Below are 57,671 nucleotides of genomic sequence, written 5' to 3'. Positions count from 1 at the left end.
GTCACCAGAGAACCGGCCGGGGTATCGCCCTGATCCTGCTGCAGGATCACGAAGCAGTTTGCCAGACTCATGGAGGTCAACATGCCAGAGCCCTGGCCACCCGTGATGCTCACCTCAGCCTCGCCCTGGGCATTGGTGCTTAAGATACCGCGCTGATATTCGACCCGCCCCGGAAACTTTCGCAGATCGCCGGCTAATTTAGCCTGCAACTGTACGGGTTTAGCCTGGGGTAGCCCCTTCATCTTATTGATCAGCGGCCACACCAGTTTGTAGAAAGTCACCATAGAGGAAACAGGGTTCCCCGGCAAACCGCAGAATACCGCCTCACCGATACGGCCGAAAGCAAAGGGTTTGCCCGGCTTCATCGCCAGCTTCCAGAAGGTGATCTCCCCCTCTTCATCGAGGATCTGCTTGGTAAAGTCTGCCTCACCGACCGAGACACCGCCAGAGGTGATCACCATATCGGCATCGGCAGCTGCGGTTCGAAACGCCTGACGGATAGCTTCAGGATCGTCTTCAATCACGCCTAAATCTTTCCACTCCACATTGGCGCGGCTGAGTAAGCCCTGAATGCTGTAACGGTTGGAATCGTAGATCTGTCCTGGCGCCAACTCAGTGCCCACAGGGCGCAGTTCATCACCTGTGGAGAAAAATGCCACCTTTACCTGTCGGCTGACTCTGAGCTGACTCACCCCGATTGTCGCTAACACGCCCATTTCGGCGGCACCCACTAAGGTACCCACACTCAACACCTTGCCACCACTGCTGATCTCTTCACCGCGATAGCGAACATTGGCGCCCACGCCTTTAGGCGCTTCAATCTGAATCAACTCGCCATTGGCAAGCGTCTTCTCCTGCATCTGCACCGTATCATAACCTGCGGGCACAGGTGCTCCGGTCATGATACGCACACAAGTGTTGGGCTTAGCCTCACCCTCGAATGGGTGGCCTGCAAAGGCATGGCCTATCATGGTTAGCGTTTGATTATCCTTTAGATCTTCAAAACGAAACGCATAGCCGTCCATCGAGGAATTATTAAAGGGTGGCAGATCTATGCTGGAGGCCAAATCTTCTGCCAGCACACGACCAAGTGCATCAGACAGTTGCACGACTTCAGTTTCATACAGGGGATGTACCTGCTCAAGAAGTTTGACTATGGCTTCATCTGGATGTAGCAGACTGGACTGCGAACAGGGATCGGTTTTCATGAAACACACCTTGGATATGATTTAAAGCGAATATTAACGGCCATTATGCCACGCTCAGTCGAGAAGACTATGATCTTAACGCCAGTTTTTGACCTAACCCACTCACACTAAAATGGCCGTCGATGACACGGGCCGCCCAAACAAGAGACAAGGGTCGACATCAAGATAGCAACACTTATCATTTGCATTTAAAAACATTAAGTTAAGTAAATTTCGTTGCATTTGTCTAATGGCTTTTACACAATGAGGCTGAAGTTGTTTTCAATAAGGATTTACTATGCTGAAACAGACAATGATCGATCAGTTGAACGAACAGATAAATGTCGAGTTCTTCTCCTCAAATCTCTACCTACAGATGAGCGCCTGGTGCGAAGACAAAGGCTTTGAAGGCGCTGCAAAATTTATGCGCGCCCACGCCGAGGAGGAGATGCAGCATATGCATCGCCTTTTCACTTACGTTAGCGAAACCGGAGGCATGCCACTGCTTGGGGCCATAGATGCACCACAGGCCGAGTTTGATTCTCTGCTCGCACTGTTCGAACTGACCTATGAACATGAGCAGATGATCACTAGTAAGATCAACGCCTTGGCTCACGCTGCATTCACAAATCAGGATTACTCCACCTTCAATTTCCTACAGTGGTATGTGTCAGAGCAGCACGAAGAGGAGAAGCTATTTAAATCTATCGTGGATAAGATACGACTAGTTGGCGAAGATGGTAAGGCGCTCTTCTTTGTCGATAAAGACCTTGCCCAAATGGCAGTCGAAGAGTCGGCCAGCATAATGACGGCGCCGGTATAAGCCTTCTGAGGTGCAAAAAAGGGCAGAATCACTCTGCCCTTTTTACTTACGCCGCAGCACGAAAAAACGCTGTTAAACCCTTAGCTTGCCTGCGCCAGCTGTGATTTACGGTACAGCACTATATCTTCTATGGTCAGTACCGGCATCTGGTGCTGCTGCCCAAAAGCGATGATCTCAGGCAATCTTGCCATTGTACCATCCACATTGGTCACTTCACAGAGTACACCGGCCGGCTTTAATCCCGCCAGCTGCATCAAATCGATTGTGCCCTCAGTATGGCCGCGGCGCGTTAACACCCCACCAGGCTGAGCGCGCAGCGGATAGACATGGCCCGGGCGAGCCAGATCCCCAGGCACGGCATCATCGGCGATAGCGGCTTTAATCGTGGTTACGCGATCGGCGGCCGACACGCCAGTAGTCACCCCGACTTTGGCTTCTATGCTGACGGTAAAGGCTGTGCCATATTGGCTTGAGTTATCGGCCACCATAGGGGGTAACTCCAACTGCTTCACCTTTTCATCGGGCAGACAAAGGCAGACGATACCGCTGCACTCACGGATAAGCAGCGCCATCTGTTCGTTTGTCAGATGCTGGGCAGAATAGATAAGATCGCCTTCATTTTCACGATCTTCATCATCGACCACCAAGACCCCCTGGCCTGCGCACAGGGCGGTTAATGCCGCTTCGACACGCTCAAAGGCGTCACCAAAAGGAGAGAGTAAAGACTGATTCATGGTTAAATCCTTAGTAATGCTTATAAAATGGTTTTGTTCCAGAATCAGGGCGTACAGAAAATTCACGCCGTTCAGGCAAGGCCTGTCGAGCGCATAAGAATGGGGATAGACCCGCCATGCGCATACCAAGGGAAAGCCCATGGAGCGGCGGCAGAGTCACAACTTCTTACTATTCTCTTTCATCCGGACTGAGTACCAGGAAACCCCTGTACATTACCGTCGGCTCTGGACTGCTTTACGTAGTGTAAAGGTCACCAGATCTGCTGACCCTAACCCCAAGGTTCAACCTTAGACTTAGGCGCTCGCGGGCTTAAGTCTGACATACATACTCGTACTCTGACTATCACCGCCGGTGGGGAGTTTCACCCCGCCCTGAGAATTGCTACCTTATGCAGGTAGGCGCGCTAATGGTGCGCTAAATTAACCCAAATAACAAGGCTAAAGCGTGACAAGTATGGCCCCTATCACTTACCCTGCGGGGCAAAGATTCAGATCGGCTCATAGGCCAAGGCAGCAAGATTAATGACAGCATCGACCTGGTATCTCTATATGATTGAATGCCATAAGGGACAACTCTATACCGGCATCACCACAGACATAGACAGACGCTTTAAGGAACATCAGGCGGGCGGTATTAAGGCGGCGAAATTTCTGCGGGGCAAGGGACCGCTGAAACTGGTTTACCGGGAAACTGTCGGTGATCGATCTTTGGCGCTGAGACGCGAACTGGATATCAAGCGGCTCAGCAGAAGCGCCAAACTCGCTTTGATAGCACAAACAGCTTTGCAATAAAGGTAAAAACGCGGGGTGGGCGTTGGCTAATACTCAGCAGATTAAGCCCTGCATTAGCCACCGCGCCGGGAAGACTCTCCTTTTCGCAGCCCAAACAGGCTGTTTTCATCAGATCGTTGGCACAGGGCTCAGTCCATGCTCACGGGGCCATCTATCTTATCGAAACTCACTGAGCCTGAGCCTGACTCAAGTATCTTAAGTCCTTTACTCTGCTCCACACGGATATCGCCAGAGCCATCGTCTATGGTCACCATGCCCTGCACCGCTTTCACTGTCATAAAACCTGAGCCATCATCAATCCACACATCGCCCTTAACCTGCTCAAGCATAATGCCACCAGAACCATCGTTAATCTTCACTGAGCCAGCCACGTTGGCAATCTCAATATCTCCAGAACCATCTTCCAGATCAATAGCGCCGCCCACATTAGTTAGGCGTATCGCACCTGAACCATCGGTAATGTCCAGCGCCCTACCGCCTTCGATAGTCAGACTGCCTGAGCCATCGTTTATCTTCATGTCGGCATCGACGCCTTTTATCTCGATGAAACCCGAGCCATCTTCGATATCCAGCATCATCTGAGCAGGCACTCTCACCACAAGATCTATATAGGGAGAGTTGGAGAAGGAAACTGTAAAGGAAGAATCAAAATCGGCGATCAACTCCGCCTTATTGCCTGTACCCAATAGAGTGAGGGTCGGCTCAACCCCTTCATAGGTATAGATATCCGCGGCAACCTGCACCTGAGTCAGCCCCGCCTCCCCTATTATGGTCAGCGAACCTGCGCCGGTTCTAGCGACCAAGCTGGACAGATCATTGGCATCGATCACCAACTCCTGCTGCTCATGTTCACTGAAGGAGCGTGCATTGGCACCGTTAACATTGATGATGCAGCCCGAGAGCAAAATCCCAAAGGCAGGAACGAGTAGTAGAGGACGAAAATTCATGAGGCTTCCCTTTTGTTTCTGAGTCTTTATTCAATAGTGCGTTAATACAGCAGGGAGCGTGCCAAGTTTTTATCTATATGTTTTTAATCGGTTTAATTATGTTTCCATTAAAAGTTCTTAGTGTGATTAACCAGAAATTGGTAAATTTACTCCTCAAATAGGCACAAAAAAACGCAGACTAAGCTGCGTTTTTTTGGGGTATTCCTTTAGTGAGAAGCGTTATTCATCGCGCAAAACAGGGTAGACCCGATATTCCCTATCAAAATAGGGACTTCTTTCATAAAACCAACGCAGTCTCGCCTTGGGATCCGCGGCAAAATCTTTATCCTCAAGCGCCTTATCAAATTGCGTCTTCAACTTAGGATCTTGCTTCAACATCTCAGCCGCCATGGGCTCGACCGCATAATCTTCAATATATTCGGTGCGGGTGAAGATGGGATTAAAAAAGCCCCACTGCAATAAGGAGTCCGGCGATTGCGGCTCTAACAACAAGATAGCCAGATCCCCAAGTGGCTGACGGGTGTCGATTCTCACTGTTCCTGCGGGCAAGGTGATATCCAGTGGACGGGAAGTCACATCCGCCGAGACACGCTGACGTCCCTCATAATCTTTATCGGCAAAATTAACCTCAGAGAAATGGTACTGAGTCAGCAGCATAGATTTAGGCTGCTCCAGCCGGGTCATACGAATGCCGTGAGTTGCCAAACGGGAGATGACCGTCTGCCATTGAGGCAGTATGTAATAGGCCGCCGGACGACTCACCCGGATATCGGCCTGCGTATTACCCATCACGGGCAGGTTCTCATATAACTTGGGTTCGCCGCTCCAGCGCACCACGGTTTCACCACTGATGGGGCTCTGTTCCAGCTGGTAATCTATTCCCTTAAAATCCCAACCCTTAGGCTGTTTTACCGTTTTCCAGGTCAAAGGGATGCGCTTTAGATAGCTGTATCTATCCTGTTGAATCGCCGCCCTTAACGCCGTTGCCTGCTCGCCCACCAGCTTAAGTGTGGCCTCCAGCATCACATAGGTGCCCAGCACCCGCTGCTTAAAAGGTTTAAGGCTGTGATTCTCAATCAAGATAGTGGGCAGATGACGGGCATCACCATAGCCATTTGAGTAACGGGGCGAGGCGTTCCACAGCGACATCCCCTTAGTGATATCACTGTTATCCAAGGCAAACACCAGCGGGCCGGGAATATGCCCCTCATCGCTTAATGCCTGCTCCACAAAAGGGCGATACTGCTTATCCAGCCAGCGGAAGCTGGCCGGGCTCATCCCCTGGGACAGGTTATACCCGAAGGTCACATCGTATTGATAATCTATGCCATCGGTCACATGCACATCGATATAGAGATCCGGCTGCCAGCGATTGATCGCCCTGAGCATATGCTGCATCTCCAAGGCATCAGCCTTGGCATAATCGCGATTCAGATTGAGGTTATTTGCTGTAGTGCGCCAGCCCATATTTACCGGGCCACGCTGATTCACCCGGTTGTATTGGGTACTGCGCTCATGGGCATCGACGCTGAAAATCGGCACAAACAGCAGATTAGCCTGCTCAAGCAGTGCCGCCTTGGGGCCTTGTACCATATCCCTGAGCAGCATCATACCCGCATCTTTACCGTCTATCTCGCCCGAATGGATCCCCGCCTGCACCATCACAGTGGGTTTATCGTTCGCCTTAAGCGCCTCGGGGGTATCCGCGCCGTCACTGGAGGCGATAATCATCCAGATGTCCCGCCCCTGCGGGCTCTTACCCAGGGAGACCTTGTGCAACTTATCGCTGCTGGCGATCAGCTTATCCAGCCATTTAAAGGTATCTGTGTAACTCGGGCTGGTGATCAACCCCTGCTGTTCAAAGGGGGTCGCCCAGGGATCATCGGCGGCCTTAAGCAAGGCCTCGCTCTTGCCATGCCAGATAAGACTAGGCGGCAAAATGGCGTCATTGATATAGGTATCGGCGAGTTGAGGCTTAGGCGTGTCATCGCTTTCGACCTGAGCCGAAACATAAAAACTAGAAAAAAACAGCAGAGTCAGAGCAGAGAGTGGCAAACGCATAGTGAAGTTACCTAACGGCTTATTATTTGCCCTTCATCTTTCATGAAAATCCAATTAAGTGCAACTCCTCTCCTTCAATAAAAAACCCAGTAATTACTGGGTTTTTTATTAAGTTAGACTCAGATGCCTTACTCTTTATCGGCTATCACTTTAGCCGTATCACTCGCGCCATTGCGCTCACGTTTGCTAAACAGACGTTCGACGATGACGAAGAAGATAGGAATAAAGAAGATCCCCAGGAAGGTCGAACTCATCATACCGCCCAGCACCCCGGTACCGATAGCGTTCTGACTGCCTGAGCCCACGCCTGTACTGATAGCCAGCGGCACAACCCCAAGACCGAACGCCAAAGAGGTCATCAGAATAGGACGCAGACGCACTCGCACCGCATGCAGGGTCGCCTCCACCAGAGACGCCCCCTTCTCGTAGTATTCCTTAGCAAACTCGACAATCAAAATCGCGTTCTTGGTCGCCAGACCGACTGTAGTTAACAAGCCCACCTGGAAGAACACATCGTTAGGGAGCAAGCGACCATTCATAGCCAGCAGCGCACCAATGATCCCCAGAGGCACCACTAAGATCACCGCAAATGGCACCGACCAGCTTTCATACAAGGCCGCCAATACCAAGAAAACCACCAGAATAGACAGGGCATACAAAGCCGGTGCCTGATTACCCGACAAACGCTCCTCATAGGAGAGACCGTTCCATTCGACACCAAAACCGGGTGGTAACTTCTCGACCATGGCTTCGATATCATTCATGGCGGCACCCGTGCTGTACCCCTGAGCCGAACCACCCTGGATATTGACCGCGGGCAAACCGTTAAAGCGTTCCAATCGGGGCGAGCCGTATTCCCATCTGCCAGTCGCAAAGGCAGAGAATGGCACCATCTCTCCCTTGCTGTTGCGTACATACCAGGTATCGAGATCCTCAGGTTGCATACGGTACTGAGCATCGCCCTGAACGTAGACTTTTTTCACCCGACCACGATCGATAAAGTCGTTAACATAGCTACCACCCCAAGCGGTACCCAATACGCTGTTTACCGCATCAATATCAATGCCTAAGGCGCGTAGCTTGGCATGGTCGATATCGATTTTATACATGGGGGCATCTTCCTGGCCATTAGGACGCACCCCAACCAGATTGGGATTTTGCGCCGCCATACCCAGCATCATATTCCTTGCTTCGATCAGCTTGTCGTGACCTTGGCCATTCTTGTCCTGCAGATAGAGATCGAAACCATTGGCCGTCCCCAGCTCAATCACAGCTGGTGGAACGAAAGCAAACACGAAGGCTTCTTTTAGCTGCATAAAGGCGCCCATGGCACGACCCGCCACAGACTGAACATCTTGTCCCGCTCCCTCACGAACAGCCCAATCTTTTAGGCCGACGAAGGCGATACCCATGTTCTGGCCACTACCGGCAAAACTGAAACCAGAAACACTGAAGACTGAATTAACATTGTCGCCTTCCTGCTCAAGGAAAAAATCGGTGACTTTTTCCATCACCTTCTTAGTGCTTTCCTGGGTCGAGTTAGTCGGCAAAATCGCCTGAGTGAACAAAATCCCCTGATCTTCATCGGGCAGGAAGGCGGTCGGCATACGCATAAAGATCCAGCCCACGGCCACGGCTATGCCAACATAGATAAGCATGACCCGGCCGGTGCGCTTAATCATAGAAGCAACACTTGACTCGTAACGAGAGGTCATGGCGTCGAACTTACGGTTAAACCAACCGAAGAAACCCGTTTTAGCGTGACTCTCACCCTTGGCGATTGGCTTTAACATGGTGGCACACAGAGCCGGCGTTAAGATAATCGCTACCATCACTGACAGGGCCATCGCCGAAACGATAGTCACGGAGAACTGACGGTAAATGACCCCAGTCGAGCCAGACATAAAGGCCATAGGCACAAACACAGCCGACAGGGTTAAACCTATCCCCACCAAAGCGCCGGTGATCTGATCCATAGACTTACGTGTCGCTTCTATCGGGCTTAAGCCCTCCTCCTGCATCACACGCTCGACGTTCTCGACCACCACGATGGCATCATCCACCAGCAAACCGATGGCCAGCACCATGGCGAACATGGTCAAAGTATTAATTGAGAAACCGGCGGCATTTAAGATGGCAAAGGTACCAAGCAATACCACAGGTACGGCAATGGTCGGGATCAGGGTTGCGCGGAAGTTCTGCAAGAAGAGGTACATGATCACAAATACCAGTACAACCGCCTCTAACAGGGTATGCACAACACCTTCAATGGATTTTTCCACGAAGGGCGTGGTGTCGTAAGGGTAAACCACTTCCAACCCTTGGGGAAAGAAGGGCTGCATCTCGGCAATCTTTTCACGCACAGCTTCCGCGGTTGCCAGAGCGTTTGCCCCCGTTGCCAACTGAATACCTATGCCCGCCGCGGGTTTACCATTGTAAAAAGACTCAACCGAGTAGCTTTCAGCCCCCAGTTCCACTCTGGCTACATCTTCTAAGTAAACTTTAGCGCCCGATGTGTCAGACTTGATGATGATCCTTTTAAACTCTTCCGGTGTTTGCAAGCGACTCTGAGCCGTCACAGTCGCATTCAACTCCTGCCCGGCAATTGAGGGGGCGCCACCTAACTGGCCAGCCGAGACCTGAGCATTCTGTTCTCGGATAGAGAGCAAAATGTCAGTGCTGGTCAGGTTATATTGTGTCAGCTTTAACGGATCGAGCCAGATACGCATCGCATATTGTGCCCCGAAAAGCTGAATGGTTCCCACACCAGCAACGCGGCTCAAAGGGTCTTGAATGTTAGCACCGACATAATCGGCAATATCATTTTTCGCCAGAGAACCATCCGATGAAACAAAACCCACCACCATCAAGAACCCGGCGCTGGATTTGGCCACATTCACACCCTGCGCTTGCACTTCTTGAGGCAACAAGGGCATGGCCAATTGCAGCTTGTTCTGAACCTGTACCTGGGCGATATCGGGATCGGCTTCGGCATTAAAGGTCAGAGTGATCTGCGCGTTACCAAAACTGTCACTGGTGGATTTGATATATCGCAGATGGTCAATCCCCGTCATGCGCTGCTCAATCACCTGGGTGACTGTATCTTCCATGGTCTTAGCGGATGCGCCTGGATATATCGCGCTGATCACCACAGTTGGCGGTGCAATACTGGGGTACTGTGACACTGGGAGTTTCATGATAGAAAGCACCCCAGCCAACATAACGATAATCGCGATCACCCAAGCAAAGATAGGGCGATCGATAAAGAAACGAGCCATAACTTTACCCTACTTCTGTTGCTTGTCTGATTGCATGTCGCTTAATGGCTTACCAACGACTGGCGCACCTGGACGAATTTTCTGTAGCCCTTCAACAATAAGTTGATCCCCAGCGGCTAACCCTTGGGTAATACGCCACTGATGATCGATCACCTCAGCCGTGGTCACAACGCGAGGCTCAACCTTATTATCGGCGCCAATCACCATAGCAACGGCCTGGCCCTTGCTGTTTCGCGTGATCGCCTTCTGTGGAACCAAAATCGCCTCTGGGTCGGTGCCAGTATTCAATACCGCACGAACATACATACCCGGCAGCAAGATACCATCCGGATTTGGGAATTCGGCACGGAGTGTTACCGAACCGGTATTTTCATCCACGTTCACTTCAGAGAAACGTAATAATCCACTGTGGGGATACTGGCTACCATCTTCCAGAATTAAGGTAACATTTGCGTTATCCGCAGCCTGCAGCGCCCCTTGTTTAAGTCTGCTCTTTAAACGCAGTAGCTGAGCACTGGACTGTGCAATATCAACATTGATGGGATCGAGCTGTTGAATAGTCGCCAACATCTGGCTTTGATTGGCGGTAACTAGGGCACCCGGCGTCACATAAGACTTACCGATACGACCCGAAATAGGCGCCTGAACCTGAGTATATTCCAGATTAATCTTGGCCGTGTGCAAGGCAGCCTTAGCCACCATTACGCTGGCAATCGCTTCCTTATAAGCCGCATCGGCGTCGTCAAAATCCTGCTGACTGATGGCATTGGTTTTAATCAGTTCCTGATAGCGCGCCGCCCTCGCCTTGTTTGATGCTAAGCTGGCATTGGCTCTGGACAGGTCAGCCTCAGCACTGGCGAGTGCCGCCTTATAGGTCGAGGGATCTATCTGATACAGGGACTGGCCCTTCTTCACATCGGTTCCCTCAACGAAACCACGCTCCATTATGATACCCGACACCTGAGGACGCACCTCTGCCTCGAGAAACGCTTTACTGCGCCCAGGCAGTTCCACCTGAATCGCTTGTGCTTGACTCACGACCTTGATCACCCCAACTTCGGTACTTCTGGGGGTTGCTGCAGCCTGGCCTTGTGCCTCTTCCTTACCACACGCTGTCATCCATAACGCCACACTTATAACTGAGGCAATTTTCACTATTTGCCGCATGAGAACTCCTAATCAAGGTCACAATAAAAAGCACTCTTTGATAACATTTTATGTTAATGAGAGGCTTTTAGATGTGCTGTTTATATTTAAAAAATATGAAAGAGCATTTATCTCACACCTTACCCGAGTCAACAAGCGACTAAATTGAGGAGTTTTGTAAGTTAATGCAAATATTTATTTTAAACCATTTCACAAAGTTAACCTCAGGTTAAAACACGCCAACCGATTAACCTATACGTAACTTACCCATTAAAAACGTCTTTTTGCAGCATAATGCACTGGGGTAAAATGAAGACAAAAACCAGCAAGAGTATTAGCTCGGCTAGGCATTAACTAAAGTCGGTTATCCCCGACACTGCAAGCCAGAACGCGGCTAATTTCAGCCAATGAGTATCCGGACTCCTGCTGCCATAGATTAAATGCCGCCTGCACCTGAGCTAAGCCCGCCTTGGAAGTGAAACCATAGTTGATCAATTTATGAGCCTGAAAATAGCCCTTAACATCATCAGTTAACAGAAAAGTATCCTTACCTATGGCTCGCAGAAAATAGGGGCCTGTATTACCGCCTAGGCGACAACCTAAACGTTTTAACTCGTTCCACAAGCCGACAATATCGTCACCGGGCCAGTTAGCGATAAACTGGGCGAAGCTGCCATGCTTGATGGCGATGTCATGCACCATCAGAGCATTATCATAGATGGCCATCGTCTTCTTGAGGTGGCGAATAAGCGTCTCGTCGCTCGCCCTCTGTTGCAGCTGCTCAGGGGAAAGCATCAGGACTTTTTGAGGTTCAAAATCGAAGAAGGCTTTTTCGTAGGCCGGCCATTTATACTCGACCACACGCCAAACAAAGCCGCACTGGAATATCTTCTTGCTCATCTCAGATAACAGCTGCGCATCACTGTAGTGAGTTAAGGCTTCATTGGTCAGCCCTTGAGGCAATAATAAACGTAGCGCTTCTTCGCCCCCCTTACGCTCACAGGCGCGTTGGTAAATCGCTGCAAAAGATTCCAAATTATCCCCTCTGATAAAAGATGTGCACTAAGCGCCTGAGTCCAAAAACATCATGCCGAACACCAGTCCAGCCTAGCAGCGCACTTTTGCATGATTCTGGCGCCATATACAGCCAGAATCAGCCAATAACAACTAAAGTTAAAGTATCCAAGCCGATTTCGGAGCGTCAATCAAGATGGAACTGTTTTACCATCCCTTGTCGCGCAACTGCCAAACTGTGCTTATCGCTCTGTATGAGAAACAAGCTCGCTTCATGCCCAGAATAGTTGCTATTGAGGACCCAAATATCAGGCGACAATTTATCAAGCAACATCCCTCCGGTCGCCTACCACTGCTTAGAACCGACCGAGGCGATTTTCTACCCGAACCCAACATTATTATCGAATACCTAGACCATCAATACCCATCGGGTACACAATTAATTCCTAAAGAGTTTACCCAGGCATTACAGGTGCGTTTGCTGGAACGACAAATAGATATCGACCTAAATAATAAGCTGTTTTTGCTGGAACAAAAACAGTTATCCCTAGATACGCTGCCTCTGATATTACAAGGATTGAAGAATGAGATCCAAACCACCCTGGCTCATTTAAATCATCGTCTTCATGGTCGGCACTGGCTATGTGGCGATCATTTTACTTTGGCCGATTGCGCACTCATCCCCTGCCTGATGGCGGCAAAAAACCAGTTCAAACTCTATCTCTATTATGATTTAGATAAATACCTGCACCTAGCCGAAACCCGTGGCGCCTGGATACAGGTTCAAGAGGAGATAGAGCTCACCTCAAGGCTGACAGCCTGCCCCATCCCCTAGCCCAAAACAACGAGGTTTAAACTCTCACTGATTACGCTGCTTCTTCAGGGTAAGAAAGGCTTTCCATTTTTCTACTTCTGGCGGTAATGCCGGCGCCTCCTGGTCAAACCCAATCTCGGCGAGCATCTGGGATATAGGCACCTGCTTGCGGCCACACACAAAAATACCACGCACATGCACTATGCAGTGCAGCGCCCTATCGCTGACAAATCGTTGTTCGATATAAAAATATTTCTCATCCCAGCCAACGACCCGGCTCTCTATCTGAAATTTGTGCAGAGGCTTGATATCTCGGATATAGGTAAATTCCGCCGCATTCACTATTGGCATCCATTTAAGTTTCAAAAAGCGTTTCAACAGCCCCATCTCGGCCAACATGTGAGTTCGGGCCAGATCCATGAAGGCGGGATAACGAGAATTGGTCAGATGAAAATTAATATCGCAATCGAGTGGCAAGGCACGAAAATCGATAAGACTCGTGCCAAGAAAGTCGATTCGTCGGCAGTGCCTGATCCGCCAGACCAGCAGCCAAAACAAACGAAAATAGAGGTTCATACATTCGCATCCCTTTAAATGAGCCCCACAGGCTAACAGAGGTCATACCAGATGGCAAGCCAGAATATTCAAGTTAACTCTCTGATGATTGGCTGGAAATCATCTGCTCAGAGAAACAAAAAGAGCCCTAGGGCTCTTTTGTGGGATGCGAAACTGAGACGGCCTAATCGGCTAACTGTCGCAGATGGTCGGCATACAGATCCACATCCTGCCAATCGGTATAATCAATAACCGCTTTGGGATCTGTCGGCCCATCTGTCATCTTCATGATCAAGCGAATCATCAAGGCGTCATACCAACGCCAGGAAGGGTAATCGACTTTACCAGCGATCACCTTGACATCTTTAGGCTTCCAGGGAGAAAGCTCGATAAATTTCTGCAGGTATTTGTTGTTTTCCGGTATGCGCTTTTCAGGGTTGCGGGCCACCACATTCACACTGAAGAAACTGTTCGGCTTGGCCTCGAGCTGCTGCTGATATTGATTAGCAAAGGCAAATACCGACTTATCATAACTGCCGTAAAGCACGCAGGCGCCGAGGGAGACAGCATGGTATTTTGCCCAATCGATAGAGGCGCCATCTGAGACCTTAACCAGATCACACTGATCGCCCTGACTGCGGATGCGCTCAGCCATCGCCTGAGTAATTTTTGCGGTATGCCCACCACGGGAATAATAAACAATTAAAACGTTAGCCATAGCCTGTCCATCCGGGAAAAAAGATAAACTATTGTGGCAATAAAGCCGGCACGATTCATGACGGCGGATCACAAATTAATTAAGACTTTTGTGAATTATGCCACCTAATTAAAATTTTTTTAGCTATAAAATAATGATATTCAAAGCAATAGGAATTCACACCCATAAAGCCCGTCTGGGTTATTGCTTCTACCAGATCAAGTTATTAGAATAATCTAATAAATCAAACCATAGAAAGAGTGAGTATATGCGAAAAGAGATAGATGTTGAGACTATGGTCACTAACGCTCAGACTGCGGCCAAATGGTTAAAAGCCATCGCCAACCCCTATCGACTCATGATCTTATGTCAGCTCTTGGAAAATGAACTGAGCGTAACCCAGTTGAACGAAACCGTTCCCTTAAGTCAGTCCGCCCTGTCGCAGCACCTGGCGGTACTGCGCACTGAAGATCTGGTTGCTACCCGAAAAAGTTCACAGGTTGTCTATTACACCCTGAAAAATGAGCAAGTAACCGAAGTGATCTCCATTCTTTACAAGCGTTACTGCAACTAAACCCCGCCCGGTGTGCCTTTACTTACCACTAAAGGCACGGGCAAAGGCGTCTACCCCATCCCAATCGGTAAACTCATAGCAGCCTTGTGTATCTGTCGGCCCCTTGGTCAGCCACATGATAAAGCGGATCATGACCTTGTCGAAGAAGCGGTACTTGGGATAATCGATCTTACCGGCAAACACACCTAACTGCTGCGGCTGCCACAGAGAGAGTTGTAGGAACTTTTTCATATAGGGGTTAGTTTCTGGCGTATTCTTAAGCGGTTTACGCGCCACCACATTCACTGTGAAAAAACCATTCTTCTTACCATTAAGCACTGCACTATGACGGTTCACATAGCGGTATAACTCGGGTCTATGCTTACCGTAACGAATACTCGCACCAATAAGCACATTATCGTAATAGGAAAGGTTGATCCCTTGGGCCTCTTCTAGAGACACCATAGTCACACGCTGATTTTCCGACTCACAAACCGTCGCTATCTGATCGCAAATACGCTTGGTTTGACCATCAACAGTAGAATAAATAATTAATGTACGACTCATTAGTTCTTCCAAAACGTCGGGGTAAATAATACTAACAGGGTAAAGACCTCTAATCGGCCAAATATCATGGCGACCACCAGCACCCACTTCTCACCATTCCCAATGCTGGCATAGTTACTGGCAACCTCACCCAGACCGGGCCCCAGGTTGTTTAAGCAGGCGGCGGTCGCACTAAAGGCGGTAATGTCGTCCATACCGAGAGCCATCAAGATCAGCATGCAGATAACGAAGACCAGAGCATAGGCGGAAAAGAAGCCCCAAACGGCATCGATCACCCGGTCGGGCAGCACCTTGCCACCGATACGGATAGAGAACATGCCGCGAGGATGGATTAAGCGCTTTAACTCGCGAGATCCCTGAAGCAGCAGTAACACCATACGAATAACCTTAATTCCACCCGCAGTTGACCCACCACAGCCGCCAATAAAGCTAGAGAAAATCAGCAACATAGGCAGAAACAGCGGCCACATATGAAAGCTTTCGGTACCGAAACCCGCTGTGGTTGAAATCGACACTGCCTGGAACAGCGCAAAATCAAAGGTCTCCTCTGCGCTGTCATAGATACCGGAATGATACAGAGTAATAAAGCAGATCAGCGTCAGCACCAGCTGGATCAGGATTAACGCCTTGAATTCGGCATCACGGAAATAGACTCGCAGGTTGATCCCCCTGCGGGTAAATGCCGCAAAATGCAGGCTAAAGTTCAGTGCCGCGATCAATAGGAAAACCACACATACCATATTGATTGCCGTGCTATTGAAGTAACCCATGCTGGCATCGTGGGTCGAAAACCCGCCGATAGCGATAGTGGAAAACGAGTGGCAGATAGCATCGAAGACATCCATTCCCGCAACCCAATAGGCAAAGGCACAGGCCAGGGTTAACGCCAGATAGATATACCAGAGCGCCTTGGCTGTCTCGGCTATCCTGGGGGTCATCTTACTGTCTTTGACCGGCCCCGGGATCTCGGCGCGGTACAGCTGCATTCCCCCAATCCCCAAAACCGGCAAGATGGCCACGGCTAACACAATGATCCCCATACCGCCCAGCCATTGCAGCAGATGTCGGTAAAACAGAATCGCCTTCGGCAGGCTGTCTAGGCCGACTAATACAGTCGCCCCTGTCGTTGTCAGTGCCGAAAATGATTCGAACACACTGTCGGTAATAGACAAATCCGGCTGATTGGAAAAGATAAAGGGCACGGCACCGATAGAACCCAGCACGCCCCAGAACAGCACCACCAGCATAAAGCCCTCACGGGTGCGAAGATCTTTCTTATGGTGGCGATTCGGGTACCAGAGCAGGAAGCCCATAATTAAGCTGAGGGAGAAAGCCTGAATAAATGCGGTACCGCCACCATCTTTATAGATGACGGCAACTAATGCGGGAGGCAGGAGAGACAAAGAAAAAAGGCCCATCAAGAGACCCGTGATCCTTATTATTGTTCTATATTGCATCTAGGCTTTCTAATCATCCATTCTTGGCATGGTTTTCATGCGGCATTTTCGCACAGTTTTATACACTTGTTGTAAAAATTTGTCCTGCAAGTGCCACATCCTGCTGCTCGGCAGAAATCAATCATCCAAGGTCAAAGTCATCTTTCCCTGGCTTAGTGTGGCTAACTCCTGCTGCAGCTGCTGGCGGTAGCCCTTAGCAATGGCGAAATGCAGCATCACCTTGTCGGTAAACACGCGATCGAGAATAACCGCCTCACAGCGATCGAGAAAATACTCAACATCTTTAAGTTGATGATAGTCACAGATTAACTTTGCCGGATAACGCAACAATTTTAGCTCGGTTTGCAGAGATAGCAGCCCCTGTTTGATCCCCGAGCTATAGGCCCGAACCAGCCCACCTACACCCAGCTTAGTGCCACCAAAATAGCGTATCACTATGGCACCAATCTCGCCTATATTGGCACCTTGCAGACTTGCCAACATAGGACGGCCAGCACTTCCGGCGGGTTCACCATCATCGCTCGATCCGATAGCGACCAGATCATCGGGTGCGCCGGCCACAAAGGCATAACAATAATGATTAGCTCCAGGATAGTCACGCCTGCAGTTTGTAAGTGCTAACTTCATATCGTTTTCACTGGTGCAATGAAACAGCAAGGAGATAAAACGGCTGCGTTTTATCTCCTCTTCTACCACCAAGGGGGCGGCTGGAATTAAATAGCTTTCGGCCAAAACCTACCCTTTAGCCATTTAAGCCGAAATCGCGGGTCATGTTCTCGTTGCGATCCTGATGTACTATCACATTGTCCTCGATACGAATGCCACCGAAAGGACGCAGTTGATCCACCGCTTGCCAGTTAATCTGAGATGCACGCTGATCCTGTTTTAGCCCCTCTAACAGGCTATCTATGATGTAGATACCCGGTTCTATGGTCAGCACCTGATTAACATCCAGGGTGCGAGTACAACGCAAGAAAGGGTGCGCTTCAGGGGCTGCGACATATAAACCCGTGTCGTTACGCAAGAAGCCGCCCATGTCATGGACCTGTAAGCCCAGCATATGCCCCAGGCCGTGAGGGAAGAAGACACTCGTAATCCCTTGATCAACCAGACCCTGTCTGTCGCCGGTTGCCAGGTTGAAGTCGAGCAGGATTTGCGCCAGCTTATGGTGAGTCGCTAGGTGTAAGTCTGGATAGCTGACACCGGGCGCCATCATATTGATGATCTCCAGCTGCAGTTTATCCATGGCTGCAATCAGATCGCAAAACTGGTTTTTCTCAAAGGCATAGGTACGGGTAATATCCGCTGCATAGCCATTAAATGCCGCACCCGCATCGATCAGAAAGGATAATCGCTGGGCAGGCACCTTATGTTCCAGCGCCGTGTAATGCAAAATCGAGGCGTTACGGTTAAGGGCGACGATATTGCCATAGGGCATCTCATTTTCACCCTGATCCGTGGCCGCCAGATAAGCCTGCTGGATCTGAAATTCACTGGCACCGCTGTAAAAAGCGCCCTTCGCGGCTTCATGGCCTTTAACTGCAATCTCGTTAGCGCGGCGCAAACAAACCAGCTCATATTCGGTTTTGGTGGCGCGATGATAATGCAGATAGTTCAGCACGGCTTCTGCATTGGCACTACCAAATCCTAAGGCGTCGGCCAGATCGACATTCTCACCTATGTAACCCCAATGATTGAGGTTTTTAGGCAAAAACTCGGCAACTTTATCGGCCTTAGTCAGGAAGTGAATATCGAATGCATCGGCCCAAAAATCATTGGGCTCATCGGCAACCTTGTGCCAGAAATCCACCGGACGATAAAAGATGAGCTGAGGCTTGTCCTGACCATTGACTATCAGCCAACAATGAGGGTTATCCACCACAGGCAACCAGGCCTTAAAGTGCGGATTTACCTTAAAGGGATAATCCATATCATCAAGAAACTGGCGCAGAGGCTGGCCAGAATGGATAACCAGGCCGCTCAGCTGTTCACGGGCAGCTATCTCAGCGACACGACGATTCAGCTCTGCTATATGTTTTGGGTAGAGGGACGCTAAATTTTCCATCTATGATTTCCTATTATTCTTTTATTGGGTCACTCGCCAATCGCCGGAGGCGGATATCTGAGACGCTGATCACAGAGTCTACCACAAAGCGTGATCCTCAACCTAACCAAAGAAAATTAAACAGGTGTTTTAATTGGTTGTTGAAATTTTCTGAATTAAGTCGCACACTGGCTAACATTAGGTCAGAGAATGACCCGCTGTTAGCCAGCAGAGCCACCCATTACGCTATCAATAAAATGTGGGTATTTTTAACGCCATAAGGAAGTAAGCAATGATCTACCACAGTCCTACGATTCAGGTTGAACGGCTTGAAAACAATATAGCCAGGCTGAGTTTTAATGCCTCTGGCTCGGTGAATAAATTCGACCGCGCCACCCTAGACTCGCTCAATGAGGCACTCGACAGCCTGATACAGGCCGATGGCATTTCCGGCCTGCTGCTGAGCACTGCCAAAGAGGCCTTCATTGTCGGTGCCGACATTACCGAATTTCTAGACCTGTTCGCCGAAGAGGATGCCCAGCTGCATCAATGGCTTGTCGCGGCGAATCAGGTGTTTAACAAACTTGAAGATCTGCCCTTTCCCACGATTTCAGCCATCAAAGGCTTTGCCCTCGGCGGTGGCTGTGAAGCCATACTCGCCACAGATCTGCGTATCGCCGATACCAGCGCACGCATCGGCCTGCCAGAAACCAAACTGGGCATCATGCCTGGCTTTGGCGGCACAGTTCGCTTGCCACGTCTTATAGGTGCCGACAATGCGCTTGAGTGGATCACCACAGGCAAAGATCAACGTCCCGAGGCCGCGCTGCAGGTTGGCGCTCTAGATGCACTTGTGGCTCCAGAAGCCCTAGAAAGCAGCGCACTACAGATGCTGCAGGATGCCATAGACGGCAAACTCGACTGGCAGGCGCGCCGGGCTCGCAAGCAGCAGCCCTTAAGTTTGCCTAAGCTTGAAGCCATGATGTCTTTTGCCACCGCTAAAGGCATGGTTTATCAAGTGGCAGGTAAACACTACCCCGCACCTATGGCTGTGGTGGATGTCATAGAAAAGGCGGCTAACGAAAGCCGCGCCAACGCATTGGAAATAGAACATAACGCCTTTGTGCGCCTGGCCAAAACCGAAGTGGCTCGCGCCTTAATTGGCATCTTTCTCAACGATCAGCTGGTCAAAGGCAAGGCCAAGAAAGCCGCGAAGCAGGCGAAAAGCGTGCACTCGGCCGCCGTATTGGGTGCAGGCATCATGGGCGGCGGCATCGCCTACCAGAGTGCCAGCAAAGGTACGCCTATCGTAATGAAAGATATCAACCAGTCGGCGCTGGATCTCGGATTGAGCGAAGCATCCAAACTGCTGACCGGCCAGATTCAGCGTGGTCGCTCAACCCCAGAGAAGATGGCCAAAGTGCTTAACAGCATCACGGCCACCTTAGATTACAGCGCATTGAGTCATGCGGATCTAATTGTCGAGGCCGTGGTTGAACACCCCAAGGTAAAATCGACCGTGCTGGCCGAGGTGGAGCAGTTTGTCGATAAAGATGCCATCATCACCTCCAACACCTCGACCATCTCTATCAATCTACTAGCGCAAAGCCTGAAGAAACCCGAGCGTTTCTGTGGCATGCATTTCTTCAACCCAGTGCACAAAATGCCTTTAGTTGAGGTGATCCGTGGCGAACACAGCTCGGATGAAACCATTGCCTCAGTGGTGGCCTATGCGGCTCAGATGGGCAAGACTCCCATAGTCGTCAACGATTGTCCCGGCTTCTTCGTCAACCGAGTGCTCTTCCCCTACTTCGCCGGCTTTAGTGGCCTGTTAGCCGATGGTGCCGATTTCGCCGCCGTCGATAAGGTGATGGAAAAACAGTTCGGCTGGCCTATGGGCCCTGCTTATCTGCTTGATGTGGTAGGCCTAGATACTGGGCACCATGCTCAGGCTGTAATGGCCGAAGGCTTCCCGGATCGCATGTCTAAAAGTGGCAAAGATGCGATTGATCTGATGTTTGCAGCCGAGCGTTTCGGTCAGAAAAACGGTAAAGGCTTCTATCAATATTCCATCGACCGCAAAGGAAAACCTAAGAAAGAGCTCGACCCTGTCAGCTACGATCTGCTTGGCAATGCCTTTGGTAAGCAGTCAGAATTTAGCAGCGATGAGATTATCGCCCGCACTATGATCCCCATGATAATCGAAACCGTACGCTGTCTCGAAGAGGGCATTATTGCAACCCCAGCCGAGGCCGATATGGGGCTGGTTTATGGTCTGGGTTTCCCGCCGTTCCGCGGGGGCGTGTTCCGCTATATCGACACCTTAGGTGTGGCTAACTTTGTCGCCTTAGCCGATAAATATGCGCACTTAGGCAACCTCTATAAGGTGACAGATAAGATGCGTGAACTGGCTGCCAACAACGGCAGTTACTACAACCAAGCCTAAGCCCAGAAGGAAGAACATAATGAAACAAGCCGTTATTGTAGATTGTATCCGTACTCCTATGGGCCGCTCCAAGGCCGGAGTATTTAGAAATGTCAGAGCGGAAACCCTGTCGGCCGAGCTGATGAAGGCGTTGCTGCAGCGTAATCCTCAGTTAGATCCCGGCAGCATAGAAGATATTATCTGGGGCTGCGTACAGCAGACTTTGGAGCAAGGTTTCAATATCGCCCGAAACTCAGCCCTTTTGGCGGGTATCTCGAAACAGGTTGGCGCGGTAACAGTTAACCGTTTATGCGGCTCCTCCATGGAGGCAATCCATCAGGCCGCTCGCGCCATTATGACGGGCATGGGCGACACCTTTATCATAGGCGGTGTCGAGCATATGGGTCATGTGCCCATGAATCACGGGGTCGATTTTCACCCAGGTTTAGCCAATAAGGTCGCTAAAGCCTCTGGCATGATGGGATTAACGGCGGAAATGCTGGGTAAGATGCATGGCATCACGCGCCAGCAGCAGGATGAGTTTGCCCTTCGTTCTCACCAGCGCGCCCATGCGGCCACTATTGAGGGACGCTTTGCGCGAGAGATCCACGCCATCGAGGGCCATGACGCTAATGGCGCCCTGATTAAAGTCACCTCAGATGAAGTCATTCGCCCCGAAACCACGCTGGAATCCCTTGCCGGGCTCAGACCCGTGTTCGACCCAGCTAATGGCACTGTCACCGCAGGTAGCTCTTCGGCGCTCTCAGACGGCGCCTCTGCCATGTTAGTGATGGATGAAGAAAAGGCTAAACAGCTGGGCTTACCTATCCGCGCTCGCATTCGCGCCATGGCCGTTGCTGGTTGTGATGCGGCCATCATGGGTTACGGCCCAGTGCCAGCGACCCAAAAGGCATTGGCAAGAGCGGGGCTGACAATGGCCGATATCGACCTTGTGGAACTCAACGAAGCCTTTGCCGCCCAATCCCTTCCCTGTGTGAAAGACTTGGGCCTGATGGATCTGGTGGATGACAAAGTGAACCTCAATGGCGGCGCCATTGCTCTGGGACACCCCTTAGGCTGCTCAGGCGCACGCATTTCCACCACACTTATCAATCTGATGGAAGATAAGGATGCAACCCTAGGTCTGGCAACCATGTGTATCGGTTTGGGACAAGGCATAGCCACTGTGTTTGAACGCGTCTAATCTTGCGCAGCAACAGAGAGCATACTCATGCTTAAAATAAGACGCTGACTAATGAAAAGGGTAGCCAATTTGGCTACTCTTTTTTTCACCTGTTTCACGTGAAACACACTTGAGTTCCGCTAGGGCTTGGCACACTATAAACCTATTCTTAACCGCAGATTTTAACCCATGACACCCGCAACCATAGCTCTGGATAAAGCAAAAATCGATTATCAATTACTGGAATATCAGCACGAAACTGGCAACGCCTTCGGCCTTGAGGCTGCTCAGAAGCTTAATCTAGCGGTCGAGCTGGTATTTAAAACCCTGGTTGCTGAGCTGGACACGGGCAAATTGGTTGTCGCCATTATTCCCGTAGCGCAGAAGCTTAATATGAAACAGCTGGCGAAAGCCGCTGGCGCCAAGAAAGCGGCCATGGCCTCCCCTGATAAGGTGCAGAGATCAACTGGCTATGTATTAGGTGGCGTCAGCCCTGTTGGACAGAAAAAGCCGCTCGCCACCTTTATCGATGCCAGCGCAGCTGAACTGAAAACCATCTATGTCAGTGGTGGACGGCGTGGCCTGGATATCGCGTTGGCGCCGGCAGATTTGGCTCAAATTACCCGCGCCAAGCCGGTGCCCTTGACCCAAGGCTAAAGCCGAAACCGCCTTGTAACTCACAAAACCCAGCGCGCAACTTGGCAAGCCTATGACGCTGGCGTAATATTAGCCCTCACTGTTAGAAGTGGCGATTTTACTGACGTATCAGCATCAAGGTTATATTTATGAGCAATCCTTTTTCCGACGCACAACATCATCTCGATGCCATGGGGCTACGCTGCCCAGAACCCGTTATGATGGTCAGAAAATCTGTACGTAAAATGCATCAGGGAGAGACGCTGTTAATTATCGCCGACGATCCAGCTACGACCCGAGATATTCCAAGTTTTTGCGAGTTTATGGACCACACCCTGCTTGCCAGCCAAACCGAGTCCACCCCTTATCAATACCTGATTAAAAAAGGCTTATAAGTCCTAAGTACGCCCCTTGTCACAGTGACTCACGCCAGTTTACACTGGAGTGAAACTCACAAGGACGCACTAAGAATGGCAAGCTTACAAGGTATTAGTTACAAGGTAGTAAAAAACGGTCCAATGCTGGAAACCACCAGTGCACTCGTCACAACAAACACTGGCGTGGCACAGGATATATACGGAAAATCCAGTAAACGGCAGGTCACAGTGCTCTCGTCAGAGCAATGGCAACTCGCCTGTGATCAGCTCGATGCCACACTTCCCTGGACAGTCCGCAGAGCCAACTTGTTGATAGAAGGCATGCAGTTCGACGCCAGCCATAAAGGTAAAATCCTCAAGATAGGTGAGCTCGAACTGTTAATCACAGGCGAAACCGATCCCTGTCATAAAATGGAAGCGGCCCACGCCGGCCTAGAAGCTGCGCTTAAGCCAGATTGGCGCGGAGGGGTCACCTGCCGAGTTCTGACCGATGCCCACATCAATATTAGCGATCGGGTTTATTTAACTGATCCCCAAGAACTTTAAACTCGTCTCTCAAGCTTCTCTTCTCCAAATGCAGCCATATCGACTTTTATTGTCTGTATGGCCACATCTAATCACCTGTAATTAACCTGGTATCAACAATTAGGGTTTTCCTGTTACAGGATTTGTGCGATAAAGAACAACAAATAAAGCCCACTCGAAAACCTGTGCCTTACACGCAAGTTAACAGGGAAAATTAACAGGGAATAATAATGCTACAAAAATCAATAAAGCCCTTATGCGCGGCCATTGCCCTCTGTTTTTCTGCACCACTCTTAGCAGAAGACGCCAGCCCTAAATGGCAAGTAAACCAGCCTGAAAACGCCCCTTTTAAACAGGCAAAAATCGATGTCAATGAAGGCACCTGGATGAATGTCAGCGTCAGTCCGGATGGGAAGACTATCGTGTTTGACCTCTTGGGTGATATCTATCAGATGCCTATTAGCGGTGGCCAGGCTAAGCCTCTGGCTCAGGGGATCGCCTGGCAGATGCAGCCAGTCTACAGCCCGGATGGCAAATATATTGCCTTTACCTCGGATGAGGATGGTGGTGACAATATCTGGATAATGGAAGCCGATGGTAGCAATCCACGTCCAGTTACCCAGGAAACCTTCAGACTACTAAACAGCCCAGCCTGGAGCCCTGACTCCCAATATCTGATTGGCCGTAAACACTTTACCGGCAGCCGCAGTTTAGGGGCGGGTGAAGTCTGGCTTTATCATGTCGCAGGTGGCACAGGGGTAAAGCTAACCGAGCGTCCTAACGAGCAGAAAGATTTAGGTGAACCTGCCTACTCACCCGATGGCCGCTATGTCTATTTCAGTCAGGATGACACCCCAGGAAAAACCTTCCATTACTCAAAAGACTCGGTAAAAGGTATCTATAAGATTAAGCGTTACGATACCCAGTCCGGGGATATCGAAGTCTTGATAGAAGGTACAGGCGGTGCCATACGCCCTACCCCAAGCCCAGATGGCTCTAAGCTGGCTTACATCAAGCGTGATGGATTCCAATCCACTCTGTACCTGCTGGATCTCAAATCCGGTGAAAAAACCAAGCTCTATGACAAGTTAGACAGAGATATGCAGGAAACCTGGGCGATCCATGGTGTCTACCCCACTATGAGCTGGACAGCCGATAGCAAAGAGATCGTTTTTTGGGCTGGTGGTAAGATTAATCGCTTAGATATCAATAATAAAGAAGTTAAAGATATTCCATTCAAGGTAAAAACCGAACTGGCAATTCAGCCATCGGTTCGCTTTAAACAGAATATCGACCAGGATAAGTTTGATGTCAAAATGCTACGTATGGCTCAGGTCTCCCCTAAGGGTGACAAGGTCGTTTACGAAGCCCTGGGTAAACTCTGGATAAAATCTCTGCCCAAGGGCAAGGTGAGCCGTTTAACAGAGCTGCCTGATGAACTGCGCGAACTCGATCCCCAATGGTCCAGAGATGGCAAGAATATCGTTTTCACCACCTGGGATGACAATCAACAAGGCAGCGTACAGGTCATAGGCGTCAACAGCACCCAGTCTCATGTGTTAACCCAGGAACCGGGTAAATATGTTGAACCCACCTTCTCTCCCGATGGTCAGCTGGTTGTCTACCGTAAGATCAAAGGCGGTTATATCACCCCGAGAACCTGGTCGCAGGAACCTGGCCTGTATCAGGTAGATATCAAGCAAAAACAAAACAAGAAGATCACACCGGACGGTTATCAGCCGCAATTCGGTGCCAAATCGGATCGTGTCTATTTTATGGAGCATGGTGAAACGCCTCAGCTTGCTTCTGTCAATCTACATGGCTTCCAGAAGCGAGTGCACTACACCAGCAAACATGCCACCGAATTTCGCGTTTCACCGGACGGCACACAGCTGGCCTTCGCCGAGCGTTTTAAAGTATGGGTAACGCCTTTTGCTAAACATGGTGAAACCATAGAGATTGGCCCTAAGGCCGATAATCTGCCGGTCACTCAATTAAGCGTTCGTGCCGGGGAAAGCATCAGCTGGAATGGCAGTAGCAACCAGCTCTACTGGACCCTTGGGCCTGAGCTATATCAGGTCGATGTCGACGGCCAATATCATGCAAAGGGTGATTCGGGCAATCAGGCTGACAAGAGTGATAAAACCGCTAAACCCACCATCACTCAAATAGGGTTCGAGCAGCAAGCGGATGTTCCACGTGGAACTGTGGCTTTTGTCGGTGGCAAAGTGATCACTATGGAAGATGATAAAGTCATAGATAATGGCGTTGTCATAGTCAAAGATAATAAAATTGTCGCTGTCGGCGATGCCACAACATCCATTCCAACCGGAGCACAAGTGGTCGATATCGGCGGTAAGACGCTGATGCCAGGTCTGTTCGATGCCCATGCTCACGGTGCTCAGGCCGAGAATGAGATAATCCCGCAGCAAAACTGGGAACTCTATTCGAATCTGTCTCTGGGTGTGACCAGCATTCATGATCCCTCAAATGACACTACTGAGATCTTTGCCGCGTCTGAGCAGCAAAAGGCAGGCATGATTGCCGGGCCGCGTATATTCTCTACAGGTACTATCCTTTATGGCGCTAATATGCCTGGTTATACCTCACATATCGATTCCTTGGAGGATGCAAAATTCCACCTAGAACGACTGAAAAAGGTCGGTGCCTTTAGTGTTAAGAGCTATAACCAGCCACGCCGCAATCAGCGTCAGCAGGTGATCGCCGCCGCGCGTGAGCTGGAGATGATGGTTGTACCTGAGGGTGGCAGCCTGCTGCAACACAACCTGACCATGATTGCCGATGGTCACACCACGGTTGAACATTCTCTACCTGCAGAGAAGATCTATAGCGATATAAAACAGTTCTGGGGCCAGAGTGATGTTCACTATACGCCGACTCTAGTCGTAGCCTATGGTGGTATCGCGGGTGAGAACTACTGGTACGATAAAACCGATGTTTGGGCCCACCCTCGCCTGTCTAAATATGTGCCGGGCGATCTATTGCAAGCCAGATCCATGCGCCGACCAACCGCACCGGATGAACATTATAATCACTTCAATGTGGCTCGTGTCGCTAATGAACTGAACCAACTTGGAGTAAAACCTAACATTGGTGCCCACGGTCAGCGTGAAGGCCTTGCTGCACACTGGGAGATGTGGATGTTTGCCCAGGGCGGCATGAGCAATATGGAGGTGTTGAAAACCGCGACCATCAATCCGGCGGAAACCTTCGGCATGGATCATCAGCTTGGTTCCATTAAAGTGGGCAAACTGGCCGATCTGATTGTGGTCGATGGCGATCCATTGGCAGACATCCGAGTCACAGATAAAGTTATCCATACTATGGTGAACGGCAAACTCTATGATGCTGAAACCATGAATCAGCTCAATGGGAATAAAATCCAGAGAAAGCCATTTTTCTTTGAAAATTGATCCGTTTTTAATTTTAAAATCTGACGGTGTTTCACCGGTAAATTTTATTTTTATGAAAATTTAAAAGCGATTCAAAACAAGCAAAATTGATGACAAAAAGGGTGTTTCACGTGAAACACCCTTTTTATTAGAAAACGTATCAAACAACAGGGCTCGCTAATACAAGCTTAAATTGATAGATTACTTATGGCAACACACACCACAAGGAAGAAGAGATGAAAAGGATTGGCATAGCTTTCACCATAGCAATAATCATAGTCGCAACCTACCATCTAAAACCGACCAACTCCAAAGATGAGTCATCACCCCTGACGGCACAAACAGCCTCGCAGAGGCCACCTTTAACCAAATCCCCAGAGCTAGGTATCCAACCAGAAGAAAACTTGCTCAATAATGACCCTGCCATACAGCAGAACCAACTCCATAAAGAGACAGAAAATCATAACGAAGAAGAAAGCCAACTAGAAGCTTCAAATATAATTGTCGATCAAGAACAACTAACTAGACTTATTATAGATAGCAACGACGCCGTTGATAGAGAAGCAGTTCAACAAATTTTTAATGATGATTTACGTCAGCTTATCAATCAGATAGAGGCGTTAGATGAGATCAACGAGACAGCCAAACAGCGCTATGGTTTGCTCGCCGATAACCTAGCCTCTCTGGCAGAAATTCAAATATATGAACAGGAATATGCCTGTGCCGATAGGGTCTGCGTGCTCTCCTTAACGGCAAACAAACTTGAACAGCAAGTCGTTGATAAAATTTCTGAATTTGACAAGAACATCACATTTATCAAGCAGACAGAGCTAAGCAGCGGTGAAACCAGATTTGAGGCGCTCTATATACAAACTGACGACCCATCGAAACTAGTTTTCCAACGCTAACAATCAGATTTGTTTATTTAACACAAAAATACCCACGGCTATTTTTGATAGTAGTAGCAATCCTGGGTGTGGTCATTGACCATGCCCACGGCCTGCATAAAGGCGTAACAAATCGTCGGACCGACAAAGTTAAAGCCCAGCTTTTTTAACGCCTTGGACATGGCTTCAGACTCAGGGGTCTGTGCGGGTAACTCATTAATCGACTTAAAATGATTCAGCTTAGGTTTTCCGCCGACAAAGCTCCATAAAAACTCAGAAAAATCATTACCTTGTTCAACAAATGCAATATAGCCTTTGGCATTTCTTATGATGGAGTTCACCTTTAGACGGTTGCGGATAATACCTGGGTTTTGCAATAACTCCTCGACCTTATGTTCATCAAATTGGGCGATGATATAGGGGTCAAAATCGGCAAATGCCGCCTCGTAATTCTGCTGCTTCTTCAAAATGGTGATCCAGGAAAGACCGGCCTGCTGTCCATCCAGACATAATTTGGCGAAGAGTTCACGGCTGTCATAAACAGGTTTGCCCCACACCTTATCGTGGTAAGCCTGATAGAGAGGATCGTCACTCACCCAGGCACAACGTTTTATATCCATCATATTTTCCTGATTTTGCGCGGTTATGGTAAAAAATAACCTACATAAGCGGTTTTCAACAAGGTATAATCGAAACCATTTTCTATCACAAGCCGACAGTAGTAGACATGACGACGAAACACGACGTAAAAACATTCCAGGGTTTTATCCTAACCCTGCAAGAATACTGGGCGCAGCAAGGGTGCGCCATAGTTCAACCGCTGGATATGGAAGTCGGTGCGGGCACCTTTCACCCTATGACATTCCTGCGCTCTTTAGGCCCGGAGCCGATGAACAGCGCCTATGTTCAGCCTTGTCGCCGTCCTACCGATGGCCGTTATGGTGAAAACCCTAACCGCCTGCAGCATTACTATCAGTTTCAGGTTGTGCTAAAGCCATCGCCAAGCAATATTCAGGAGCTCTATCTGGGTTCGCTGGAAGCCTTGGGTGTGGACATGGGTGTCCATGATGTGCGCTTTGTGGAAGATAACTGGGAATCGCCAACCTTGGGCGCCTGGGGTCTGGGCTGGGAAGTCTGGCTGAACGGCATGGAAGTATCTCAGTTTACTTACTTCCAACAGGTGGGCGGCCTCGAATGCAGCCCTGTAACGGGTGAGATCACTTACGGGCTTGAGCGTCTGGCCATGTACATCCAGGAAGTCGACAGCGTCTATGATCTGGTCTGGACCGACGGCCCTATGGGTAAGATCATGTATGGCGATGTGTTCCATCAAAACGAAGTAGAACAATCGGCTTATAACTTCGAACACGCCAATGTTGAAGTGCTGTTTAAGCAGTTCGATGACTGCGAAAAAGCCTGTAATCATCTGCTTGCACTAGACCCCCCCCTACCGCTGCCAGCCTATGAGCAAGTGATGAAAGCCTCTCACGCCTTCAACCTGCTCGATGCACGCCATGCAATTTCGGTGACCGAGCGTCAGCGTTATATACTTCGCGTTCGCACCATGGCCAAAGCCGTTGCCGAATCCTACTACCAAGCTCGTGAAGCGCTTGGCTTCCCAATGTGTAAGTAAAGAGGTATTGAGATGAAATTTGAAAACTTACTCATTGAAGTGGGTACAGAAGAGTTACCGCCAAAATCACTGCGTAACTTAGCCGAATCTTTCCTGGCCAACTTTGAAGAAGAGTTAAATAAAGCCGAGTTAAGCTATGACTCTGCCACTTGGTATGCTGCACCCCGTCGTCTGGCGCTTAATATCGAGGCGCTGGTCACAGCACAGGCAGACAAGGTCGTTGAAAAGCGCGGCCCAGCTATTGCTCAAGCCTTCGATGCCGATGGCAATCCAACTAAAGCCGCTATGGGTTGGGCCCGTGGTAATGGCATCACAGTTGAGCAAGCCGAACGTCTAAAGACAGATAAGGGTGAATGGTTGCTGCATCAGGCAAAAGTCGTCGGTGTCGAAACTAAGACCTTAGTCGCCGAGATGGCGCAACGTGCGCTAGACAAGCTGCCCATTCCTAAACCTATGCGTTGGGGCAGCAGCAAAACACAATTTATTCGCCCAGTTCATACTGTCACTATGTTGATGGGTAGCGAGCTGATTGAAGGCGAACTACTGGGGATTAAATCGGCGCGTACTGTTCGTGGTCATCGCTTCATGGGTGTTGATTCTTTCGAACTGGATCATGCTGATAACTACCTGGGCAGCCTTGAAACCCAAGGCAAAGTCATCGCCGATTACCAGGCGCGTAAGACTTTAATCAAAGCCGATGCGGAAAAAGCCGCAGCGACCTTGGGCGGGATTGCCGAGATAGAGGAAGATCTGCTCGAAGAGGTCACCTCTCTGGTGGAATGGCCTGTGGTACTCACGGCAAACTTCGAAGAGAAGTTCCTCGATGTGCCAGCAGAAGCCTTGGTCTATACCATGAAAGGCGATCAGAAATACTTCCCAGTATTTAATCAGGCGGGTGAACTACTGCCACACTTTATCTTCGTCACAAATATAGTATCTAAAGATCCACAGCAGATCATTTCGGGTAACGAAAAAGTGGTTCGCCCTCGCCTCGCTGATGCCGAATTCTTCTTCGAAACCGATAAAAAACACAGTCTGGAATCACGCCTAAGCAGCTTAGAGACTGTGGTATTCCAGAAGCAGCTTGGCACGATTAAAGACAGAGTCGAGCGTATCTCTGCCTTGGCTGGCTTTATCGCCCAAGGAATTGGCGCCGATAGCGAGCAAGCAGCCCGCGCCGGTCTGCTTTCTAAGTCAGATCTGATGACCAACATGGTGATGGAGTTTACCGATCTGCAAGGAACCATGGGGATGCATTACGCCCGCCTCGATGGTGAAACCGAAGCGGTCGCCCTGGCACTGGAGCAGCAATATAAGCCTAAGTTCTCCGGTGATACAGTCCCTACTGTCGATATCTCAATCGCTGTGGCACTGGCAGAGAAATTCGATACTCTGGTCGGTATCTTCGGTATTGGTCAGGCGCCTAAAGGCGCCGCCGATCCGTTCGCACTGCGCCGCGCTGCTATCGGTATTCTGCGTATCTGCGTGGAAAACAAACTACCGCTGGATCTGGTGGATCTTATCGCCAAGGCACAAGCCCTTCATGGCGAAAACCTCAGTAATCCAGATACTGCCGAGCAAGTGCTGGAATTCCTAATGGGACGTTTCCGCGCCTGGTATCAGGATCAAGATGTGAGTGTGGATGTGATCCTGGCGGTATTAGCCCGTCGCCCCACCTCTCCGGCCGATTTCGACAGCCGCATCAAGGCGGTCAGCCACTTCAGAAGTCTGGAACAGGCCGCTGCACTGGCCGCGGCCAACAAGCGGGTATCCAACATTCTGGCTAAGGTTGAAGGCGAACTTGCGACCAAGATTGACTCTACCCTGCTGGTTGAAGCAGCCGAGAAAGCCCTGGCGGCGAAATTAGGTGAGTTACAACCACAGCTTGAGCCACTGTTTGCCAATGCTGACTATCAGCAAGCCTTAGTGCTGCTGGCCGATCTGCGTGAAAGTGTCGATACTTTCTTCGAAGATGTGATGGTCATGGCCGATGATGAGGCGCTAAAGAATAACCGTTTAGCCCTGTTATCTAACCTACGCGAACAGTTCCTTCACGTTGCGGATATTTCTCTGCTTCAATAATGGATAAGCCATTGAAAAAACGCATCCTTGTGATGCGTTTTTTTATGTCCGGTTTTATAAATAGGTCACAGCGATTAACTCAAGTATTATTTGCTTTTGTTTATGCGCGGCATAGATTCCAACAAGCAAACTCAACCTATGATGCATTGTAATGATTAACCTTCTGCAAGCCGACATTCAGATAAGCATTCAAGATTTAGGTCGTAAGCGACCCAAGCAAAATGGCTTCTATGGGGGCGCCGTCGATAGACAGGCGCTTATTCTCGCTAACCGACTGCTAGGCAATCAGGATAACAGCCCAACGCTCGAGTTCTGTGCGAGAGTGTTCTGTAAGAGAGAATTAAGCTCGGGAGCATTAGTGCTCTATTTTCAGCAAACAAGCTGGATCGCATTAACCGGGGCCGATTTTGACGCCAGGGTTGAGGATAGACCATTAAGAAGTGGCTGGCGGGCCAAGGTTAATGCCGGTGAACGGCTGTTTATTCATGGACCTAAAACAGGCATCTATGGCTACCTTGCCATTCTGGGTGGCATTGCAAATATTAGCGGTATGACTGAACAAGCAGGTGGATCACTGTGCAAGCATTTAAAGGCAGATGCTTGCTTGTCCTTGAATCCACCCAAGAATCAAATTTCTCGCCCCATAGGCGTGATACAAAGGGTAAATGACGGCATTTTAAGGGCTCTGCCTGGTGCTGAACTCGATCTCTTTACCACATCGAGCCGAAAAAGTTTCTGGGCCAAAGAGTGGATACTTGCAGCGCAATCTAGCCGGAGCGCCGCCTTTTTAGAAGGTGAGTCACTAAGCTCTGCCATCAAAATAGCCACTCAAACAGCATTAGCGCCAAACCCCAACCTACCCGGCACGGTACAGGTCTCAGAACAGGGAAAAGTGAGCATCTCTCTGGCCGACAACCAGAATACGGGAAATTACCCAGTGATTGCCAGAGTGATTGAAGCCGATCTCTGGAAGGTGGCACAGAGGCAACCGGGGCAAAGATTTACATTTGAGCATGTCAGTCCCAACCAGGTTGAGAGCGCCAACTATGAATGGCAGCAATACTTTGAACGCTTAGCAAGAATGCTCCATCGCAATAGCTAGCTAAGACTCTCATCCACTGACAGACAGAAACAAAAAACCCCGGAAAAATGCCGGGGTTTTGATTATTGCTCACTTTTAACGTCTTATGTTTAAACGTCTTATGTTAAACGTCCAGGTTCGCCACGTTCAGGGCGTTTGACTCGATAAAGTCACGGCGCGGCTCAACCTGATCGCCCATTAAGCAGGTAAACAGCTGATCGGCCGCAACCGCATCTTCTACTGTTACACGCAGCATGCGACGCGACTCAGGATCCATTGTGGTTTCCCATAGCTGCTCAGGGTTCATCTCACCCAGACCCTTATAGCGCTGGATATAGAGGCCACGCTTAGAGTCTGTCATCAACCAATCTAAAGCATCAACAAAAGAGGTGATCTCTTTAACGCGCTCACCACGCTTAACATAACCACCCTCTTCGATGAGGCCATCAAGCTCTCCAGCCAGCTTAGTAATACGCTGATAATCACTAGACTGCAGGAACTCATAAGAGAACAAGTAGTGAGTATCGATACCATGCTTACGGATAGTCACCTTAGGCAGATAGACATGACGCTCTGGGTCGAGGAAGGCTTCTGCACTGAAGATATAACCACCCGATTCTGCTGCGGTTAACGCCGCAACATAATTATCGCACCACTGTTTTACTTTGGCTTCGTCGGCTAGCAGCTCTGGGGTTAGGCCAGGCTGATACAACATACGTTCAGTTAACATGGTTGGGAAGCGTTGATCTAGACGCTCAAAAATCGCTTCTACTTCACGGTACTGATAAACCAGTTTTTCCAACGGTGCGCCCGACATGGCTGGCGCATCTGGTGAAGAGTGAATTTCACCACCATCAAGAGCCAGGTTCGTCAGGTATTCCACCAGCGCAGGATCGTCTTTCAGGTACTGCTCCTGCTTACCCTTTTTCACTTTATACAGAGGTGGCTGAGCAATATAGACATAGCCACGTTCAATCATCTCAGGCATTTGACGGAAGAAGAAGGTCAACAGCAAGGTACGAATGTGCGAGCCGTCGACGTCAGCATCTGTCATGATAACGATATTATGATAACGCGTCTTGTCTGGATCATATTCATCACGGCCGATACCACAGCCAAGTGCGGTAATAAGTGTCGCCACTTCCTGTGAAGAGAGCATCTTATCGAAACGGGCTTTCTCGACGTTAAGGATCTTACCCTTAAGCGGCAGAATCGCCTGATTCTTACGGTTACGACCCTGCTTAGCACTACCGCCCGCAGAGTCACCCTCCACTATGTAGATTTCAGAAAGCGCAGGGTCTTTCTCCTGGCAATCCGCCAGCTTACCCGGCAGGCCGCCTAAATCTAATGCGCCTTTACGACGAGTCATCTCACGGGCTTTACGGGCAGCTTCACGGGCGCGAGCCGCATCGATGATCTTACCGACAATCAGCTTGGCTTCATTAGGGTTTTCAAGCAGGTAGTCACCCAGCTTTTCACCCATGGTCTGCTCAACAGCCGTCTTCACTTCGCTGGAAACCAGTTTATCTTTCGTCTGAGAACTAAACTTAGGATCCGGCACTTTAACCGAAATAACTGCGGTCAAGCCTTCACGGGCATCATCACCCGTGGCCGAGGTTTTACCTTTCTTGTTAAAGCCCTCTTTATCCATATAAGTGTTGAGGTTACGGGTCAGAGCACTACGGAAACCGGCTAAGTGGGTACCGCCATCACGCTGAGGGATGTTGTTGGTAAAGCAGAAGATATTTTCCTGGAAACCATCATTCCACTGCATAGCAACTTCAACAGTAATGCCATCTTCACGCTCTTGCACGAAGTGGAAGATCTCTTTGTTTACCGGCGTTTTGTTGGTGTTCAGGTAGTTAACAAAGGCACTGATACCGCCTTCATACTTGAAAAACTCGTCTTTGTTATCGCGCTCATCGGCAAGACGAATCCCCACTCCCGAGTTCAGGAACGACAGTTCACGAACTCGCTTAGCTAAAATATCGAAATGGAACTGGGTATCTGAGAAAGTTTTCGGGCTCGGCCAGAAACGAATTTCGGTACCTGTGTTAGTCGCATCGCCAATCTCTTTAATCGGCGCATCCGGCTCACCCATGGTATAAAACTGCTCATAGAGCTTGCCATCACGGCGAATAGTGAGCTGCAGCTTTTCTGACAAGGCGTTTACCACTGAGACACCTACGCCATGAAGACCACCAGAAACCTTATAGGAGTTATCGTCGAACTTACCACCCGCATGCAGTACCGTCATGATCACCTGCGCCGCTGATACACCCTCTTCTGGGTGAATTGCCACGGGAATACCACGTCCGTCATCCTTTACCGATACCGAACCATCAGCGTGGATAGTAATGCTCACATCATTACAGTGCCCAGCCAAAGCCTCATCGATAGAGTTATCGACCACTTCGAATACCATGTGATGTAGACCCGTACCATCGTCGGTGTCCCCAATATACATCCCAGGTCTCTTACGTACTGCATCAAGGCCTTTTAGTACCTTAATACTCGAAGAATCGTAACTATTCTCTGACATATTATTCTCTCAATGGTTTTTCAATTACCGTTACACGCCCATGTTCCACATGGAACATCTTAACTGGTGGCGTGCCTAACGAATCCGTTATCGCTGCAGGCTCGATGGCGGTGACAAAAATCTGCGCCCCGGTATCGCTTAGCTGCTGCAGCAACAGTTGTCTGTGTTTTGCATCCAATTCCGATGGTAGATCATCCACCAAATAGATACTGTTTTTATCTATCTGTTGTTTCAGCAACTTTCCCTGCGCTATGCGTAGTGCGCACACCAATAACTTCAACTGACCCCGGGATAAAGCATCCTGAACAGGCAAGGTGCCAACACGTAATCTTAAGTCTGCTTTATGGGGTCCACTCGTGGTGTGTCCCGCTGCTAAATCTCTGGGATATTGCGTTTCCAATAACGTCTGATAATCGGTTTTACTATCCCATCCTCTGGTAAAAGAAACCTTAACATCTACCTGAGGTAAAAACTCTTCGATTATACCCTTAAGTCGTTCATTTAACGAGCCCACATATTGCTTTCTTATGTCGGTGACCAGTTCTGCATAACGGATAAGTTCTTTATCCCAATGTTGTACCTGCTGGTAGCTAACTTCATTTTTAAGCAATTGATTTCTATGTTTTAAAATCCGCCTAACCTTAGTCCAGGCATCATAGAAATGTGGATTGGTATGAAAGGCGCCCCAATCGATAAATTGGCGACGCGCCTTAGGCCCTTCAAAAAGTAGCGAAAAGCTTTCTGGGGTGATCACCTGTATGGGCAAAGTTTCGGCTAATGTCGACAGGCGCTTTATCTTATCACCATTGATTTTCACCTGAATATCACCGCTACGAAAACGGCGTAAACCGATTTTATAGACTTGTTCGGCCTGCTCCATTTGGGCAAACAGGGTGAGATCGTCCTGATTATTTTGGATCACTCGTTGGGACAAGTGGCTGCGAAAAGAGCGCCCCATGCCCAGAAAATAGATGGCTTCGAGGATACTGGTTTTGCCACTGCCGTTTTGCCCATAGATCAGGTTCAATCCATCGCCTAACTGCAGCTGAGCATTAGTGATATTACGGAAACGGTCGATATGAAGCCGAGATAAGCTCATGAAATACTCAGATGTTCAGCCAGACAGCAAAGATTAACGCCCAATAAAGGCGTTAATCCCTTCCCGTTAGAGACGCATTGGCATCACAACATACATAGAATCTTCTTCGATATGGTTTTCAATTAAGGCGCTGGAGTTGCCATCAATTAAGGTGATACGCACATCGTCAGAAGGCAGGTTGTTCAACACATCCAGGAGATAGCTGACGTTAAAGCCTATCTCTAGTGGTGTGTTGTCATAATCGATATCTAAGATCTCTTCCGCCTCTTCCTGCTCAGGGTTATTGGCTGTGATCTTGATTAAGTTAGGCTCAAGCTGTACCCGCACACCGCGGAACTTCTCGTTAGAGAGAATGGATGCACGAAGCAAGGCTTGTTTTAACTGGTTGCGGCTGGCGATCACTATTTTATCGCCGCCTTTGGGTAACACGCGGCGGTAATCTGGGAAGCGACCATCCACCAGCTTGCTGGTAAATACTGCACTCTGAGTCGTGGCGCGGATCGCGTTATCACCAATCTCAATAGTGACATCCAGATCTTCCCCCTCAAACAGACGTTGCAGTTCGAGTACCCCTTTTCGCGGCACAATAACTTGCTTCTCTGGCAGAGATTCCTCAATCATACGATGGCTCAAGGCCAGGCGATGGCCATCTGTAGCGATAGCCCGCAGCACATTACCTTCGGTTTCCAGTAACAGACCGTTGAGGTAATAGCGCACATCCTGGTTTGCCATGGAAAACTGAGTGGCATCAATAAGCGACTTAAGCGTGCCCTGCTTAATGGTAAACTGAATATCTGCCTGAAAGGCCTCGACATTGGGGTACTCTTCGGCAGGCAGAGTCGCTAAGGTAAAGCGGCTGCGGCCAGAGCGTAACAGCAAACGGTTGTCCTGTTGCTCAATCTTAAGTTCGACCTGTTCTGGTAGCGATTTGACAATATCGAGCAGCTTCTTGGCTGGCACTGTGGTACGCCCATCCTGGACATCACCCTGTAGCTGCGCCTGACCCACTAATTCCACTTCCAGATCTGTACCTGTTAATTTTAGTGAGTAATTACTCACTTCTACTAAAAGGTTAGCCAGGATAGGTAGATTATGTCGTCTCTCCACCGCGCCACTCACCAGCTGCAGCGGCTTTAATAGGGCATCCCTATCAATTGAAAATTTCATTAGATCCAATTCCCTGATTTATGAAGATAACGTACGGATTAAGTTAGCATAATCTTCTTTAATGTCATGACTTTCTTCACGCAGTTGCGCAATTTTACGACATGCATGCAACACAGTGGTGTGATCCCGTCCACCAAAGGCGTCACCTATCTCAGGCAGACTCTGGTTTGTCAGCTCTTTCGACAAGGCCATCGCCATCTGTCTGGGACGTGCCACACTGCGCGAACGACGCTTAGATAACATATCAGCCATCTTGATCTTATAATATTCGGCAACGGTTTTTTGAATATTGTCTATAGTGACCAATTTTTCCTGCAATGCCAACAGGTCCCTTAAGGCTTCGCGCACAAAATCGATAGTGATCGGACGTCCGGTAAAGTTGGCGTTAGCTATCACACGGTTAAGCGCCCCTTCCAGCTCACGCACGTTGGAACGTAGACGCTTGGCAATAAAGAAAGCCACTTCATCGGGAAGGTTGATGCCGCTCTCCTGAGCCTTACGCATCAAAATCGCCACTCGGGTTTCTAACTCGGGAGGCTCGATGGCGACTGTGAGTCCCCAGCCAAAACGGGACTTGAGACGATCTTCAACACCATCGATCTCTTTAGGATAACGATCCGATGTCAAAATGATCTGATGATTACCCTCAAGTAAGGCATTAAATGTGTGAAAAAACTCTTCCTGGGATCTATCTTTGTTAGCAAAGAACTGAATATCATCGATAAACAGTGCATCCACGCTGCGATAGTAGCGCTTAAACTCTTCGATGGCGTTATTTTGCAGCGCCTTAACCATGTCCTGCACGAAACGCTCTGAATGCATATAAACCACTTTCGCATCGGGTTTATTCTTGATAATGCCATTACCCACTGCATGTAACAGGTGGGTCTTACCCAGACCAGTACCACCGTAAAGAAACAGTGGATTGTAAGCTCCACCAGGATTTTCAGCGACTTGCAGTGCCGCAGCCTTACCTAACTGGTTCGACTTACCCTCAACGAAGTTATCAAACTGATAAGTAGGGTTAATATTGCTTCTGTGATTTGTCGTCACTGCAGGTTCGTTGCTGTTAAAGGTAGGCTTAGCGGGCGACTGCACATTTGATAATACGGGCGTCTTTACCGATACAGCAGGTTTTGCAGGCTGACTAACTGGTCTGCTGCCGATATCGAAACGCAACTTAGGCGCACTGTTGCCTAATTGCTCAGTAAAAAATTGATTAATGCTGTTAAGGTATTTATCCCTTACCCAATCGAGCACAAAACGATTAGGTGCATATAATACGAGAGTGTCCCCGTCCATTTCGGCTTGTAACGGTCTAATCCACATGCTGAATTGCTGAGCAGAAAGCTCATCCTGTAGTCGTCCGATACATTGCTGCCAAAGAGAAACCGCCACGTATTTATCCCCAAAAGATCCAATCAAAGAGATGTATTCTATAGTGAGATAACGAGGATCGCTATCCTTTAAATGGATTTATCCCCAGTTAGATCATCATTATTTTTCTGTGGAGATCCTCTAAGATCTCGTTCGATCAAAATATTTAAATAAAGCAGCAAACTCAGCTTTATTAAGCGATCCAGATCGATCTATAATGTGCGACCTTCGATCTAAGCAATGATCACTAGATCCACAAGATATAGTGCCCATTCACAGAGTTATCCACACTAGATAGTGTATTTGGGTAACTTAATAAGAAGATACAGAGGCAGAATTTATCCACTTAAGCGCTTTGCCGGTTGACGGCCATAGCGAAAGTGATTACAATTCGGCCTCTTTTTTGTCCTTACCTCTTTTAGAGATAAGGTTTATTCACCTAACAAAGACGGATTGCCATAATGAGTAAACGTACTTTTCAACCTAGCAACCTGAAGCGCAAGCGTTCTCACGGCTTCCGCGCTCGTATGGCTACTGTAGGTGGCCGTAAGGTCATCGCACGTCGTCGTGCAAAAGGTCGCGCTCGTCTTTCTGCTTAATATAAGTAGAAATGCTAGTGACTAGCTATACCTTTACGCGGGAGTTACGTTTGTTAACTCCCGCGCAATTCAAATCTGTATTCACCAATCCCATCAAAGCCTCTTCGGCTGATATCACTTTACTTGCAATACCTAATACTGAACAACATCCTCGTATTGGACTCACTGTTGCCAAACGTTATGTAAAGCGAGCAAATCAACGCAACCGGGTAAAACGCATCATTCGCGATAATTTTCGGTTACATCAACATGAATTACCGCCGCTCGATATTGTTGTTCTGGTGAGAAATGGTGTATTGAATATGGATAATGCTACCCTGCATAAACAGGTAGAGAAGTTATGGCGCAAACTCTGTCGCCGTTACAATGGCTAGCCACCAAGCTGATCCGTGGCTATCAACTCTTTATCAGCCCACTGATTGGGCCTAAGTGTCGCTTTCACCCCACCTGCTCCAACTACGCAATTGAAGCAATTAGTTTGCATGGATTTATCAAAGGGAGTTGGTTTGCGGGTAAACGCGTATTAAAATGTCACCCTTTACATCCGGGCGGTGAAGACCCCGTCCCCCCAAAAAAGAATAGGTGTAATAAATAGACTATGGAATCTCAACGCAATATATTGCTTATCGGTCTGCTTTTTGTCAGCTTTTTGCTGTGGCAGCAATGGCAAACTGACAAAAATCCGCCGCAACAAGCAGCGACAAATACTTCTGTTGCAGCATCTTCGAGCGTCGCAGATTCTCACAGTACAGATGTTCCTGATGCCGATGCTTCTCTTCCTGAAGCTGTTACGCCATCAAAAGAACTCATTACGGTGACGACAGATCAACTGGTTCTAAAAATCGATCCTGTTGGCGGCGATATCGTTTACTCAGCATTGGTCGATCACAAACTCGAACAGGGTAAAGATGACTCTTTCGTGCTGCTACAGCAAAGCACTGATATTTTCTATATCGCCCAGAGTGGTTTGATCGGCCGTAACGGTATCGACAGCAGCGTTAAGGGCCGCGCCCATTATACGGCTCAGTCACAGCAATACAGCCTGGCACAAGGTCAAGATACCCTGGAAATTCCATTGACTTATGTAGCCGATAACGGCGTGACTTTCACTAAGGTGTTCACCCTACACCGGGACCAGTTCGATATAAACGTCGACTACCGCATCAACAACAGCTCATCTGAACAGCTTCAGGTGCAGATGTATGGTCAGATCAAGCACAGCATCAAGAAGAGCGAAAGCAGCATGATGATGCCAACTTATCGTGGCGCGGCCTTCTCTACCCAGGATACCCGTTACGAGAAGTACAGCTTCGAAGATATGGCGGATAAAAACCTCAATAAGCAGACCTTAGGTGGTTGGACAGCCATGCTGCAACACTACTTTGTCTCTGCTTGGGTGCCACCCGCCAATGACCAGAATACCATCTTCTCCAGCATCAGCGCCGGCGGCCTGGCCAATATCGGTTTCCGCGGCGCGGTTTATGACATTGCGCCTGGCAGTGAAAAAACGATTGGCGCCCAGTTCTATGTGGGTCCAAAAGATCAGAAAGCCCTGTCGGCCATCTCTGAAACACTTAACTTAGTGGTGGATTATGGTTTCCTTTGGTGGCTGGCTATCCCTATCCACTGGCTGTTGATGTTCTATCAATCCTTCGTGGGTAACTGGGGGGTGGCGATTATTCTGATCACACTAACCGTTCGTGGTCTGTTATATCCGCTCACTAAAGCGCAATACACTTCTATGGCGAAGATGCGTAACCTGCAGCCTAAATTACAGGAGATGAAAGAACGCTTTGGCGATGATCGTCAGAAGATGGGTCAGGCCATGATGGAGCTGTATAAGAAAGAGAAAGTAAACCCTATGGGTGGCTGCCTGCCGATTCTGTTACAGATGCCTATCTTCATCGCACTCTACTGGGTATTGCTGGAAAGCTACGAGCTACGTCATGCGCCATTCATGCTGTGGATCACCGACCTGTCGGTGCAGGATCCTTACTATGTGCTACCGCTGCTGATGGGTGTTTCTATGTTCCTGATGCAGAAGATGCAACCTATGGCTCCAACTATGGATCCTATGCAGCAGAAGATGATGCAGTGGATGCCTGTGGTGTTTACCGTATTCTTCCTCTGGTTCCCAGCGGGTCTGGTACTCTACTGGTTGGTAGGTAACTTAGTGGCCATCACCCAGCAGAAGATCATCTATGCAGGTTTGGAGAAAAAAGGGTTAAAATAATCCTTAACTCCAACTAACAAAAGCGGTCGGATACTGAGTCTTGACCGCTTTTTGTTTTTTAATGAATCCCTTTTGAGTATTTAGGAAACACAGGAATGACAACAGATACTATCGTGGCTCAGGCAACTGCACCCGGACGCGGCGGCGTCGGTATCATACGTATCTCGGGTGACAAAGCCAGCGAGGTAGCACACTCAGTCTTAGGCCACCTTCCCAAGACACGTTACGCCGATTACTGTGATTTCAAAGATGCCCAGGGTCAGGTTATCGATCAGGGGATCGCCCTCTTCTTCAAAGCGCCTAACTCTTTTACCGGCGAGGATGTCCTCGAGCTACAGGGTCATGGTGGTCAGATTGTGCTGGATATGTTGATCAAGCGGGTGATGGAAACCAAAGGGGTACGCATAGCCAAACCTGGCGAGTTCAGTGAACAGGCCTTTATGAATGATAAGCTGGATCTCACCCAGGCCGAAGCCATTGCCGATCTCATCGATGCCACCAGCGAACAGGCCGCCAAGAGCGCGGTAAACTCACTGCAGGGGGAGTTTTCAACCCAGGTGCATGAACTGGTCGAACAGGTCACCAATCTACGTCTGTATGTTGAAGCCGCCATCGACTTTCCCGACGAAGAGGTGGATTTTCTCTCCGATGGCAAGATAGCCGGCTCTCTGAATCGCATCATAGACAAGCTGACCCTAGTGCAATCCAGCGCCAAACAGGGCGCCATTATCCGCGAAGGGATGAAGGTGGTGATTGCCGGTCGTCCCAATGCAGGAAAATCAAGTCTCCTCAATGCCTTAGCAGGTAAAGAATCGGCAATTGTGACCGAAATTGCCGGCACCACACGTGATGTATTGCGTGAACATATTCACCTCGATGGCATGCCGCTGCATATTATCGACACCGCAGGGCTGCGCGACACCACAGACACAGTGGAACAGATAGGGATTGAGCGCGCCTGGGCCGAGATCAACAGCGCCGATCAAGTATTGTTTATGGTGGACGGCACTACCACAGATGCGGTCGACCCCCATGATATCTGGCCCGATTTTATCGATCGCCTACCTAAAAACCTCGGCGTCACAGTTATACGCAACAAAGCCGATCTCACCGGTGAGGCATTAACGACCACAGAAGATCATGGACACAAAGTATTTCGGCTATCGGCTAAAACCGGCCTCGGCGTCGAGGAACTCAAAATCCACCTTAAAACCCTGATGGGCTACCAAAGTAACCTCGAAGGCGGCTTTATCGCCCGCAGGCGCCATTTAGAGGCGTTAGAACTGGCAAGCAGCCACCTGTTACTAGGTAAAGAGCAGCTGGAAGTGTACCAGGCCGGAGAACTGCTGGCAGAAGAGCTGCGTATGTGTCAGCTGGCGCTGTCGGAGATCACCGGCCAGTTCACCTCAGACGATCTGTTGGGCAAAATATTCAGCTCCTTCTGTATCGGTAAATAAACGTTATAGTGAAAAAAAAGATGAGCATTGCTCATCTTTTTTTTCACTATAACGGCATGATTTAATTGCTGCAAAACCTAAAATAGACACTAATAACTCTCATATTTATTTCAGTGCGTTATGCTCATTATCACAGCCATTGTGCTTGTATAATTAAAAGATAGCAGACAAACTCACCACTATTTCAATCTAATAACTCAATTAAATTAATAACAGAGGTAAACCCATGGCAACAATCGAGCTTATTATCGGCACTACCTTAGGGGGTGCTGAGTACGTCGCCGATGAATTAGCAGCCCAATTAGAAGCCCATGGCCACGAGACACAAACCCATTTAACACCCGAACTAAGTGAGATCGCTCCTCACCACTTCTGGTTAATTGTTTCATCGACCCATGGTGCAGGCGATCTACCAGATAATATCCAGCCCTTTTTGGATGAGATCCAAGCAAAAAATCCAAATCTCAATGCCACCCGATATGCACTTTGCGCCATAGGTGATTCAAGTTATGACACCTTTTGCCAAGGACCTGAAAAATTAGTGGAAGCCTTAGAAAATTGCGGTGCAAAAGCCTATGTGGATAAGATCCAGATAGATGTACAATACGATCCAGTACCTGAAGATCCCGCCCTGGCTTGGCTAACAAGCTGGCAAGAACAGCTAGCATGATCCCATCATTAGAATAAAAAACAAAGAACTCACAGATTAGATCTACCTTATCCACATATCAACCTTACAAAAATAAAATATGTGGATAAGCGGTTATTTTTCGTTGATCAAACTCTGCATGATTTAAGATCAGATCATCACTTAGATCGCCTATGTGGATAAGTAATGGATCTATCCCCAAGTTTAAGCCAATTAGATCGCTATCAGATCACAGTTTAGATCTTCTGTTATCTGTTGATTTTATTTACTTATTTGAATTACCCACAGAAAAGAGCGATCCTAATAGTAAACATAATAAAAAGATCTCTATAAAGATCTTAAGATCTATTAGTGCGATCCTTTAGCGATCTTAAGACTGAAAATGATCTTTCATCGAAAGCTTTCGGGATGCTAAAATACTCAGCTATTCGCTTGGTAATTGATCTTTCAAATCCATTACTGATTTTTATTTAGATCCAGTTTTTAAGGTATTGTGATGCATTTTCATGAACGGTTTGATGTAATTGTTGTAGGTGGCGGCCATGCCGGAACCGAAGCGGCATTAGCATCTGCTAGGATGGGATCGAAAACCTTATTATTGACCCATAATATCGATACCTTAGGACAGATGTCTTGTAACCCAGCGATCGGTGGTATAGGAAAAGGGCATCTTGTTAAAGAGATAGATGCACTTGGCGGTGCTATGGCAATCGCGACCGATCACGCAGGGATCCAGTTTAGAACTTTAAATTCGAGTAAAGGTCCAGCGGTTCGAGCCACACGTGCTCAAGCCGACAGAGCTTTATATCGCGCTAAAATCCAACAAATTTTGCAAAACCAACCTAATTTACGCCTATTCCAACAAGCTGTAGATGATCTTGTTGTTGAAAACGATCGCGTTATTGGTGTGATCACACAAATGGGGTTGGCATTTGAAGCGCCTGCTGTGGTGTTAACTGCCGGTACTTTCCTCAGCGGTAAGATCCATATTGGACTGGAAAATTACAGTGGTGGCCGTGCTGGCGATCCGCCATCAATTGCATTAGCAGACCGTTTACGTGAGTTGCCTATTCGTGTTGGCCGTCTTAAAACCGGCACGCCACCTCGAATTGATGCCAATACAATCAACTTCGAGTTAATGACAGAACAAAAAGGCGATGATCCATTGCCAGTAATGTCATTTATTGGAGATGTAAATGATCATCCTCGCCAGGTTTCCTGTTTCGTTACTCATACCAATGAACGTACTCACGATATTATTCGTGGCGGACTCGATCGTAGCCCTATGTATTCTGGAGTCATTGAAGGTATTGGTCCAAGATATTGCCCATCGATTGAAGATAAGATCAATCGTTTTGCCGATAAGACCTCACACCAGATCTTTATTGAACCCGAAGGGTTAAATACCACAGAAATTTATCCAAATGGCATATCGACCAGTCTGCCATTTGACGTGCAACTCAATCTGGTTCGCTCAATTCAAGGGATGGAAAATGCACAGATCATTCGTCCCGGTTATGCGATTGAATATGACTATTTCGATCCTCGTGATCTTAAAAACTCATTAGAAACCAAATCGATAAATGGCCTGTTTTTCGCTGGTCAGATTAACGGTACCACAGGCTATGAAGAAGCTGGCGCTCAAGGCCTACTTGCCGGGATGAATGCTTCACTTCAAGTTCAAGGTAAAGATGCTTGGAGCCCTCGTCGCGATCAGGCTTATCTTGGAGTGTTGGTGGACGATCTTTCCACTTTAGGCACCAAAGAACCTTACCGTATGTTTACCAGCCGGGCGGAATACCGTTTGCTGCTAAGGGAAGATAATGCCGATCTACGCCTGACAGAAAAAGGCCGCGAATTAGGTTTAGTCGATAATGAGCGTTGGGCAAAGTTTAATGCCAAACGCGAAGCTATTGAACTCGAACTACAGCGTCTTCGCAGTCAGTGGATCCATCCTAATTCCCCTCTAGTGGATGCACTCAATCCGCACCTTAAGACGCCTATTACCCGTGAGGCGACCTTTGAGGATCTGCTGCGTCGTCCAGAACTTGATTACCCTAAGTTGATGGATATTGACGGTTTTGGTCCTGCAATTGAAGATCAGCGCGCCGCTGAGCAAGTGCAGATCCAGGTGAAATACTCAGGTTATATTCAGCGTCAGCAGGATGAGATAGATAAGGCGATTCGCCATGAGAAAACCATGATGCCGCAAGATCTGGATTACCAAGAAGTGCCAGGTTTATCCAACGAAGTGATCGCTAAATTAAATGATCACAAGCCGGAAACCATAGGTCAGGCATCGCGGATCTCAGGGATCACCCCAGCCGCTATCTCCATTTTGTTGGTTCATCTGAAAAAACGCGGTTTACTCAGAAAAAGCGCGTAATCCCACACTTTATTCTTTGTCCGCCGAGATGTGAGGTTTAGGTGCTTCACATCTCGCGCTGCGCACTTCATAATATCCCATTGTTTATCGAGGATACGCCCGTGTTATTAACCCAATTAGAGAGTTATCTTAGCCAAATAAACATGGCCGCAACGCCGAAGCAAAAACAACAATTAGTTGATTTTGTGGGTATGTTGGCCAAGTGGAATAAGGCGTATAACCTGACATCGGTACGGGATCCTAAGCAGATGTTAATCCGTCATATCATGGACAGTCTGGTTGCTAGCCCTCATTTGAAGGGAGAGCGTTTTATCGACGTGGGAACTGGTCCAGGATTACCTGGGATCCCGTTGGCTATCATGAACCCAGATAAAACCTTTGTTTTACTCGACAGTTTAGGTAAACGGATCCGTTTTCAAAAACAGGTCCAATTCGAATTGGGAATAAACAACATCAGTTCGGTAGAGAGCCGGGTTGAAGCCTATCAGCCTGAGGATAAATTTGATGGCGTGTTGAGCCGGGCGTTTGCCTCTATTGCCGATATGCTTCATTGGTGTGCACATCTGCCTAAAGAGACTGGATGTTTCTATGCGTTAAAAGGTCAGTTGGCGGACGATGAAATGGCACAACTACCTGATAATTTTACGATAACCGATATAATTGAACTTAGCGTCCCCCATCTTGATGAACAGCGTCATCTACTCAGGGTGATAAAAAACACCTGAGTGCAAACGCAAAAGTTGCATTATTTAGCCAGTTCAAGCAATTTTATAAGAATTATGCGGGTATCGAATCTGCAAACCTAATAAACAGGATGATATTGTGGGTAAAGTGATCGCCGTAGCCAACCAGAAAGGTGGTGTAGGGAAAACAACAACTTGTGTTAATTTAGCTGCATCTTTGGCCGCCACTAAGCGTAAAGTGTTGCTGATTGATCTCGATCCCCAGGGCAATGCCACCATGGGTAGCGGTGTTGATAAATACAGTGTTGAAAATACCGCCTATGAACTCTTGGTCGAAGAGAAAAGTATCGATGAGATTGTTTGTCGCAATACTGCGGGGAAATACGATCTTATCGCGGCAAATGGTGATGTTACCGCTGCTGAAATTAAGTTGATGGAATTCTTTGCCAGGGAGATCCGCCTGCGCAATGCTTTGGCGCCGGTAAAAGATCATTATGATTTTATTTTTATCGACTGCCCGCCTTCACTCAACATGCTCACTGTTAATGCCATGTCTGCTGCCGACTCTGTTATTGTACCCATGCAGTGCGAATATTACGCCCTAGAAGGTTTAACCGCCTTAGTGGATACCATAAGTAAGTTAGCTGCCATGGTAAATCCGGGACTTACCATCGAAGGGATCTTGCGTACCATGTATGATCCGCGTAATCGTCTGGCTAATGATGTGTCCGATCAGCTAAAACAACACTTTGGCGATAAAGTGTATCGCACTGTGATCCCCCGTAACGTCAGGCTTGCCGAGGCGCCAAGCTTTGGTGCCCCGGCCATGTATTATGATAAGTCCAGTGCTGGGGCTAAAGCCTATTTATCCCTGGCCGGTGAAATTATCAGGCGCGCAGAACAACATTCTAAGTTAGAGCAAGTTTAAGGAATTATTGAATGACAGCGAAGAAACGTGGCTTAGGCAAAGGATTAGACGCGTTATTAAGCACGAGCCATGCGGCTGCTAAGCAGGTTTCACTTAATGAGTCGGCAGCCGAAACCGGTGAAAATTTAAAAATGATCGCTATCGATCTGCTTAAACCTGGTAAATATCAGCCTCGTAAGGATATGTCACCAGAGGCACTGGAAGAGCTTGCCGAATCTATCCGAACCCAAGGAATTATTCAGCCTATTGTGGTGCGCCAGGTGTCGAATAAAGGCTATGAGATTATTGCCGGTGAGCGCCGCTGGCGTGCATCGCAGATAGCACAGTTAGATAAGGTTCCCTGTATTATTAAACAGGTTGCCGATGAAGCGGCTGGTGTTATCGCCTTAATCGAAAATATTCAGCGTGAAGATCTTAATGCCATGGAGGAAGCCATCGCATTAAATCGTCTTATCGAAGAATTTAATCTGACCCATCAACAAACCGCCGATGCGGTCGGGAAATCCCGAGCAACGGTATCAAACCTTCTGCGCCTAAATGGCTTAAATGAGCCTGTCAAGCGCATGCTTGAGCATGGTGATATAGACATGGGCCACGCCAGAGCCCTGTTAGCCATCACGGGAGATCAGCAAACGACTCTGGCTAGATTAGTAAGTGCTAAAGAACTCTCTGTTCGAGAAACTGAACGATTAGTGCATAAAGCCTTAAACCAATCTGAAATCGTCGAAAAGCCGACAAAAGATCAGGATGTTGTTCGTCTTGAGAGTCAGTTAATTGAAAAGTTAGGTGCCAAAGTGACCATTACCCATAATAAAAAGGGAAAGGGTAAAATGGTAATAAACTACCAAAATTTAGCTGAATTAGATGGAATAATTGCCAAAATAGGATAAAAATTTCAGGTTAATTTAATATTATGTAAATTTGCGACACCTGTTAATTTACCTCTTTTAGACTTTTGGCCAAGATCACGCTAAAAGTCCCCTTTTTTATCACCTTAAACTTGCTTTGAATGCGCGAAACGGTATACTTTCGCAAGCTTTTTGTACCTGGTTATTGTTCGGTTAAAGAGTTAACTGAGTAAAGAAACAAAAAGTATGAATGCGGAGATGATTAATTGAGCAAAGTTTTAGCACGTCGTGGTCGTTGGTCAGCCTATAAATTGGTGATGATGCAGGCGGCGATGGCTGGGCTTGTTTCGATAATCTTTTTCGCCGTGTGGGGAGAACAGTATGGACTGTCCGCTATCGCGGGTGGTGCTATCGCTGTCCTCCCTAATTTTGTATTCGCGACCCTCGCTTTTTCCCATACGGGAGCAAGCTCAGCAGGAAAAGTAATGAAAACTTTTTACTGGGGGGAAGCGGTAAAGTTGCTGTTAACCATAGCAATGTTTTCGTTAGTGTTTATCAATCTTAAGGTCGTATTTATGCCGCTTTTTGTTTGTTATATCTCTGCGTTAATAGTGCACTGGACAGCTCCTTTATACTTCAAGCAAAGTTAAGTGGGATGAATCATGGCTGCAACTGGTGAAGCGTTAACACCGCAGGGCTATATCCAGCACCACCTTACCAACTTACAGGTTGGCGAAGGCTTCTGGACATGGCACATTGATTCGTTGTTCTTTTCGGTTGGGCTTGGTGTTCTATTCTTGTGGCTATTCCGCAGTGTCGGCAAAAAAGCGACAACAGGCGTCCCTGGTAAACTGCAATGTTTTATCGAGATGATTGTTGAATTTGTCGATGGCAGCGTGAAGGAAACCTTCCATGGCCGCAATCCTGTAATTGCTCCGTTGGCTCTCACTATTTTCGTATGGGTATTCATGATGAACTTCATGGATATGGTTCCGGTTGACTGGATCCCTGAACTGGCAGCTGCTGCCGGTATCCCTTATATGAAAGTGGTTCCAACGACTGACCTTAACATCACCTTCAGCTTAGCTATTGGTGTGTTCTTGCTGATTATTTATTACAGCATCAAGGTCAAGGGCGTTTCAGGTTTTGTTAAAGAACTGACATTACAGCCTTTTAACCATAAGGCAATGATACCCGTCAACCTCCTATTAGAGTCAGTTACCCTTATCGCTAAGCCTATTTCATTGGCGCTGCGTCTGTTTGGTAACTTGTACGCAGGTGAGTTGATCTTCATCCTTATTGCGCTGATGTATGGTGCTAACATGGCGTTATCTGCCCTAGGTGTAGGTTTACAACTAGGTTGGTTAATCTTCCATATTTTGGTTATCACTCTACAAGCGTTTATTTTCATGATGCTGACAATTGTTTATCTAAGCATGGCGCATGAAGATCATTAAGGGTTGCTGAAGAAATTTTTTTTAAGCTAAATCACTAACTAACTAAAGATTTAGAATACTGGAGATAGAGATGGAAACTGTATTAGGCATGACAGCTATCGCTGTTGCTCTACTGATTGGTATGGGTGCTCTAGGTACCGCTATCGGTTTCGGCCTACTAGGTGGCAAGTTCTTGGAAGGCGCTGCGCGTCAACCAGAAATGGCGCCTATGCTACAAGTTAAAATGTTCATTGTTGCGGGTCTATTGGATGCGGTAACCATGATCGGTGTAGGTATTGCACTATTTATGCTGTTTACTAACCCACTGGGTGCAATGCTGTAATCAACGCTTCTGTCTTTAATCTAAATAGGAGGCTGTTGTGAATATCAACGCTACCCTAATCGGTCAGACGGTTGCCTTTATTATCTTCGTGTGGTTCTGCATGAAGTTTGTTTGGCCTCCTTTGATGAATGCCATCGAAGAGCGCCAAAAAAGGATCGCCGACGGTCTAGCTGATGCAGATCGTGCTGTAAAAGACCTAGAGTTGGCACAGGCGAAAGCCACCGACCAACTAAAAGAAGCTAAGGCAACTGCTAACGAAATTATTGAGCAAGCTAATAAGCGTAAAGCTCAGATTGTTGAAGAAGCCAAAGCCGAAGCAGACGCTGAGCGTGCAAAAATCATCGCTCAGGGTAAAGCAGAAATTGAAGCTGAACGTAATCGCGTGAAAGAAGACTTGCGTAAGCAAGTTGCTGCTCTGGCCATCGCTGGTGCAGAGAAGATCCTTGAGCGTTCGATTGATGAAGCCGCCCACAGTGACATAGTTAATAAACTAGTTGCTGAAATTTGATAAGGGAGTTGAGTTATGGCTGAAATAACCACCATCGCTCGTCCTTACGCAAAGGCAGCATTTGATTTTGCTATTGAAAACCAAGCAGTTGAAAGCTGGGCAGAGATGCTAAGCTTTGCCGCTCAAGTCAGTGAAAACGAGACGATGAAGCCACTGCTATCTGGCGCGCTAGCCAGTAACCAGCTTGCCGATCTTTTTATTAAGGTGTGTGGTGAGCAGGTCAATGAGCAAGGTCAAAATCTGTTAAAGGTAATGGCTGAAAACGGTCGTTTAGAAGTACTACCTGCTGTGTATGAACTGTTTCACCAGTTCAAGAATGACTGGGCTAAAGAGGTTGAAGCAACTGTTGTTTCTGCCGTTGAACTTAGCGCAGAACAACAACAGCAAATTGGTGCTTCTCTAGAGAAACGTCTCACACGCAAAGTTAAGCTGAATTGCAGCGTAGATGCCAGCCTAGTCGCTGGTGTAATTATCACGGCAGGCGACCTGGTCATCGATGGCTCGGTCAGCGGTAAATTAAACCGTCTGTCTGATACGCTGCAGTCGTAATTGGGAGTTTGAGCATGCAACTGAATTCCACTGAAATCAGCGATCTGATTAAACAGCGGATCGAGCAGTTCGAAGTCGTTAGTGAAGCTCGCAACGAAGGTACTATCGTTGCAGTTAGTGACGGCATCATTCGCGTTCACGGCCTTGCCGATGTAATGCAAGGTGAGATGATCGAACTGCCTGGTAACCGTTATGCAATCGCGTTGAACTTAGAACGTGATTCTGTAGGTGCCGTAGTTATGGGTCCTTATGCTGATTTAGCAGAAGGCCAAAAAGTTAAGACAACTGGTCGTATCTTGGAAGTCCCTGTTGGCCGTGGTCTATTAGGCCGTGTAGTCAACACTCTGGGTCAACCCATCGACGGTAAAGGACCTATCGATAACGATGGTTTCTCTCCTGTTGAAGTGATCGCACCAGGCGTTATTGAACGTAAGTCAGTAGATCAACCAGTGCAAACTGGTTATAAAGCCGTTGACTCTATGATCCCAATCGGTCGTGGACAACGTGAGTTGGTGATTGGTGACCGTCAGACTGGTAAAACAGCCTTGGCGATCGATGCCATCATCAACCAAAAAGACTCTGGCATTAAGTGTGTGTACGTAGCGGTTGGCCAAAAGGCTTCTACTATCGCTAACGTAGTACGCAAACTCGAAGAACACGGTGCTCTGGCGAACACAATCGTTGTTGTGGCAACAGCTTCTGAAGCTGCGGCTCTGCAATACCTGGCGCCATACTCTGGTTGTTCTATGGGTGAATACTTCCGCGACCGCGGTGAAGATGCATTGATCGTCTATGATGATCTGTCTAAGCAAGCTGTTGCTTACCGTCAGATCTCATTGCTATTGAAGCGTCCACCAGGACGTGAAGCCTACCCAGGTGACGTTTTCTATCTTCACTCTCGTCTACTAGAACGTGCTTCACGTGTAAACGTTGAGTATGTTGAGAAGTTCACTAACGGCGAAGTTAAGGGCAAAACTGGCTCTTTGACTGCACTGCCTATTATTGAAACTCAAGCGGGTGACGTTTCTGCATTCGTACCGACCAACGTAATTTCGATTACCGATGGTCAGATCTTCCTAGAAACAGACCTATTTAACTCAGGCCTACGTCCTGCGGTTAACCCAGGTATTTCGGTTTCTCGTGTAGGTGGTGCGGCTCAGACTAAGATCATCAAGAAACTGTCTGGCGGTATCCGTACTGCACTTGCACAGTATCGAGAGCTTGCGGCGTTCTCTCAGTTTGCATCCGATCTTGACGATGCAACTCGTGCTCAGCTTGAGCATGGTGAGCGTGTTACCGAACTCATGAAGCAAAAGCAATATGCGCCAATGAGCGTAGCTGCTCAGTCTGTGTCTATTTTCGCAGCTGAAAAAGGTTACCTAAAAAGCGTTGAGCTGAACAAGATCGGTGATTTCGAAGCTTCTTTGCTCTCTTACATGAACAGCGAGCATGCTGACCTGATGAAGACCATTAACGATACTGGCGATTATAACGCTGATATCGAAGCTGGTTTGAAGGCTGGCCTCGACAAGTTCGTAGAAACCCAAACCTGGTAAAGACATTGAGGTGTCTATGACACCTCTGGTCCAGATTGGAGAGTAAAGATGGCCGGCGCTAAAGAGATTAAAACCAAGATCGCGAGTGTACAAAACACTCAGAAGATCACATCCGCAATGGAGATGGTTGCTGCCAGTAAGATGCGCAAAGCGCAGGATCGCATGGCAGCGAGCCGTCCTTATGCGGAAAATATGCGTAAGGTGATCGGTCACGTGGCGCAAGGTTCTCTCGAATATAAGCATCCATATTTGGAAGTGAGAGAAGCTAAACGAGTTGGTTACATTGTTGTGTCAACCGACCGTGGTCTTTGTGGTGGTCTGAACGTCAACCTGTTTAAGAAGGTTGTCGCAGACGTGAAGAACTGGCGTGAGCAAGGCGTAGAAGTTGAATTCTGCCCAATCGGCGCGCGCAGTGTGCAGTTCTTCAACAGCTTTGGTGGCAAAGTATCTGCTCACGCATCGGGCTTAGGTGACGCACCGTCGTTATCTGACTTGATCGGAACAGTACGTGTAATGCTCCAGGCATACAACAGGGGCGAGCTAGACCGTCTGTATGTGGTATTCAACAAGTTCGTTAATACCATGAGCCAGACGCCTGTGATCGAACAGCTGCTACCTTTGCCTAAGTCAGAAAATGATGATATCGCCCATCACTGGGACTACATCTACGAGCCAGATCCAAAAGAACTTTTGGATGTTTTACTGGTACGTTATGTGGAATCTCAAGTGTATCAAGGTGTTGTTGAAAACATCGCATCTGAGCAAGCAGCCCGTATGGTTGCGATGAAAGCTGCGACAGATAACGCTGGCGAACTTATCGATGGCTTGCAGTTGGTATACAACAAAGCCCGTCAGGCTGCGATTACGCAGGAACTGTCGGAAATTGTTTCCGGTGCCGCTGCGGTTTAGGCTAGGTAACGAATACAAGTTTTAGAGGATTAATCATGAGCACAGGTACTGTAGTCCAAGTAATTGGCGCGGTTGTGGACGTTGAGTTTCCACATGATGCCGTACCTCAGGTCTATGACGCTCTAGAGATCAAAAGTGAAGGCTTGGTGCTGGAAGTTCAGCAACAGCTTGGTGGTGGTGTAGTTCGTACCATCGCTATGGGTTCTTCAGATGGTCTGCGTCGTGGTCTAGAGGTAGTAAATACGGGTTCACCTATTACCGTTCCGGTTGGGGCAAAGACCCTTGGCCGTATCATGAACGTATTAGGTCAGCCTGTTGATGAAGCGGGTCCTATCGGTGAAGATGAGCGTTATGAAATTCACCGTGAAGCGCCTTCATATGAAGATCAATCAAACACCACTGAGCTTTTAGAGACTGGTATCAAGGTTATCGACCTTGTTTGTCCGTTCGCTAAGGGTGGTAAGGTCGGTCTGTTTGGTGGTGCGGGTGTTGGTAAGACAGTTAACATGATGGAACTGATCAACAACATCGCAAAAGCACACTCTGGTTTGTCAGTATTCGCCGGTGTAGGTGAGCGTACTCGTGAGGGTAACGACTTCTACTACGAGATGGAAGAATCTGGCGTACTCGACAAAGTGGCCATGGTTTATGGTCAGATGAACGAGCCTCCAGGAAACCGTCTTCGCGTAGCACTGACCGGTCTGACTATGGCCGAGAAGTTCCGTGATGAAGGTAAAGACGTACTATTGTTCGTTGATAACATCTATCGTTACACCTTGGCGGGTACCGAAGTATCTGCACTGCTGGGCCGTATGCCATCAGCAGTAGGTTACCAGCCAACACTGGCTGAAGAGATGGGGGTTCTTCAGGAGCGTATTACTTCGACTAAGACAGGGTCTATTACCTCTGTTCAAGCCGTATACGTACCTGCGGATGACTTAACGGATCCGTCACCAGCTACAACCTTCGCTCACTTAGATGCGACAGTTGTATTGTCACGTAACATTGCTTCTCTGGGTATTTACCCAGCGGTTGACCCACTGGATTCGACTTCACGTCAGCTGGATCCACAAGTGGTTGGTCAAGAGCACTATGACGTAGCAAGTGGTGTACAGACTGTACTACAGCGCTATAAAGAGCTGAAAGACATCATCGCGATTCTGGGTATGGACGAATTATCTGATGAGGATAAGACTACCGTTGCCCGTGCGCGTAAGATTGAAAAATATCTTTCTCAGCCATTCTTCGTAGCAGAAGTATTCACTGGTTCTCCAGGTAAGTACGTTGCCCTTAAAGACACTATCCGTGGCTTTAAAGGCCTATTGGAAGGTGAGTTCGACCACATTCCAGAGCAAGCGTTCTACATGGCAGGTTCAATCGACGAAGTTATCGAGCGAGCTAACAAAAAATAATCGAGCGCAAGCTTGATATTTTAAGGAGAACGGATGGCAGCCATGACAGTACATCTTGATATCGTAAGTGCAGAAAATAGCATCTATTCGGGTCTTGTAGCACACCTACAGGTCTCAGGTGCTGAAGGTGATCTCGGCATTATGCCAGGACACACACCTTTACTTACCCGTATCAAACCTGGCATGGCGCGCATCGTCAAACAAGATGGTAAAGAGGAAGTCTTCTATCTTTCGGGTGGTATCCTGGAAGTGCAACCTTTCTCAGTATCCGTATTGGCTGACGTAGTATTGCGTGCCGAAGAGATTGATGAGCAGGCAGCTGTAGAAGCCAAGCGTCGTGCAGAAGCCCATATGGCCGATGCCGGTGCAGACTTTAACTATGCCGCTGCAGCGATTGAATTAGCTCAGGCTATCGCTCAATTGCGCGTTGTAGAAACCATCAAGAAGAACATTGCCAGATAAGGTTATTGTTTGATAGCAAAAGGCGGACGTCGTAAGACGACCGCCTTTTTTGTATCTGCATTTCTGCCGGTAACCGACCAATCCACTTCGCTTTTATGGTGGTTTTACTTTAAAATCACTGCATAAAACTGACCTCAAATTTAATTTTACAGCATTCTTTCAAGGATCATTTCATGGCTCTTAATGTCGTCATTCTGGCCGCAGGCAAAGGAACTCGCATGCGCTCGGATCTTCCTAAAGTTCTTCATCCAATCGCCCATAAAAGCATGGTGCAACATGTTATCGATACCGCACATCAAGTGGGCAGTGATGCGATACAACTTGTCTATGGTTATGGCGCCGAACAACTAAAACAAAAATTGGGCGAACAACAACTTAACTGGGTACTGCAGGCAGAGCAGTTAGGTACTGGTCATGCCGTGGCTCAGGCGAACGACAATATTGGTGATGATGACACAGTATTGATCCTCTATGGCGATGTACCGCTTATCCAGGCATCGACTCTGCAGGCATTATTAGCCGCGCGACAAGAAAATGGTTTGGCTATTTTGACTGTCAATCTGCCCAACCCAACCGGCTACGGTCGTATCGTGCGTGAGGCCGGTAAGGTGGTCGGAATTGTCGAGCAAAAAGATGCCAATAGTGATCAGCTAAAAATCAATGAGATCAATACCGGTATCATGGCGGCACCGGGCAAGCAGCTTAAACACTGGCTGGGCCAGTTATCTTCAGATAATGCCCAAGGGGAATATTATCTGACAGATATAGTCGCCATGGCGCACAGGGATGGCGTAGCCATTACCACGGCGCAGCCAGAATCTGCCATCGAGGTGGAAGGGGCTAATAACCGCGTACAACTGGCGCAGCTGGAAAGGGCTTATCAGGCTCGTGCTGCCGAGCAGTTGATGCTGGCGGGCGCCAACTTACGGGATCCTGCCCGAATCGATATCCGCGGTGACGTTACTGTGGGTATGGATGTGATGGTGGATGTGAACGTAATTTTCCAAGGCAAAGTCACCATAGGTAACAATGTCACCATAGGCGCGGGCGCGATCCTGATCGATTGTGAGATCGGCGATAACGCCGAGGTTAAGCCTTATTCCATCATTGAAAATGCCATTGTAGGTGAAGCGGCCAGTGCCGGGCCTTTCGCCCGTTTGCGTCCCGGCGCCGAGCTAAAACGCGACGCCCATGTGGGCAATTTTGTCGAGATGAAAAAAGCGGTACTGGGTGAGGGTTCCAAGGCTGGGCATTTGACCTACATAGGCGATGCACAAATCGGTGCCGGGGTGAATATTGGCGCCGGTACTATCACCTGTAACTATGATGGTGCCAACAAGCATCTGACAGTCATAGAAGATAATGTGTTTGTCGGCAGTGACACTCAGCTGGTGGCGCCTGTGACTATAGGTAAAGGCGCCACCCTGGGCGCAGGCTCGACCATCACGCGCGATGTGGGCGCCGATGAACTGGTGATCACAAGGGTGAAACAGAAACATTTAACCGGCTGGGCAAGGCCAGTGAAAGTCAAAAAGTAGCTGAGCTATTCAGTAAAAAGCGACTCTAGGGTCGCGGTTTTTTTTTTTTTTTTTTTTTTTTTTTTTTGGGTTTTTTTTT

52 protein-coding genes and 1 riboswitch (1 of these 53 running past the window's edge) are annotated in these 57,671 nt (G+C 48.4%); of the genes, 34 read left to right on the top strand and 18 right to left on the bottom strand.

Annotated features, from left to right (window positions below; genetic code table 11):
* Positions 1–1,208 carry the 5' portion of a molybdopterin molybdotransferase MoeA gene (gene moeA / locus LZP69_RS11005; protein ID WP_234200626.1) on the bottom strand. The gene continues 31 nt to the left of window position 1, outside the view, so only the first 1,208 of its 1,239 coding nucleotides appear in the window; its start codon is at positions 1,206–1,208; the stop codon falls past the left edge of the window.
* Between the two features lie 277 nt (positions 1,209–1,485).
* Here moeA and ftnA point away from each other — a divergent pair, with 277 nt between their 5' ends.
* Positions 1,486–2,010 (top strand): non-heme ferritin, encoded by a 525-nt coding sequence (gene ftnA / locus LZP69_RS11000; RefSeq protein ID WP_234200625.1) that lies wholly within the window; start codon positions 1,486–1,488, stop codon positions 2,008–2,010.
* Between the two features lie 80 nt (positions 2,011–2,090).
* Here ftnA and ribB read toward each other — a convergent pair whose 3' ends face one another.
* The gene (ribB, locus tag LZP69_RS10995) at positions 2,091–2,744 is read right to left on the bottom strand and encodes a 3,4-dihydroxy-2-butanone-4-phosphate synthase (RefSeq protein ID WP_234200624.1); all 654 of its coding nucleotides are present in this window, start codon (positions 2,742–2,744) and stop codon (positions 2,091–2,093) included.
* Positions 2,745–2,911: 167 nt separating this feature from the next.
* Positions 2,912–3,128: riboswitch (FMN riboswitch) on the bottom strand.
* 138 nt (positions 3,129–3,266) lie between these two features.
* On the opposite strand from ribB, the gene LZP69_RS10990 reads away from it, so the two are divergent.
* Positions 3,267–3,536, top strand: a complete 270-nt coding sequence (locus LZP69_RS10990) for a GIY-YIG nuclease family protein (protein ID WP_234200623.1) — start codon at positions 3,267–3,269, stop codon at positions 3,534–3,536.
* A gap of 128 nt (positions 3,537–3,664) precedes the next feature.
* Here LZP69_RS10990 and LZP69_RS10985 read toward each other — a convergent pair whose 3' ends face one another.
* The 5 genes from LZP69_RS10985 to LZP69_RS10965 all read right to left on the bottom strand — a co-directional run bounded on the left by LZP69_RS10985 (position 3,665) and on the right by LZP69_RS10965 (position 12,003).
* Positions 3,665–4,483 (bottom strand): DUF4097 domain-containing protein, encoded by an 819-nt coding sequence (locus LZP69_RS10985; protein WP_234200622.1) that lies wholly within the window; start codon positions 4,481–4,483, stop codon positions 3,665–3,667.
* A gap of 219 nt (positions 4,484–4,702) precedes the next feature.
* Positions 4,703–6,544: a M14 family metallopeptidase gene (locus tag LZP69_RS10980; RefSeq protein WP_234200621.1), complete on the bottom strand. Its 1,842-nt coding sequence runs from the start codon at positions 6,542–6,544 to the stop codon at positions 4,703–4,705.
* Between the two features lie 128 nt (positions 6,545–6,672).
* Positions 6,673–9,822: an efflux RND transporter permease subunit gene (locus LZP69_RS10975; RefSeq protein ID WP_234200620.1), complete on the bottom strand. Its 3,150-nt coding sequence runs from the start codon at positions 9,820–9,822 to the stop codon at positions 6,673–6,675.
* A 9-nt stretch (positions 9,823–9,831) separates the two neighbouring features.
* Complete coding sequence (locus LZP69_RS10970; protein WP_234200619.1) at positions 9,832–10,989, bottom strand: efflux RND transporter periplasmic adaptor subunit; 1,158 nt, start codon at positions 10,987–10,989, stop codon at positions 9,832–9,834.
* Between the two features lie 333 nt (positions 10,990–11,322).
* Positions 11,323–12,003, bottom strand: coding sequence for a DNA-3-methyladenine glycosylase I (locus LZP69_RS10965; RefSeq protein WP_234200618.1), 681 nt, complete (start codon positions 12,001–12,003; stop codon positions 11,323–11,325).
* A 175-nt stretch (positions 12,004–12,178) separates the two neighbouring features.
* Between LZP69_RS10965 and LZP69_RS10960 the strand changes: the two genes are divergently transcribed.
* A complete protein-coding gene (locus LZP69_RS10960; protein WP_234200617.1) occupies positions 12,179–12,817 on the top strand; it encodes a glutathione S-transferase family protein in 639 nt (212 codons plus the stop codon).
* Between the two features lie 24 nt (positions 12,818–12,841).
* On the opposite strand, the gene LZP69_RS10955 is transcribed toward LZP69_RS10960, so the two are convergent.
* Both LZP69_RS10955 and hemG (LZP69_RS10950) read right to left on the bottom strand, forming a co-directional pair.
* On the bottom strand, positions 12,842–13,372 hold the full coding sequence (locus LZP69_RS10955) for a thioesterase family protein (protein WP_234200615.1): 531 nt from the start codon (positions 13,370–13,372) through the stop codon (positions 12,842–12,844).
* A 163-nt stretch (positions 13,373–13,535) separates the two neighbouring features.
* The gene (gene hemG / locus LZP69_RS10950) at positions 13,536–14,069 is read right to left on the bottom strand and encodes a menaquinone-dependent protoporphyrinogen IX dehydrogenase (protein ID WP_234200614.1); all 534 of its coding nucleotides are present in this window, start codon (positions 14,067–14,069) and stop codon (positions 13,536–13,538) included.
* Positions 14,070–14,316: 247 nt separating this feature from the next.
* On the opposite strand from hemG (LZP69_RS10950), the gene LZP69_RS10945 reads away from it, so the two are divergent.
* The gene (locus tag LZP69_RS10945; RefSeq protein ID WP_234200612.1) at positions 14,317–14,622 is read left to right on the top strand and encodes an ArsR/SmtB family transcription factor; all 306 of its coding nucleotides are present in this window, start codon (positions 14,317–14,319) and stop codon (positions 14,620–14,622) included.
* Between the two features lie 18 nt (positions 14,623–14,640).
* Here LZP69_RS10945 and hemG (LZP69_RS10940) read toward each other — a convergent pair whose 3' ends face one another.
* The 4 genes from hemG (LZP69_RS10940) to pepQ all read right to left on the bottom strand — a co-directional run bounded on the left by hemG (LZP69_RS10940) (position 14,641) and on the right by pepQ (position 18,690).
* On the bottom strand, positions 14,641–15,168 hold the full coding sequence (gene hemG, locus LZP69_RS10940) for a menaquinone-dependent protoporphyrinogen IX dehydrogenase (protein WP_234200611.1): 528 nt from the start codon (positions 15,166–15,168) through the stop codon (positions 14,641–14,643).
* Entirely contained in the window at positions 15,168–16,625 is a 1,458-nt protein-coding gene (locus tag LZP69_RS10935; RefSeq protein ID WP_234200610.1) for a TrkH family potassium uptake protein, read from the bottom strand. Before LZP69_RS10935 ends, hemG (LZP69_RS10940) begins: the two co-directional genes overlap by 1 nt.
* 117 nt (positions 16,626–16,742) lie before the next feature.
* Positions 16,743–17,357: a YigZ family protein gene (locus LZP69_RS10930; protein ID WP_234200609.1), complete on the bottom strand. Its 615-nt coding sequence runs from the start codon at positions 17,355–17,357 to the stop codon at positions 16,743–16,745.
* 10 nt (positions 17,358–17,367) lie between these two features.
* Positions 17,368–18,690, bottom strand: coding sequence for a Xaa-Pro dipeptidase (gene pepQ / locus LZP69_RS10925; RefSeq protein WP_234200608.1), 1,323 nt, complete (start codon positions 18,688–18,690; stop codon positions 17,368–17,370).
* A gap of 271 nt (positions 18,691–18,961) precedes the next feature.
* Between pepQ and fadB the strand changes: the two genes are divergently transcribed.
* The 7 genes from fadB to LZP69_RS10890 all read left to right on the top strand — a co-directional run bounded on the left by fadB (position 18,962) and on the right by LZP69_RS10890 (position 28,136).
* The gene (gene fadB / locus LZP69_RS10920) at positions 18,962–21,115 is read left to right on the top strand and encodes a fatty acid oxidation complex subunit alpha FadB (protein ID WP_234200607.1); all 2,154 of its coding nucleotides are present in this window, start codon (positions 18,962–18,964) and stop codon (positions 21,113–21,115) included.
* A gap of 19 nt (positions 21,116–21,134) precedes the next feature.
* Positions 21,135–22,298: an acetyl-CoA C-acyltransferase FadA gene (gene fadA, locus LZP69_RS10915; RefSeq protein ID WP_234200606.1), complete on the top strand. Its 1,164-nt coding sequence runs from the start codon at positions 21,135–21,137 to the stop codon at positions 22,296–22,298.
* Between the two features lie 168 nt (positions 22,299–22,466).
* Positions 22,467–22,934, top strand: a complete 468-nt coding sequence (gene ybaK / locus LZP69_RS10910) for a Cys-tRNA(Pro) deacylase (RefSeq protein WP_234200605.1) — start codon at positions 22,467–22,469, stop codon at positions 22,932–22,934.
* Between the two features lie 128 nt (positions 22,935–23,062).
* The gene (gene tusA / locus LZP69_RS10905; protein ID WP_234200603.1) at positions 23,063–23,308 is read left to right on the top strand and encodes a sulfurtransferase TusA; all 246 of its coding nucleotides are present in this window, start codon (positions 23,063–23,065) and stop codon (positions 23,306–23,308) included.
* A 75-nt stretch (positions 23,309–23,383) separates the two neighbouring features.
* Entirely contained in the window at positions 23,384–23,836 is a 453-nt protein-coding gene (locus LZP69_RS10900; RefSeq protein ID WP_234200602.1) for an MOSC domain-containing protein, read from the top strand.
* Positions 23,837–24,045: 209 nt separating this feature from the next.
* Positions 24,046–27,249, top strand: a complete 3,204-nt coding sequence (locus tag LZP69_RS10895; protein ID WP_234200601.1) for an amidohydrolase family protein — start codon at positions 24,046–24,048, stop codon at positions 27,247–27,249.
* 215 nt (positions 27,250–27,464) lie between these two features.
* Positions 27,465–28,136, top strand: a complete 672-nt coding sequence (locus LZP69_RS10890; protein ID WP_234200600.1) for a hypothetical protein — start codon at positions 27,465–27,467, stop codon at positions 28,134–28,136.
* A 38-nt stretch (positions 28,137–28,174) separates the two neighbouring features.
* Here LZP69_RS10890 and LZP69_RS10885 read toward each other — a convergent pair whose 3' ends face one another.
* Positions 28,175–28,735, bottom strand: coding sequence for a DNA-3-methyladenine glycosylase I (locus LZP69_RS10885; protein WP_234200599.1), 561 nt, complete (start codon positions 28,733–28,735; stop codon positions 28,175–28,177).
* A gap of 107 nt (positions 28,736–28,842) precedes the next feature.
* Here LZP69_RS10885 and glyQ point away from each other — a divergent pair, with 107 nt between their 5' ends.
* The 3 genes from glyQ (at position 28,843) to LZP69_RS10870 (ending at position 32,932) form a co-directional block, all read left to right on the top strand.
* Positions 28,843–29,748 (top strand): glycine--tRNA ligase subunit alpha, encoded by a 906-nt coding sequence (glyQ, locus tag LZP69_RS10880; protein ID WP_234200598.1) that lies wholly within the window; start codon positions 28,843–28,845, stop codon positions 29,746–29,748.
* A gap of 12 nt (positions 29,749–29,760) precedes the next feature.
* Positions 29,761–31,830 (top strand): glycine--tRNA ligase subunit beta, encoded by a 2,070-nt coding sequence (gene glyS / locus LZP69_RS10875; RefSeq protein ID WP_234200597.1) that lies wholly within the window; start codon positions 29,761–29,763, stop codon positions 31,828–31,830.
* A 151-nt stretch (positions 31,831–31,981) separates the two neighbouring features.
* Positions 31,982–32,932: a biotin-dependent carboxyltransferase family protein gene (locus tag LZP69_RS10870; protein WP_234200596.1), complete on the top strand. Its 951-nt coding sequence runs from the start codon at positions 31,982–31,984 to the stop codon at positions 32,930–32,932.
* Positions 32,933–33,035: 103 nt separating this feature from the next.
* On the opposite strand, the gene gyrB is transcribed toward LZP69_RS10870, so the two are convergent.
* The 4 genes from gyrB to dnaA all read right to left on the bottom strand — a co-directional run bounded on the left by gyrB (position 33,036) and on the right by dnaA (position 39,117).
* Entirely contained in the window at positions 33,036–35,453 is a 2,418-nt protein-coding gene (gene gyrB / locus LZP69_RS10865) for a DNA topoisomerase (ATP-hydrolyzing) subunit B (protein WP_234200595.1), read from the bottom strand.
* Position 35,454: 1 nt separating this feature from the next.
* Positions 35,455–36,552 (bottom strand): DNA replication/repair protein RecF, encoded by a 1,098-nt coding sequence (gene recF, locus LZP69_RS10860; protein ID WP_234200594.1) that lies wholly within the window; start codon positions 36,550–36,552, stop codon positions 35,455–35,457.
* A gap of 66 nt (positions 36,553–36,618) precedes the next feature.
* Positions 36,619–37,719, bottom strand: coding sequence for a DNA polymerase III subunit beta (gene dnaN / locus LZP69_RS10855; RefSeq protein WP_234200593.1), 1,101 nt, complete (start codon positions 37,717–37,719; stop codon positions 36,619–36,621).
* 18 nt (positions 37,720–37,737) lie between these two features.
* On the bottom strand, positions 37,738–39,117 hold the full coding sequence (dnaA, locus tag LZP69_RS10850) for a chromosomal replication initiator protein DnaA (RefSeq protein ID WP_234200592.1): 1,380 nt from the start codon (positions 39,115–39,117) through the stop codon (positions 37,738–37,740).
* A gap of 440 nt (positions 39,118–39,557) precedes the next feature.
* On the opposite strand from dnaA, the gene rpmH reads away from it, so the two are divergent.
* From rpmH to glmU, 20 genes are all read left to right on the top strand, one after another.
* The gene (rpmH, locus tag LZP69_RS10845) at positions 39,558–39,695 is read left to right on the top strand and encodes a 50S ribosomal protein L34 (protein ID WP_011867659.1); all 138 of its coding nucleotides are present in this window, start codon (positions 39,558–39,560) and stop codon (positions 39,693–39,695) included.
* Between the two features lie 17 nt (positions 39,696–39,712).
* A complete protein-coding gene (gene rnpA / locus LZP69_RS10840; protein WP_234200591.1) occupies positions 39,713–40,069 on the top strand; it encodes a ribonuclease P protein component in 357 nt (118 codons plus the stop codon).
* On the top strand, positions 40,036–40,290 hold the full coding sequence (yidD, locus tag LZP69_RS10835; RefSeq protein ID WP_234200590.1) for a membrane protein insertion efficiency factor YidD: 255 nt from the start codon (positions 40,036–40,038) through the stop codon (positions 40,288–40,290). Before rnpA ends, yidD begins: the two co-directional genes overlap by 34 nt.
* 3 nt (positions 40,291–40,293) lie before the next feature.
* Entirely contained in the window at positions 40,294–41,928 is a 1,635-nt protein-coding gene (gene yidC / locus LZP69_RS10830; RefSeq protein WP_234200589.1) for a membrane protein insertase YidC, read from the top strand.
* Between the two features lie 95 nt (positions 41,929–42,023).
* On the top strand, positions 42,024–43,385 hold the full coding sequence (gene mnmE / locus LZP69_RS10825) for a tRNA uridine-5-carboxymethylaminomethyl(34) synthesis GTPase MnmE (protein WP_234200588.1): 1,362 nt from the start codon (positions 42,024–42,026) through the stop codon (positions 43,383–43,385).
* Between the two features lie 226 nt (positions 43,386–43,611).
* Complete coding sequence (gene mioC, locus LZP69_RS10820; protein ID WP_234200587.1) at positions 43,612–44,055, top strand: FMN-binding protein MioC; 444 nt, start codon at positions 43,612–43,614, stop codon at positions 44,053–44,055.
* A 475-nt stretch (positions 44,056–44,530) separates the two neighbouring features.
* The gene (gene mnmG, locus LZP69_RS10815) at positions 44,531–46,420 is read left to right on the top strand and encodes a tRNA uridine-5-carboxymethylaminomethyl(34) synthesis enzyme MnmG (protein WP_234200586.1); all 1,890 of its coding nucleotides are present in this window, start codon (positions 44,531–44,533) and stop codon (positions 46,418–46,420) included.
* A gap of 101 nt (positions 46,421–46,521) precedes the next feature.
* Entirely contained in the window at positions 46,522–47,145 is a 624-nt protein-coding gene (rsmG, locus tag LZP69_RS10810) for a 16S rRNA (guanine(527)-N(7))-methyltransferase RsmG (RefSeq protein WP_234200584.1), read from the top strand.
* A 97-nt stretch (positions 47,146–47,242) separates the two neighbouring features.
* Positions 47,243–48,031, top strand: coding sequence for a ParA family protein (locus LZP69_RS10805; protein ID WP_234200583.1), 789 nt, complete (start codon positions 47,243–47,245; stop codon positions 48,029–48,031).
* Positions 48,032–48,042: 11 nt separating this feature from the next.
* Complete coding sequence (locus LZP69_RS10800) at positions 48,043–48,921, top strand: ParB/RepB/Spo0J family partition protein (RefSeq protein ID WP_234200582.1); 879 nt, start codon at positions 48,043–48,045, stop codon at positions 48,919–48,921.
* Between the two features lie 224 nt (positions 48,922–49,145).
* Positions 49,146–49,529: an ATP synthase subunit I gene (locus tag LZP69_RS10795; protein WP_234200581.1), complete on the top strand. Its 384-nt coding sequence runs from the start codon at positions 49,146–49,148 to the stop codon at positions 49,527–49,529.
* A 12-nt stretch (positions 49,530–49,541) separates the two neighbouring features.
* The gene (atpB, locus tag LZP69_RS10790; RefSeq protein WP_234200580.1) at positions 49,542–50,336 is read left to right on the top strand and encodes a F0F1 ATP synthase subunit A; all 795 of its coding nucleotides are present in this window, start codon (positions 49,542–49,544) and stop codon (positions 50,334–50,336) included.
* A gap of 70 nt (positions 50,337–50,406) precedes the next feature.
* On the top strand, positions 50,407–50,658 hold the full coding sequence (gene atpE / locus LZP69_RS10785; protein WP_011639455.1) for a F0F1 ATP synthase subunit C: 252 nt from the start codon (positions 50,407–50,409) through the stop codon (positions 50,656–50,658).
* Positions 50,659–50,695: 37 nt separating this feature from the next.
* Positions 50,696–51,166 (top strand): F0F1 ATP synthase subunit B, encoded by a 471-nt coding sequence (atpF, locus tag LZP69_RS10780; RefSeq protein ID WP_234200579.1) that lies wholly within the window; start codon positions 50,696–50,698, stop codon positions 51,164–51,166.
* Between the two features lie 15 nt (positions 51,167–51,181).
* Positions 51,182–51,715, top strand: coding sequence for a F0F1 ATP synthase subunit delta (atpH, locus tag LZP69_RS10775; protein ID WP_234200578.1), 534 nt, complete (start codon positions 51,182–51,184; stop codon positions 51,713–51,715).
* A gap of 14 nt (positions 51,716–51,729) precedes the next feature.
* Complete coding sequence (atpA, locus tag LZP69_RS10770; protein WP_234200577.1) at positions 51,730–53,271, top strand: F0F1 ATP synthase subunit alpha; 1,542 nt, start codon at positions 51,730–51,732, stop codon at positions 53,269–53,271.
* A 48-nt stretch (positions 53,272–53,319) separates the two neighbouring features.
* Positions 53,320–54,180, top strand: a complete 861-nt coding sequence (gene atpG, locus LZP69_RS10765; RefSeq protein WP_234200575.1) for a F0F1 ATP synthase subunit gamma — start codon at positions 53,320–53,322, stop codon at positions 54,178–54,180.
* A gap of 35 nt (positions 54,181–54,215) precedes the next feature.
* Positions 54,216–55,592, top strand: coding sequence for a F0F1 ATP synthase subunit beta (gene atpD, locus LZP69_RS10760; RefSeq protein ID WP_234200574.1), 1,377 nt, complete (start codon positions 54,216–54,218; stop codon positions 55,590–55,592).
* Between the two features lie 33 nt (positions 55,593–55,625).
* Complete coding sequence (locus LZP69_RS10755) at positions 55,626–56,054, top strand: F0F1 ATP synthase subunit epsilon (protein ID WP_234200573.1); 429 nt, start codon at positions 55,626–55,628, stop codon at positions 56,052–56,054.
* A 173-nt stretch (positions 56,055–56,227) separates the two neighbouring features.
* Positions 56,228–57,592: a bifunctional UDP-N-acetylglucosamine diphosphorylase/glucosamine-1-phosphate N-acetyltransferase GlmU gene (glmU, locus tag LZP69_RS10750; protein WP_234200572.1), complete on the top strand. Its 1,365-nt coding sequence runs from the start codon at positions 56,228–56,230 to the stop codon at positions 57,590–57,592.
* The last annotated feature ends 79 nt before the right edge of the window (positions 57,593–57,671 follow it).

Source organism: Shewanella sp. AS1, assembly GCF_021412565.1.
Taxonomy (GTDB): Bacteria; Pseudomonadota; Gammaproteobacteria; order Enterobacterales; family Shewanellaceae; genus Shewanella.
Note: the sequence above shows the minus strand (reverse complement) of the source record. Positions and strands in the feature narration are given on the sequence as shown.

Excerpts from the sequence above, each read along its gene's own strand:
- hemG (WP_234200611.1), bottom strand. The coding sequence starts at position 15,168 with ATGAGTCGTACATTAATTATTTATTCTACTGTTGATGGTCAAACCAAG.
- LZP69_RS10975 (WP_234200620.1), bottom strand. The coding sequence starts at position 9,822 with ATGGCTCGTTTCTTTATCGATCGCCCTATCTTTGCTTGGGTGATCGCG.
- gyrB (WP_234200595.1), bottom strand. The coding sequence starts at position 35,453 with ATGTCAGAGAATAGTTACGATTCTTCGAGTATTAAGGTACTAAAAGGC.
- LZP69_RS10970 (WP_234200619.1), bottom strand. The coding sequence starts at position 10,989 with ATGCGGCAAATAGTGAAAATTGCCTCAGTTATAAGTGTGGCGTTATGG.
- LZP69_RS10900 (WP_234200602.1), top strand. The coding sequence starts at position 23,384 with ATGGCAAGCTTACAAGGTATTAGTTACAAGGTAGTAAAAAACGGTCCA.
- LZP69_RS10870 (WP_234200596.1), top strand. The coding sequence starts at position 31,982 with ATGATTAACCTTCTGCAAGCCGACATTCAGATAAGCATTCAAGATTTA.
- yidD (WP_234200590.1), top strand. The coding sequence starts at position 40,036 with ATGGCGCAAACTCTGTCGCCGTTACAATGGCTAGCCACCAAGCTGATC.
- rpmH (WP_011867659.1), top strand. The coding sequence starts at position 39,558 with ATGAGTAAACGTACTTTTCAACCTAGCAACCTGAAGCGCAAGCGTTCT.
- fadB (WP_234200607.1), top strand. The coding sequence starts at position 18,962 with ATGATCTACCACAGTCCTACGATTCAGGTTGAACGGCTTGAAAACAAT.
- mnmG (WP_234200586.1), top strand. The coding sequence starts at position 44,531 with ATGCATTTTCATGAACGGTTTGATGTAATTGTTGTAGGTGGCGGCCAT.
- LZP69_RS10800 (WP_234200582.1), top strand. The coding sequence starts at position 48,043 with ATGACAGCGAAGAAACGTGGCTTAGGCAAAGGATTAGACGCGTTATTA.
- hemG (WP_234200614.1), bottom strand. The coding sequence starts at position 14,069 with ATGGCTAACGTTTTAATTGTTTATTATTCCCGTGGTGGGCATACCGCA.
- LZP69_RS10985 (WP_234200622.1), bottom strand. The coding sequence starts at position 4,483 with ATGAATTTTCGTCCTCTACTACTCGTTCCTGCCTTTGGGATTTTGCTC.
- atpA (WP_234200577.1), top strand. The coding sequence starts at position 51,730 with ATGCAACTGAATTCCACTGAAATCAGCGATCTGATTAAACAGCGGATC.
- LZP69_RS10980 (WP_234200621.1), bottom strand. The coding sequence starts at position 6,544 with ATGCGTTTGCCACTCTCTGCTCTGACTCTGCTGTTTTTTTCTAGTTTT.
- yidC (WP_234200589.1), top strand. The coding sequence starts at position 40,294 with ATGGAATCTCAACGCAATATATTGCTTATCGGTCTGCTTTTTGTCAGC.
- LZP69_RS10955 (WP_234200615.1), bottom strand. The coding sequence starts at position 13,372 with ATGAACCTCTATTTTCGTTTGTTTTGGCTGCTGGTCTGGCGGATCAGG.
- LZP69_RS10945 (WP_234200612.1), top strand. The coding sequence starts at position 14,317 with ATGCGAAAAGAGATAGATGTTGAGACTATGGTCACTAACGCTCAGACT.
- ftnA (WP_234200625.1), top strand. The coding sequence starts at position 1,486 with ATGCTGAAACAGACAATGATCGATCAGTTGAACGAACAGATAAATGTC.
- LZP69_RS10755 (WP_234200573.1), top strand. The coding sequence starts at position 55,626 with ATGGCAGCCATGACAGTACATCTTGATATCGTAAGTGCAGAAAATAGC.
- LZP69_RS10960 (WP_234200617.1), top strand. The coding sequence starts at position 12,179 with ATGGAACTGTTTTACCATCCCTTGTCGCGCAACTGCCAAACTGTGCTT.
- fadA (WP_234200606.1), top strand. The coding sequence starts at position 21,135 with ATGAAACAAGCCGTTATTGTAGATTGTATCCGTACTCCTATGGGCCGC.
- pepQ (WP_234200608.1), bottom strand. The coding sequence starts at position 18,690 with ATGGAAAATTTAGCGTCCCTCTACCCAAAACATATAGCAGAGCTGAAT.
- atpE (WP_011639455.1), top strand. The coding sequence starts at position 50,407 with ATGGAAACTGTATTAGGCATGACAGCTATCGCTGTTGCTCTACTGATT.
- glyS (WP_234200597.1), top strand. The coding sequence starts at position 29,761 with ATGAAATTTGAAAACTTACTCATTGAAGTGGGTACAGAAGAGTTACCG.
- glmU (WP_234200572.1), top strand. The coding sequence starts at position 56,228 with ATGGCTCTTAATGTCGTCATTCTGGCCGCAGGCAAAGGAACTCGCATG.
- atpD (WP_234200574.1), top strand. The coding sequence starts at position 54,216 with ATGAGCACAGGTACTGTAGTCCAAGTAATTGGCGCGGTTGTGGACGTT.
- LZP69_RS10895 (WP_234200601.1), top strand. The coding sequence starts at position 24,046 with ATGCTACAAAAATCAATAAAGCCCTTATGCGCGGCCATTGCCCTCTGT.
- ribB (WP_234200624.1), bottom strand. The coding sequence starts at position 2,744 with ATGAATCAGTCTTTACTCTCTCCTTTTGGTGACGCCTTTGAGCGTGTC.
- atpH (WP_234200578.1), top strand. The coding sequence starts at position 51,182 with ATGGCTGAAATAACCACCATCGCTCGTCCTTACGCAAAGGCAGCATTT.
- recF (WP_234200594.1), bottom strand. The coding sequence starts at position 36,552 with ATGAGCTTATCTCGGCTTCATATCGACCGTTTCCGTAATATCACTAAT.
- tusA (WP_234200603.1), top strand. The coding sequence starts at position 23,063 with ATGAGCAATCCTTTTTCCGACGCACAACATCATCTCGATGCCATGGGG.
- mioC (WP_234200587.1), top strand. The coding sequence starts at position 43,612 with ATGGCAACAATCGAGCTTATTATCGGCACTACCTTAGGGGGTGCTGAG.
- LZP69_RS10890 (WP_234200600.1), top strand. The coding sequence starts at position 27,465 with ATGAAAAGGATTGGCATAGCTTTCACCATAGCAATAATCATAGTCGCA.
- LZP69_RS10990 (WP_234200623.1), top strand. The coding sequence starts at position 3,267 with ATGACAGCATCGACCTGGTATCTCTATATGATTGAATGCCATAAGGGA.
- glyQ (WP_234200598.1), top strand. The coding sequence starts at position 28,843 with ATGACGACGAAACACGACGTAAAAACATTCCAGGGTTTTATCCTAACC.
- dnaN (WP_234200593.1), bottom strand. The coding sequence starts at position 37,719 with ATGAAATTTTCAATTGATAGGGATGCCCTATTAAAGCCGCTGCAGCTG.
- mnmE (WP_234200588.1), top strand. The coding sequence starts at position 42,024 with ATGACAACAGATACTATCGTGGCTCAGGCAACTGCACCCGGACGCGGC.
- LZP69_RS10885 (WP_234200599.1), bottom strand. The coding sequence starts at position 28,735 with ATGGATATAAAACGTTGTGCCTGGGTGAGTGACGATCCTCTCTATCAG.
- atpG (WP_234200575.1), top strand. The coding sequence starts at position 53,320 with ATGGCCGGCGCTAAAGAGATTAAAACCAAGATCGCGAGTGTACAAAAC.
- ybaK (WP_234200605.1), top strand. The coding sequence starts at position 22,467 with ATGACACCCGCAACCATAGCTCTGGATAAAGCAAAAATCGATTATCAA.
- atpB (WP_234200580.1), top strand. The coding sequence starts at position 49,542 with ATGGCTGCAACTGGTGAAGCGTTAACACCGCAGGGCTATATCCAGCAC.
- LZP69_RS10935 (WP_234200610.1), bottom strand. The coding sequence starts at position 16,625 with ATGCAATATAGAACAATAATAAGGATCACGGGTCTCTTGATGGGCCTT.